The sequence below is a fragment of the Pseudomonas sp. genome (assembly GCF_035497915.1).
GTDB lineage: Bacteria > Pseudomonadota > Gammaproteobacteria > Pseudomonadales > Pseudomonadaceae > Serpens.
This window is the reverse complement of the sequence record NZ_DATJCS010000007.1, coordinates 1-56,566: the sequence shown is the minus strand read 5'-3', so window position 1 is coordinate 56,566 and position 56,566 is coordinate 1. Positions and strand designations below refer to the sequence as shown.

Genomic DNA, 56,566 nt, shown 5'->3' with positions numbered 1-56,566 from the left:
CCGCCAGCAGCAGGCTCTCGGCCAGCATGAGGCTGACGATGCGGCCGCGGCCCGCGCCGAGGGCGGCGCGCAGCGCCAGCTCGCGTTCCCGGCCGGTGGCCCGCACCAGCAGCAGGTAGCGCTAAGGGCTGCCGCGCATGCTGGCGAGCCTGGGAATCGTCGACCTCTGGACCTACGTCCTGGGGACGCTGCTGGTGGTGCTGCTGCCCGGCCCGAACTCCATGTTCGTGCTGGCCAGCGCGGCGCGTCGCGGTGTCGCGGCGGGCTACAGCGCCGCCGCCGCCGTGTTCGTCGGCGATACCCTGCTGATGCTGGCCGCTGCGCTGGGCGTGGCGTCGCTGCTCAAGGCCGAGCCGATGCTGTTCACCGGGCTCAAGTACCTGGGCGCCGCCTACCTGTGCTACATCGGCATCGGCATGCTGCGCGGCGCCTGGCGCCAATGGCGGCGTCCCGCCGACGAGCCGGTGCAGCCCGAGCACAATCTGGCTCGGCCGTTCCGCCGCGCCCTGTTGCTCAGCCTGTCGAATCCCAAGGCGATCCTGTTCTTCGTGTCCTTCTTCATCCAGTTCGTCGACCCGGCCTACGCGCACCCGGGGTTGTCGTTCCTGGTGCTGGGCGCGATCCTGCAAATCATCAGTCTCAGCTACCTGAGCCTCCTGATCTTTACCGGCGCCCGCCTGGCGCACTGGTTCCGCCGGCGGCAACGCCTGAGCGCCAGCGCCACCAGCGGCGTAGGCGCCTTGTTCGTCGGCTTTGGCGTGAAGCTGGCCACCGCAACCCTGACCTGATTACCGCTACGAGACTCCCATGCCAAAACGTACAGACCTTAAAAGCATTCTGATCCTCGGCGCCGGCCCCATCGTGATCGGCCAGGCGTGCGAGTTCGACTATTCCGGCGCCCAGGCCTGCAAGGCCCTGCGCGAGGAAGGCTTTCGCGTCATCCTGGTGAACTCCAACCCGGCCACCATCATGACCGACCCGGCCATGGCCGACGCCACCTACATCGAGCCGATCAAGTGGCAGACGGTGGCCAAGATCATCGAAAAGGAGCGCCCCGACGCGCTGCTGCCGACCATGGGCGGCCAGACCGCGCTGAACTGCGCGCTGGACCTGGAAAAGCACGGGGTGCTGGAAAAGTTCGGCGTGGAGATGATCGGCGCCAATGCCGACACCATCGACAAGGCCGAGGACCGTTCGCGCTTCGACAAGGCCATGCGTGACATCGGCCTGGCGTGCCCGCGTTCCGGCATCGCCCACAACATGGAAGAAGCCTACGGCGTGCTGGATCAGGTGGGCTTCCCGTGCATCATTCGTCCGTCCTTCACCATGGGCGGCACCGGCGGCGGCATCGCCTACAACCGCGAGGAGTTCGAAGAGATCTGCAACCGTGGTCTGGACCTGTCGCCGACCAAGGAACTGCTGATCGACGAATCGCTGATCGGCTGGAAGGAATACGAGATGGAGGTTGTCCGCGACAAGAAGGACAACTGCATCATCGTCTGCTCCATCGAGAACTTCGACCCGATGGGCGTGCATACCGGTGACTCGATCACCGTTGCCCCGGCGCAGACGCTGACCGACAAGGAATACCAGATCATGCGCAACGCCTCGCTGGCGGTGCTGCGCGAGATCGGCGTGGAAACCGGCGGCTCCAACGTGCAGTTCGGTATCGACCCGAAGGACGGCCGCATGGTCGTCATCGAGATGAACCCGCGCGTGTCGCGTTCCTCGGCGCTGGCCTCCAAGGCCACCGGCTTCCCGATCGCCAAGATCGCCGCCAAGCTGGCCGTCGGCTACACCCTCGACGAGCTGAGCAACGACATCACCGGCGGTCGTACCCCGGCGTCTTTCGAGCCGTCGATCGACTATGTCGTGACCAAGGTTCCGCGTTTCGCCTTCGAGAAATTCCCCAAGGCCGACGCGCGCCTGACCACCCAGATGAAGTCCGTGGGTGAGGTCATGGCCATCGGCCGGACCTTCCAGGAGTCCATGCAGAAGGCCCTGCGCGGTCTGGAAGTGGGCGCCACCGGTTTCGATCCCAAGCTGGACCTGGCCGATCCGGAAGCCGAGAGCATCCTCAAGCGCGAGCTGACCGTGCCCAGCGCCGACCGCGTCTGGTACGTGGCCGACGCCTTCCGCGCCGGCAAGACCATCGACGACGTTTTCCAGCTGACCAACATCGATCCCTGGTTCCTGGTGCAGATCGAGGATCTGGTCAAGGACGAGGAGAAGGTCAAGACCCTCGGTCTGGCCAGCCTCGACCGCGACCTGCTGTACCGTCTCAAGCGCAAGGGCTTCTCCGATGCCCGCCTGGCCACCCTGCTGGGCGTCAGCGAGAAGAGCGTGCGCGGCCACCGCCACAAGCTGAAGGTGCTGCCGGTCTACAAGCGTGTCGACACCTGCGCTGCCGAGTTCCAGACCGATACCGCCTACATGTATTCGACCTATGAGGAAGAGTGCGAGGCCAACCCGTCCGGCCGCGACAAGATCATGGTCATCGGCGGCGGCCCGAACCGTATCGGCCAGGGCATCGAGTTCGACTATTGCTGCGTGCATGCGGCGCTGGCCATGCGTGAAGACGGTTACGAGACCATCATGGTCAACTGCAACCCGGAGACCGTCTCCACCGACTACGACACCTCCGATCGCCTGTACTTCGAGCCGGTGACCCTGGAAGACGTGCTGGAAATCTGCCGCGTCGAGCAGCCCAAGGGCGTGATCGTGCAGTACGGCGGCCAGACGCCGCTGAAGCTGTGCCGTGCCCTGGAAGAGGCCGGTGTGCCGATCATCGGTACCAGCCCGGATGCCATCGACCGCGCCGAAGATCGCGAGCGCTTCCAGCAGATGGTGCAGCGCCTGGGTCTGCGTCAGCCGCAGAACGCTACCGCGCGCAGCGAGGACGAGGCCCTGGCACATGCCAAGGCCATCGGCTTCCCGCTGGTGGTGCGTCCGTCCTACGTGCTGGGCGGCCGGGCGATGGAAATCGTCTACCAGGAAGAAGAGCTCAAGCGCTACATGCGCGAGGCGGTGAAGGTGTCCAACGACAGCCCGGTGCTGCTGGACCACTTCCTGAACTCGGCGATCGAAGTGGACATCGACGCGGTGTGCGACGGCAAGGATGTGGTGATCGGCGCGATCATGCAGCACATCGAGCAGGCCGGCATCCACTCCGGTGATTCCGCCTGCTCGCTGCCGGCCTACTCGCTGCCGCAGTCCATCCAGGACGAGATCCGCGAGCAGGTCAAGAAGATGGCCCTGGAGCTTGGCGTGGTCGGTCTGATGAACGTGCAGATGGCCGTGCAGGGCGAAGACATCTACGTGCTGGAAGTGAACCCGCGCGCTTCGCGTACCGTGCCGTTCGTGTCCAAGTGCATCGGCCAGTCGCTGGCCAAGGTCGCGGCCCGTGCGATGGCGGGCAAGAGCTTGCAGGAAATCGGCTTCACCAAGGAGGTGATTCCGAGCTACTTCAGCGTCAAGGAAGCGGTGTTCCCGTTCGCCAAGTTCCCCGGCGTGGACACCATCCTCGGCCCGGAAATGAAGTCCACCGGCGAAGTGATGGGTGTCGGCGACAGCTTCGCCGAGGCCTTCGCCAAGGCCCAGCTGGGCGCCAGCGAAATCCTGCCCACCGGCGGCTGCGCGTTCATCAGCGTGCGCGAGGATGACAAGCCGTTCGTCGCCGAGATGGCGCGCGACCTGATCGGGCTGGGCTTCGAGGTGGTGGCCACCGCTGGCACCGCCAAGCTGATCGAGGCCGCCGGTCTGCCGGTGCGCCGCGTCAACAAGGTGACCGAGGGTCGCCCGCACGTGGTGGATATGATCAAGAACGAGGAAGTGACCCTGATCATCAACACCACCGAGGGTCGCCAGTCGATCGCCGACTCCTACTCCATCCGTCGTAACGCCCTGCAGCACAAGGTCTGCATCACCACCACCCTGGCCGGCGGCCAGGCGGTGTGTGAAGCGATCAAGTTCGGTCCGGAGCGGACCGTGCGCCGGCTGCAGGATCTGCATGCAGGAATCAAGGCATGACGAAATACCCGATGACCGTCCAGGGCGCCCGCGCCCTGGAGGAAGAACTGAAGATTCTCAAGATCGAGCGTCCTAAGATCAGCCAGGCCATCGCCGAAGCACGTGAGCTGGGCGATCTCAAGGAAAATGCCGAGTACCATGCCGCCCGCGAACAGCAGGGGCTGGCCGAGGCGCGCATCCGCGACATCGAGGGGCGTCTGCAGAACGCGCAGATCATCGACGTCTCGACTATTCCGCATACCGGCAAGGTGATCTTCGGCACCACCGTGGACATCGTGAATGTCGAGACCGATGAGGAAGTGACCTACCAGATCGTCGGTGACGACGAGGCGGACATCAAGGCCGGCAAGCTGTCGGTCAGTTCGCCGATCGCCCGCGCGCTGGTCGGCAAGTCCGAAGGTGACGTGGTGACGGTGCGCACCCCCAGCGGCGTGGTCGAGTTCGAGATTGTCGAAGTCCGTCACGTCTGAGCCGCTGGAGCGGCTGCGCGCGCCGGTGATCGCCTGGCAGCTGGCCCAGACTTTCTGGGTCGGCGGCCTGTGGCTGCTGCATTTCGTGCTGCTGCCGGCGCTCGGCAAGATCGGCCTGGCACCGTTGCTGGTGCAGGAAGTGGCCAACGGCCTGCGCCCGTTGCTGGTGGGTTTTTCCGTGGCCTGTGTGCTGCTGCAAGGCATGAGCCTGGTGGTGGCGCTCGGCTTGCGGGCCCTGTGGCGGGATGTGCGCGGCCAGCTGCTGCTGGCGGTGCTGCTGCTGGCTGGCAGCTATTTCGCCGCGCGAGCCGGCTGGCTCGGCGATTACTGGCAGATGTTCAGCTATCTGGCGATGGCCTGTTGCGGTTTGTTGCTGGTGGTGCAGTCCCCGCCCGAAGCGCGCCGGTAGCCGGTTACGCCTCGGGCGAGGAACGCATCATTCCTGGTTGCGCAGGACGTTGGAGAGGTGCCGGTTCGGCTTGGGGTTCTTGCGATACACCAGCGCCACCTTGCCGATGCTCTGCACCAGCTCGCAGCGCGCGCTCCGGCACAGCTCCTCGATGAGGGCGTGACGATCGTCGCGCTCGGCCACGCGCAGCTGAATCTTGATCAGCTCGTGGTCGACCAGGGCGCGCTCCAGCTCGGCCATGACCCCTTCGCTCAGGCCATTGTCGGCAATGGTCAGTACCGGCTTCAGATGGTGGCCGATAGATTTGAACTGTTTCTTCTGCTCTTGCGAGAGCGCCATAATCAAGCCCTGACGTTTCACTGTACGAAAAAGGCGGCTAGTGTACCCGAGCCGCCGCCCAAGAGGTATTCCGTGGCCCGATCCAAGACCAGTCAGCGCTGGCTGAAAGAACATTTCGACGACCCCTACGTGAAAATGGCGCAGCGCGACGGCTATCGCTCGCGGGCCAGCTACAAGCTGCTGGAAATCCAGGAGAAGGACCGCATCCTGCGCCCCGGCATGACGGTCGTCGATCTGGGCGCGGCGCCCGGCGGCTGGTCGCAGGTGACCAGTCGGGTGATCGGCGACAAGGGGCGGCTGATCGCCTCGGACATCCTGGAAATGGACTCCATCCCCGACGTGACCTTCATTCAGGGCGATTTCACCGACGATGCGGTGTTCGCCCGCCTGCTCGAGGCGATCGGCGATCACCCGGTCGACCTTGTGATTTCCGATATGGCCCCCAATATGAGTGGGGTGCGGGCCGCGGATCAGCCGCGCGCCATGTACCTGTGTGAGCTGGCACTGGATCTGGCCGGTCGGGTGCTCCGACCGGGGGGCGATTTCCTGATCAAGATCTTCCAGGGCGAAGGTTTCGACGCCTACCACAAGCAGGCGCGGGAGATGTTCGAAAAGGTGCAGATCCGCAAGCCGTTGTCCTCGCGCGATCGTTCCCGGGAACAGTACCTGCTGGCGCGCGGTTTTCGAGGCGCCGCGGGTGCGGCAGGGGATGAATCGGCTGTCCGGGGTTCATAAAGGGTTACAGACGCCACCTGCCGCGGCAGGGGTTGTGTAGTAAGTTAGGCCGGGTAATCAACCAGCCGCGTGCGGGAGTCGCTCGAACGGAGCGGCTCAGAGGGTAGCGAATTGAACGATATGGCAAAAAATCTCATCCTGTGGCTGATCATCGCCGCCGTCCTGGTGACGGTGATGAACAACTTCTCCAGCCCCAGCGAGCCGCAGACGCTCAACTATTCCGAATTCCTGAGCCAGGTTCAGGACGGTCGCGTCGAACGCGTCACCGTCGACGGCTTCGTGATTACCGGCAAACGCACCGATGGCGGTACCTTCAAGACCGTGCGTCCGGCGATCCAGGACAGCGGCCTGATCGGTGATCTGATCGACAACAACGTGGTCATCGAAGGCAAGCAACCCGAGCAGCAGAGCATCTGGACCCAGTTGCTGGTGGCCAGCTTCCCGATCCTGGTGATCATCGCGGTGTTCATGTTCTTCATGCGCCAGATGCAGGGTGGTGCCGGCGGCAAGGGCGGGCCGATGAGCTTCGGCAAGAGCAAGGCACGCCTGCTCTCCGAGGACCAGGTGAAGACCACCTTCGCCGATGTCGCCGGTTGCGACGAAGCCAAGGAGGAAGTCGCCGAACTGGTCGAGTTCCTGCGCGATCCGGGCAAGTTCCAGCGCCTGGGCGGCCGCATCCCGCGCGGCGTACTGATGGTCGGTTCGCCGGGTACCGGCAAGACGCTGCTGGCCAAGGCGGTCGCCGGCGAGGCCAAGGTGCCGTTCTTCACCATTTCCGGTTCCGATTTCGTAGAAATGTTCGTCGGTGTCGGTGCCAGTCGCGTGCGCGACATGTTCGACCAGGCCAAAAAGCACGCGCCCTGCATCATCTTCATCGACGAGATCGACGCCGTCGGTCGTCATCGTGGCGCCGGCCTGGGCGGCGGCCATGACGAGCGAGAGCAGACCCTCAACCAGTTGCTGGTGGAGATGGACGGTTTCGAGATGAATGACGGCATTATCGTCATCGCCGCGACCAACCGCCCCGACGTGCTCGACCCGGCGCTGCTGCGTCCCGGCCGCTTCGACCGCCAGGTGGTGGTGGGCCTGCCGGACATCCGTGGCCGCGAGCAGATCCTCAAGGTTCACATGCGTAAGGTGCCGGTGGGTGACGATGTCGATCCCGCGGTGATCGCCCGCGGCACCCCGGGCTTCTCTGGCGCCGACCTGGCCAACCTGGTCAACGAGGCCTCGCTGTTCGCCGCGCGGGTCAACAAGCGCCTGGTGGAAATGAAGGAATTCGAGCTGGCCAAGGACAAGATCATGATGGGCGCCGAGCGCAAGACCATGGTCATGTCCGAGAAGGAGAAGCTCAACACCGCCTACCACGAGGCCGGCCACGCCATTGTAGGTCGTCTGGTTCCCGAGCATGACCCGGTCTACAAGGTCTCGATCATCCCCCGTGGCCGCGCACTGGGCGTGACCATGTTCCTCCCCGAGGAGGATCGCTACAGCCTGTCCAAGCGTGCGCTCAACAGCCAGATCTGCTCGCTGTTCGGCGGCCGGATCGCCGAGGAAATGACCCTGGGCTTCGATGGCGTCACCACGGGTGCGTCCAACGACATCATGCGCGCCACCCAGCTGGCGCGGAACATGGTCACCAAGTGGGGCCTGTCGGAAAAGATGGGACCGCTGATGTATGCCGAAGAGGAGGGCGAAGTGTTCCTCGGTCGCAGCGCCGGCAGCCAGCACACCAATGTGTCGGGCGAGACGGCCAAGCTGATCGACGAGGAAGTTCGCAGCATCATCGACACCTGCTACGGCACCGCCAAGCAACTGCTGGCCGATAACCGCGACAAGCTGGAAATGATGGCCGAGGCGCTGATGAAGTACGAAACCATCGATGCCGAGCAGATCGACGACATCATGTCCGGACGTCCGCCGCGCGAACCGCGCGACTGGCAGGGTGGCGCCGGCGCCTCGGGCAGTTCCGCTCCGCAGGGCGAGCGCCCCGAGTCGCCGATCGGAGGCCCGGCCGGCGAGCACTGAGCATGAGTCATTCCTGCCTTCCGACCCGGCTGCCCTGTGGCAGCCGGGTTCTGGACCTGTCCCGTCCGCATGTGATGGGCATTCTCAATGTCACCCCCGACTCCTTTTCCGATGGCGGCAGCTACACTCAGCGCGACAAGGCGCTGCGGCATGCCGCAGCCATGGTCGAGGCGGGTGCAACCCTGATCGATGTCGGCGGTGAATCGACGCGTCCTGGCGCACGTTCGGTATCGCCCAACGAGGAGCTGGAGCGTGTGGCGCCGGTGGTCGCGGCCATCGCTCGCGAGCTGGATGTGGTGATCTCCATCGACACCTCCACGCCGGCGGTGATCCGCGAGTGCGGGCGGCTGGGTGCCGGATTGATCAACGATGTGCGTGCGTTGCGGCGCGATGGCGCACTGGATGCCGCGGCCGACAGCGCCATGGCGGTGTGCCTCATGCACATGCTGGGTGAGCCGGGAAACATGCAGGACAATCCCTCCTACGGGAATGTCACCGCAGAGGTCGAGCAGTTCCTGTGTGAGCGCATGGAGGCCTGTCGGCTGGCCGGCATTTCCGCAGAGCGCATTGTGCTGGATCCCGGCTTCGGCTTCGCCAAGAACCTCGATCACAATCTGGTGCTCTTCAAGCACATGGACGAGTTGCACCGGCTGGGTCGCCCGCTGCTGGTCGGCGTCTCGCGCAAGACCATGATTGGTCAGGTGCTGGGTCGCGACGTGTCGCAGCGCCTGTACGGCAGCCTGGCGCTGGCCGCGCTGGCGGTGGCCAAGGGGGCGCGGATCATCCGCGTTCATGATGTGGCGGAAACGGTCGATGTAGTCAGGATGATTGCAGCAGTCGAAACTGCCGATTGAGGCAGATGGAGTTGAAATGACGAGAAAGTATTTCGGTACCGACGGCATTCGCGGTCGGGTTGGCCAGTTCCCCATCACTCCCGAGTTCGTGCTCAAGCTGGGCTGGGCAGCGGGCGTTGCGTTTCGTCGTGAGGGTATCTGCCGGGTGCTGATCGGCAAGGACACGCGCATTTCCGGCTACATGTTCGAGTCGGCCCTGGAGGCCGGGTTGGTGGCCGCCGGGGCCGACGTGATGCTGCTCGGGCCGATGCCGACGCCGGCCATCGCCTACCTCACACGCACCTTCCATGCCGAGGCCGGCATCGTCATCAGTGCCTCGCACAATCCCTATTACGACAACGGCATCAAGTTCTTCTCGGGGCAGGGCACCAAGCTGCCCGACGACATCGAGGCAAAGGTCGAAGCGCTGCTCGACGAGCCGATGATCGTGGCCGAGTCGATTGGCAAGGTGTCGCGGATCAATGACGCGGCGGGTCGCTACATCGAGTTCTGCAAGAGCAGCGTGCCCACCAGCACCCGGTTTTCCGGTCTGAAGCTGGTGGTCGATTGCGCGCACGGCGCGACCTACAAGGTGGCGCCGAGTGTATTTCGCGAGCTGGGCGCCACGGTCAGCGTGCTATCGGCGCAACCGGATGGCCTGAATATCAACGAAGGGTGCGGTTCCACTCACATGGAGACGCTGCAGGCCGAGGTGGTCGCTCAGGGTGCGGACCTCGGTATCGCCTTCGATGGCGATGGCGATCGAGTGCTGATGGTGGATCACACCGGACGCGTGGTCGACGGTGACGAGCTGCTGTTCATCATTGCGCGCGACCTGAAGGAGCGCGGTCTGATGGGCGGTGGCGGCGTGGTGGGTACTCTGATGAGCAATCTGGGTCTCGAGCTGGCCCTGGGCGAAATGCAGATTCCCTTCGCACGTGCCAAGGTCGGTGACCGTTATGTGATGGCCGAACTGCAGGAGCGTGGCTGGCAGCTCGGCGGGGAGAATTCCGGGCACATCGTCTGTTGCCGGCACACCACCACCGGAGATGCCATAATTGCCGCCCTGCAGGTGCTGCTGTCGCTCAAGCGGCGTGGCGAAACCCTGCAGCAGGCCTGTGGCGGGGTGCGCAAGTGTCCGCAGGTACTGGTCAACGTGAAATTCAGCGGCGGCAAGGATCCCGTCGAAAATCCCTCAGTGCAGGAGGCATGTGATGAGGTTACCCGTAAGATGGCCGGGCGCGGTCGGGTCTTGCTGCGCAAGTCCGGCACCGAGCCATTGGTTCGCGTCATGGTCGAAGGGGATGACGAGGCCCAGGTGCGGCAGCATGCCGAAGCGTTGGCCAGGGTCGTTGCCGACGCCTGCGCGTAAGCGGAATGGTCGGGCAAGTGAATCTATGTATTTGATTCGCTTGCCTGTATTGAAACTCTTGGGTAACATCTGCGCCCACTTTGAGCGACGAGGTAAAGCATGCGTCGACCACTGGTAGCCGGTAACTGGAAGATGCACGGTACCCGCGCCAGCGTAGCTGAATTGATCAGGGGTCTTCGTCAGCTGGCTTTGCCGGTAGGGGTCGAGATTGCTGTAATTCCGCCCGCGCTGTATGTCACCCAGGTGGTGGCGGGGCTGGAAGGCAAGGCGATCGGCGTGGGTGCGCAGAATTGTGCCGTCGAGCCAATGCAAGGTGCGCTGACTGGTGAGATTGCCGCAAGTCAGCTGGCTGATTCCGGTTGTGCCTATGTGCTGGTCGGGCATTCGGAGCGTCGGCAGATCCTCGGCGAAAGCGAGGCGATGCTGAGTCGCAAGTTTGCCGCGGCTCAGGCGTGTGGCCTGATTCCGATCCTGTGCATCGGTGAAACGCTGGCGCAGCGCGAGGCGGGCAAGACTCTCGAGGTCGTGCAGCGTCAGCTGGGCAGTGTCATTGAACAGCTGGGTGTGGGTGCGTTTGCCAGGGCCGTGGTTGCATATGAGCCGGTCTGGGCGATAGGCACCGGTCTGACGGCAAGTCCCGAGCAGGCCCAGGAAGTGCATGCGTCGATCAGGGCGCAGTTGCGAACCGAAAGCGCCGATGTGGCGCGCGGTGTAAGAATTTTGTACGGCGGCAGCGTGAAGGCTGCCAATGCGGCTGAGCTGTTTGCCATGCCGGACATCGACGGTGGTCTCATTGGTGGGGCCTCTCTGAATGCGGATGAGTTTGGTGCGATCTGTCGTGCCGCGGGAAGCTGAAGATGCTTGAGACTGTCGTGATCGTAGTTCATCTGCTGATGGCGCTTGGCCTGGTTGGTCTGGTGTTGCTGCAGCAGGGAAAGGGTGCGGAAGCGGGTGCTTCCTTCGGTGCCGGAGCGTCTGGCACGGTGTTTGGGAGCCAGGGTTCCGCTACCTTTCTGAGTCGCGTTACTGGTATACTCGCGGCGGTTTTTTTCGTGACCAGTCTGGGTCTGGCGTACTTCGCCAGCCAGAAGGCGGAACAGCTTGGCCAGATCGGCCTGCCTGATCCTGCTGTCCTGGAAGTGCCGAAGAAGGTCGTTGAAGAGGATGTTCCGGTTCTCGAGGGGCAATCTGCTCCGATGGAAGCGGACGATGTTCCGGAAGTTCCGGGGCAGTAAGGCAAAGGTTTTGCCGAGGTGGTGGAATTGGTAGACACGCTACCTTGAGGTGGTAGTGGCCATAGGCTGTAGGGGTTCGAGTCCCCTCCTCGGTACCATATCCAGGAGACCCGCTTCATGCGGGTCTCCTGCTTTCCGGCAGGTGCAATTGACCCTGTCGGGGCGCGTGCGTATACTTCTGGCCCAGCTTTGTCGCGGGATGGGCGCCGGTAAGCCGGTCGGGCCATTGATCCGGAAGGCTGACGTCGCAACCCGCTGCAGCCAAGCCCCTGTCCAGGGGCTTTTTGTTGGCTGCGCAGTCTTCGAGTCGTTCCACAGGAATGACAAGCATGGATGGGCGTCTCGCCCATTTTTTATTTCACAAGAAAAAGAGGGGGCTCTCGATGTCGAGCAAGCTAGAACAGTTGCAGGCGATTGTTGCTCCTGTGATTGAGGCCCTGGGCTACGAGTGCTGGGGTATCGAGTTTCTCTCCCAGGGCAAGCATTCCTTGCTGCGAATCTATATTGATCATGCCAATGGCATCCTCATCGAAGACTGCGAAAAGGTCAGTCGTCAGGTGAGTGGTGTACTCGACGTGGAAGATCCGATCAGCAACGAGTACACCCTGGAAGTATCCTCCCCGGGAATGGATCGGCCTTTGTTCACCCTGGAGCAGTTCGCTGCCCATGCTGGCGAGCAGGTCAAGATCAAGTTGCGCGTGCCCTTCGAGGGGCGGCGCAATTTCCAGGGTGTCCTGCGCGGGGTCGAGGAACAGGATGTGGTGGTGCTGGTAGACGATCACGAATTCCTCCTGCCGATCGATTCGATCGACAAGGCCAACATCGTTCCCCGTTTTGATTAAGGCACGGATCCCGCGGATCCAATGGATTGCGAAGGCGAGGCGTACATGAGCAAAGAAGTACTGCTGGTGGTTGAGTCGGTATCCAACGAGAAGGGCGTACCGGCTGGTGTGATTTTCGAGGCGCTGGAACTGGCTCTGGCCACCGCCACCAAGAAGCGCTACGAGGAAGAGGTCGACCTGCGGGTGACCATCAATCGGCAGAGCGGCAACTATGAAACGTTCCGCTGCTGGACCGTGGTCGCCGATGACGACCTGGTCAACCCGGCCGCCGAACTGACCGTCGAGCAGGCGCAGGAGCGCAAGCCTGACGCCAAGGTCGGCGATCTGGTCGAGGAGCCCATCGAGTCCATCGAGTTCGGCCGCATCGCCGCGCAGACCGCCAAGCAGGTCATCGTGCAGAAGGTTCGCGAAGCCGAACGTGCCCAGGTGGTTGACGCCTATCGCGGCAAGGTCGGCGAGATCGTTTCCGGCACCGTGAAGAAGGTCACCCGCGACAGCTGCATCGTCGATCTGGGCAACAATGCCGAGGCGCTGCTGCCGCGCGAGGAAACCATTCCTCGCGAGATCTTCCGTGTCGGCGGTCGCGTTCGCGCCCTGCTCAAGGAAATCCGCAGCGAGAACCGTGGCCCGCAGCTGATCCTCTCGCGCACCGATCCGAAGATGCTGATCGAGCTGTTCCGCATCGAAGTGCCGGAGATCGCCGAGGAACTCATCGAGGTGATGGGCGCCTCCCGTGATCCGGGTTCGCGCGCCAAGATCGCCGTGCGTTCCAAGGACAAGCGCATCGACCCGCAAGGCGCCTGCATCGGCATGCGCGGTTCCCGCGTACAGGCCGTCTCGGGCGAGCTGGGCGGTGAGCGCGTCGACATCGTGCTGTGGGACGATAACCCGGCACAGTTCGTCATCAACGCGATGTCGCCTGCCGAAGTGGTGGCAATCATCGTCGATGAGGACGCTCACGCCATGGACATCGCCGTGGCGGAAGACAACCTGGCCCAGGCCATTGGTCGCGGAGGCCAGAACGTGCGTCTGGCCAGCCAGCTGACGGCCTGGACCCTCAACGTCATGACCGAGTCGGACATTCAGGCCAAGCAGCAGGCTGAAACCGGCGACATTCTCAAGGCCTTTGTCGATGATCTGGAGGTCGACGAGGAACTGGCCCAGGTGCTGGTCGAGGAAGGCTTCACCAGCCTGGAGGAAATCGCCTACGTACCCATGGAAGAATTGCTGAGCATCGATGGATTCGATGAGGACATCGTCAACGAACTGCGTGCCCGCGCCAAGGATCGCCTGCTGACCAGGGCGATCGCGACCGAGGAAAAGCTCGCAGACGTACAGCCGGCCGAAGATCTGTTGTCGCTCGATGGTATGACCAAAGAGCTGGCGGTGGAGTTGGCAGTGCGGGGCGTGGCTACCCGCGAAGACCTGGCCGAGCAGTCGATCGACGACCTGCTCGAGATCGACGGCATGGATGAAGAGCGTGCCGGCAAGCTGATCATGGCCGCCCGAGCCCATTGGTTCGAGTAAGCAGTCGCGGCCTGAGGAGAGAGATGCATGACGCAAGTCACGGTGAAAGAACTGGCCAATGTGGTCGATACACCGGTCGAGCGCCTGCTGCAGCAGATGCGTGAGGCGGGTTTGCCGCACACGAGTGCCGAGCAAGTGGTGACCGACAATGAAAAGCAGACCCTGTTGAACCACCTCAAGGGTGAAGACGCCAAGGGCGAGGGTCCGCGCAAGATCACCTTGCAGCGCAAGACCACTTCGACCCTGAAGGTGTCCGGCAGCAAGACCATCAGCGTCGAAGTTCGCAAGAAGAAGACCTATGTGAAGCGCAGCCCGGCGGAAGTCGAAGCCGAGAAGCAGCGCGAGCTGGAGGCCCAGCGCGCCGCCGATGAGGCTGCCGCGCGCCAGAAGGCCGAAGACTCCCGCCGTCAGGCGGAAGAGGAAGCGGCTCGCCAGGCGCGCCTGGAGGTTGAAAAGAAGGCCGGCTCGCCTGTGGTCGCGCCGGCCCCGGTGGCTGCCAAGGCGCCCGCTACCGCCGCGGCCGCCGCGCCGAGCGAAGAGCGCAAGAAGGAAGAGCCGCGCCGCGTCGAGCGTCGCGAGGACGACGAGCGTCGTGACCGCAAGGAAGCCCAGCGTCCGTCCCTCAAGGGTAAGAGCCCGGCCCCGCGCATCGCGCCGCGTAACGCCGAAGACGAGGGCGAAGGCTTCCGTCGCGGTGGTCGTGGTGGCAAGGGCCGCCTGAAGAAGCGCAATCAGCACGGCTTCCAGAGCCCGAGCGGCCCGATCGTGCGTGACGTGGCCATCGGCGAGACCATCACGGTCTCCGAGCTGGCGCAGCAGATGGCCATCAAGGCCGCTGAAGTCATCAAGTTCATGTTCAAGATGGGTACGCCCGTCACCATCAACCAGGTGCTGGATCAGGAAACTGCCCAGCTGGTGGCCGAGGAATTCGGGCACAAGGTCAAGCTGGTGAGCGACAACGTCCTGGAAGAGCAACTGGCCGAATCCCTCAAGTTCGAGGGCGAGGCCGCGCCGCGTGCGCCGGTGGTCACCGTCATGGGTCACGTCGACCATGGCAAGACCTCGCTGCTCGACTACATTCGCCGCGCCAAGGTTGCGGTTGGCGAAGCCGGTGGCATCACCCAGCACATCGGTGCCTACCACGTTCAGACCGAGCGCGGCATGGTCACCTTCCTGGATACCCCTGGCCACGCCGCGTTTACCGCAATGCGTGCCCGTGGTGCCAAGGCGACCGATATCGTCATCCTGGTGGTGGCGGCCGACGACGGCGTGATGCCGCAGACCCAGGAAGCCGTGCAGCACGCCAAGGCCGCCGGTGTGCCGATCGTGGTCGCCATCAACAAGATCGACAAGCCGGATGCCAACCCGGACAACATCAAGAACGGACTGGCCGCACTGGATGTGATCCCGGAAGAGTGGGGTGGCGATACGCCGTTCATGCCGGTTTCCGCGAAAATGGGTACCGGCGTCGATGAGCTGCTCGAAGCCGTGCTGCTGCAGGCCGAGATCCTCGAGCTCAAGGCAACTCCGTCCGCTCCGGGTCGTGGTGTCGTGGTCGAATCGCGCCTCGACAAGGGTCGCGGTCCGGTGGCCACGGTGCTGGTACAGGATGGTACCCTGCGCCAGGGCGACATGGTGCTGTGCGGTGTCAACTACGGCCGTGTGCGCGCCATGCTCGACGAAAACGGCAAGCAGGTTAAGGAAGCCGGTCCATCGATTCCGGTGGAGATCCTGGGTCTGGACGGTACGCCGGAAGCCGGCGACGACCTGACCGTGGTCGCCGATGAGAAGAAGGCCCGCGAAGTCGCTTTGTTCCGTCAGGGCAAGTTCCGCGAAGTGAAACTGGCTCGTGCCCATGCCGGCAAGCTGGAAAACATCTTCGAGACCATGGGCCAGGACGAGAAGAAGACCCTCAACATCGTGCTCAAGTCCGATGTGCGTGGCTCTCTGGAAGCGTTGCAAGGGTCGCTCAGCGGCCTGGGCAACGACGAAGTTCAAGTCTGCGTGGTCGGTGGCGGCGTCGGTGGTATCACCGAATCGGATGCCAACCTGGCGCTGGCCTCCAATGCGGTTCTGTTCGGTTTCAACGTGCGTGCCGATGCCGGTGCGCGCAAGATCGTCGAAACCGAAGGTCTGGACATGCGTTACTACAACGTCATCTACGACATCATCGAGGACGTCAAAAAGGCGCTCACCGGTATGCTCGGCAGCGACGTGCGGGAGAACATCCTGGGTATCGCAGAGGTGCGCGACGTGTTCCGTTCGCCGAAGTTCGGTGCGGTGGCCGGTTGCATGGTTACCGAGGGCATGGTGCACCGCAATCGTCCGATCCGCGTGCTGCGTGAAGACGTGGTGATCTTCGAAGGCGAGCTGGAATCGCTGCGCCGCTTCAAGGACGACGTCGCCGAAGTGCGCGCCGGCATGGAGTGCGGCATTGGCGTGAAGAGCTACAACGACGTCAAGGTCGGCGACAAGATCGAAGTGTTCGAGAAGGTCCAGGTGGCCCGTACGCTGTAAGCGGACGCCCCTGCCGAAAGCTGGAAGCCATCAGCCGGAAACCGCCCTTGGGGTTGTTTTCGGCTGGGACTTTCAGCTTTCGGCTTTTAGCGAGTAATGAATGATGGCCAAAGACTATAGCCGTACCCAGCGCATCGGCGACCAGATGCAGCGCGAGCTGGCCCTGCTGATTCCCCGTGAAGTGAAGGACCCGCGCCTGGGTTTCATCACCATCACCGCCGTGGATGTCAGCCGCGACATCGGTCATGCCAAGGTGTTCATCACCCTGATGGGCGATTTCGACGACGAGAAGCTGTCGTTGAACCTGGAAATCCTCAATGACGCTGCCGGTTACCTGCGCATGCTGCTGGGCAAGACCATGAAGCTGCGCAGTGTGCCGCAGCTGCATTTCCACTACGACGCCAGCGTGCGCCGTGGCGCCGAGCTGTCGGCGCTGATCGAACGCGCCGTGGCCGAAGACCGTCGGCACGATCCGGACGAGGAGTAAGCGTGGCGCAAGTCAAGCGTGTTCGCCGCGCCGTACACGGCGTGCTGATTCTCGACAAGCCGCACGGTTTCAGTTCCAACGCCGCGCTGCAGAAGGTGCGCTGGCTGCTCAACGCGGAGAAGGCCGGCCACACCGGCAGCCTCGATCCGCTGGCCACCGGCGTGCTGCCGCTGTGTTTCGGCGAAGCGACCAAGTTTTCCCAGTACCTGCTGGATGCCGACAAGGCCTACGAGACGCTGGCCCAGCTCGGTGTCACCACCAGCACTGGCGATGCGGAAGGCGAGGTGCTGGAGCGGCGTGACGTCGCAGTGACCCGCGCCGGTATCGAGGCGCTGCTGCCGCGTTTTCGTGGCGATATCCAGCAGATTCCGCCGATGTACTCGGCGTTGAAGAAGGACGGTCAGCCGCTGTACAAGCTGGCGCGGGCCGGCGAGGTAGTGGAGCGCGAGGCGCGTTCTGTTACTATCTCGCAGCTCGAACTGCTGGCGCTGGACAATGACCAGGCGCGCCTGGCCGTCAGCTGCAGCAAGGGCACCTATATTCGCACCCTGGTTGAAGACCTCGGGCAGATGCTCGGTTGTGGCGCGCACGTCGCCGAGTTGCGCAGAACCCAGGCCGGCCCGTTCACCCTGGCCCAGGCCGTCAGCCTGGAAACGCTGGAACAGGCCCATGCTGAAGGCGGCCCCGAGGCGCTGGACCGTTTCCTGCTGCCGGTGGATTGCGGTCTGCAGGACTGGCCGGTGATCCAGCTGACCGAGCACAGTGCCTACTATTGGCTGCACGGACAGCCGGTCCGCGCGCCCGGCGCACCGGAAGAGGGGCTGATGCGGGTGCAGGATCATGAAGGACGCTTCATCGGTATCGGTGAGGCAAGCGACGACGGGCGTATCGCCCCGCGTCGACTGATTCGGTCGGAATGACCGTACGCGCCGCCTTGTGCGGCGCACCCCGAGGGTGGCTGTCAACAGGCACGGTCATGCCTCATTTATAAACACGGGAAGCGATTCCCGGCCTGTTCACTCAAGGAGCCCATACCATGGCACTGAGCGTTGAAGAAAAAGCCCAGATCGTTAACGAGAACAAGCAGCACGAAGGCGACACCGGTTCTCCGGAAGTGCAGGTTGCCCTGCTGACCGCCAACATCAACAAGCTGCAGGATCACTTCAAGGCCAACGGCAAGGACCACCACTCCCGTCGTGGTCTGATCCGCATGGTGAACCAGCGCCGCAAGCTGCTGGACTACCTGAAGGGTAAGGACGCCACTCGTTACAGCGCCCTGATCGCACGTCTGGGCCTGCGTCGCTAAGGCGTACGCGAGCTGGAAGGCAGGAAGCTGGGAGCGGGGAGTTCGAAGCGGATTAGCTGTTCCGCTTGTAACTTCCGGCTTCCAGCTTTCGGCTTTCTACCCCGGAAGGTTCGGGTCCGACTCCCGGCATTCCAACCGATTTCCCCAAAGGCAACACAGAGAAGGAAAACACCGTGAATCCGGTTACCAAGAAATTCCAGTTCGGTCAGTCGACCGTAACCCTCGAAACGGGCCGCATCGCCCGCCAGGCCAGCGGCGCCGTACTGGTCAGCGTCGACAACGATGTGACCGTGCTGGTCACCGTGGTGGGCGCCAAGCAGGCCGACCCGGGCAAGGACTTCTTCCCGCTGTCCGTGCACTACCAGGAAAAGACCTACGCGGCCGGCAAGATCCCCGGTGGTTTCTTCAAGCGTGAGGCGCGTCCCTCCGAGAAGGAAACCCTGACCTCCCGCCTGATCGACCGCCCGATCCGTCCGCTGTTCCCGGAAGGCTTCATGAACGAAGTGCAGGTCATCTGCACCGTGGTCTCCACCAGCAAGAAGACCGATCCGGACATCGCCGCCATGCTCGGCACCTCGGCCGCACTGGCCATCTCCGGCATTCCCTTCCAGGGTCCGGTCGGCGCCGCGCGCGTGGCCTTCCACCCGGAAACCGGCTACCTGCTGAACCCGACCTATGAACAACTGCAGGCCTCCAGCCTGGACATGGTCGTGGCTGGTACCCAGGACGCAGTGCTGATGGTCGAATCGGAAGCCAAGGAGCTGACCGAAGACCAGATGCTGGGTGCCGTGCTGTTCGCCCACCAGGAATTCCAGACCGCCATCCAGGCCATCAAGGAATTTGCCGCCGAAGCCGGCAAGCCGGCCTGGAACTGGACGGCACCGGCCGAGAATACCGCGCTGCTCGACGCCATCAAGGCTGAACTCGGCGACGCGGTTTCCCAGGCCTACACCATCACCGTCAAGCAGGAGCGCTACAGCCGTCTCGGCCAGCTGCGCGATCAGGTCGTGGCCAAGCTGGCCGGCGACGAGAACGCCGCCTACAGCGCAGCCCAGGTGAAGGAAGCCTTCGGTCTGATCGAATACCGCACCGTGCGCGAGAACATCGTCAACGGCAAGCCGCGTATCGACGGCCGCGACACCCGCACCGTGCGTCCGCTGAACATCGAAGTCGGCGTACTGGCCAAGACCCACGGCTCCGCGCTGTTCACCCGTGGTGAAACCCAGGCTCTGGTAGTCGCCACCCTCGGCACCGCCCGTGACGCGCAGCTGCTCGACACCCTGGAAGGCGAGAAGAAAGACCCCTTCATGCTGCACTACAACTTCCCGCCCTATTCGGTCGGCGAGTGTGGTCGCATGGGCGCCACCGGCCGTCGCGAAATCGGCCACGGTCGTCTGGCCCGTCGCGGTGTTGCCGCCATGCTGCCGAACAATGACGAGTTCCCCTACACCATTCGCGTGGTCTCGGAAATCACCGAGTCCAACGGCTCCTCGTCGATGGCCTCCGTCTGCGGCGCCTCGCTGGCCCTGATGGACGCCGGTGTGCCGATGAAGGCACCGGTGGCCGGTATCGCCATGGGTCTGGTTAAGGAAGGCGACAAGTTCGCCGTGCTGACCGACATCCTCGGTGACGAAGACCACCTGGGCGACATGGACTTCAAGGTGGCCGGTACCGCCAATGGCGTCACCGCGCTGCAGATGGACATCAAGATCCAGGGCATCACCGAAGAGATCATGGAAATCGCGCTGAACCAGGCTCTGGAAGCGCGTCTGAACATCCTCGGCCAGATGAACCAGGTGATCGCCCAGTCGCGCAGCGAGCTGTCGGCCAACGCCCCGACCATGATTGCCATGAAGATCGACTCGGACAAGATCCGTGACGTGATCGGCAAGGGCGGCGCAGTCATCCGTGGCATCTGCGAGGAAACCAAGGCCTCCATCGACATCGAGGACGACGGCTCCGTCAAGATCTTCGGTGAGACCAAGGAAGCCGCCGAGGCTGCCCGTCAGCGCGTGCTGGCCATCACCGCCGAGGCCGAGATCGGCAAGATCTACACCGGCCGCGTCGAGCGCATCGTCGACTTCGGTGCCTTCGTCAACATCCTGCCGGGCAAGGACGGCCTGGTGCACATCTCCATGCTGAGCGATCAGCGCGTGGAGAAGGTCACCGACATCCTCAAGGAAGGTCAGGAAGTGGAAGTGCTGGTGCTGGACGTGGACAACCGCGGCCGCATCAAGCTGTCCATCAAGGACGTCGCTGCCGCCAAGGCCTCCCAGGTCTAAGCGACAGCGCTACGAAGAAGGCCCCGCAAGGGGCCTTTTTTGTTTTCGGGCGGTGAAAACCGTAGCGCGGGCAGTCGGCAGGCTGCTCTGAACTGCGACAGGGGTTGCCGGGTCTACCCCTGCACTGCGGCCGGCCTGCACTGCGGCCGGAAAGTACCGTGGAGCCCCCTGAAAACACAGGAGTGAAACAGCATGAAGAACCTCCAGACTTCATTGACCGCTTCCGCATTGGCCCTGGCCTTCGGACTGTCCGCTGTCCCGGCGTGGGCCGAAGAGAGCAAGGCAGGTGTTCTGCTGGCTGCGGGCGAATCCACCATGGACGAGACGGGTGAAGCCGTTTCCGACACCTGGATCACCACCAAGGTCAAATCCGCGCTGCTGGTGGATGACAGCACGCCGGGCATGGATATCAACGTGGAAACCAAGGACGGCGTGGTCTCGCTGAGCGGCACGGTGGCCACCGAGGCTGAACGCGAGATGGCCATTACCAAGGCCAAGGAGATCAAGGGCGTGCGCGAGGTCATGGCCGATGGGCTGAAAACCATCGACTGAGCCAGCCGTGCCGAACGCCGAAGCCGCCCCGGGGCGGCTTCGGCGCTTACAGGTCGCGTTCGCTGCGGATGTCCCGCAACCGGCCGCCCTCGAAGCGCAGGATGTGGTACATGCCGTTGCGTGGCCCGTAGATCCACTCTTCCACGCCCACGTCATAGCGCAGGCCATGTTCATCGCGTTGCAACTTGAAGCCCAGTTGCGACTGATTCACCGGCTCGCCGCACTTGCGCAGGACCTCCCAGGCGGTGTCGCCCAGGCTGATCAGCTCGCTGCCGCAGCGCAGGGTGGAAGACGCCTGGGCCAGAGGCGCCAGCAGCAGGGCGGCAAGCAGGAAGCGGCCCATCACTGGCTGTCCAGGTGCAGCGGCGTGTCGACGCTGCCCTCGGCCCCGGCCTCGACCAGGGTGCTGTCGAGCAGGTAGATGCGGCTGTCCTCGAGTCCGCCGCGGTCCACCAGGTAGGCCTTGATGCTGGCCGCGCGTGCCTGGCCCAGGCGCCGCAGCGCCGAGCGATTGCCGCTCCAGTGTTCCAGCAGCGCCTGGCGCATATTGTTATGGACCTGCTCGTCCTTCAGCTTCGCCCAGTCGGCCGGCGGCTGCCGGAGCTGGCTGCGGTAGATGGCTCCGAGCAGGGATTCGCGCAGCTCGTCATCGATCTGCAGTTCCTCCGGCGTGGCGGGTACTGCTTTGCCGCGCCGCTGCAGGCTGTTGTACCAGAGCTGCTGGTATTCACGTTGCAGGCGCTGCTCTGCCAGCAGCGGACCGTCACTGCCTGCGGCGCTGGCGCCTTCCACCTCCAGGCGCAGCATGGGTCGCTGCTTGAGCGCCGCCGCCAGGGTGTCCAGGCGTTGGCGCCCGGCATCGCTCAGCGTGCTGCTGCCGGGCGTGAAGGGGATGCGGTCGAGCTCCTCATCGCTGCTACCCACCAGCCCGGCGACGAATTTGAACGGCGCCTGCACGGCGCGCAGGATCAGATTGCGCAGGGTCTGCCAGACGATCGGCATGACGCTGAACTGCGGGTCGTTGAGGTCGCCCCGCACCGGCAGCGCGATGTCGATGTTGCCCTGGGTGTCCTTGAGCAGGGCGACGGCCAGGCGTACCGGCAGGTCCACCGCGTCGGCGCTGTCGACCCGTTCGCCCAGCTGCAGGTTTTCCAGCAGCACATGGTTCTCGGCGTTCAGCCGGCCGTTGTCGATGCGGTAGTGCAGGTCCAGATTCAGGCGGCCACGGCGGATGCGGTAGCCGGCGAACTTGCCGGAATAGGGCGTCAGGGTGGTCAGCTCCACCTGTTTGAAAACGGTGGCGATATCCAGGCTGTGCAGCGGATCGAACGGCGTCAGCCGCCCCTTGATCGTGACCGGCGCGTAGCGGTCCACCTTGCCGGTGATGTCGACGCTGGCGGCCTGCTTGCTCTGGTTGTCGAGCGCGCCGATACGGCCGTTGAGTTGCTGGATGGCGGTGGCGAAGTTCGGTAGCAGGCTGAAGTCGGCGAAGTTGGCCGAGCCGTCGCGAAGGGTGATGGCGCCGACATGGATGCCCAGCGGCGCCTGCTGCTCGGGCGTTTGCGTGGCCGCTTCGGCCGCGACAGGCTGCTCGACGATCAGCTCGTTGATATTGGTGCTCAGGTCCTCCTGGATGATCAGCCGTGCGTAGGGCTGTTCCAGTTCGATGCCCTCGATGCGCACCTGCTCGCCGTGGCGGTAATCCAGGCCGCTGAGCCGCAGCGCATGCCATTTGAGAAAGTCACGGTGACGCAGGGTGTCGCGGGTATGCAGCCCCTGAATGCCGGCCTGACCGGTGACGCGCAAGGCCAGTGGCTCGGCCTGGGACAGCTGCACATCCAGGTCGCCTGCCAGCTCGCCGCCGAGGATTTCCAGGCGGACATAGGGTGACAGGTAAGCCTGGGCGATGCGCAGATCGATGGTCTGCAGCTGCACAGCCAGCTGGGCGGCGAGCGGCTGCAACCTGGCGTCGCCCTCGGCCTGCAGGCGCCCCTGTTCACCGAGGCCGCTGTCCAGGCGCAGTTGGAAGGGCGTCTGCCCCGTGCTGTCGAACTGGCGAACGTCCAGATCCAGCGGGCCGACCCGCAGTTCGACCGGCTGCTCGGTGGCGCGATCGGTCAGCTGGGCGCGGTAGCCGCGCAGCTGGGCGTCCTGCAGCAGGATCCGCCAGGGCTTGGTTTCCGCTGCCGGGGCCTCGTTTGCCTCTTGCCCGGTCGCGGTGTCAGCCGTGAGCAGCCGCAGCCAGTCGAGTTCACCGTCCGCTTCGCGCGCGGCCCGGGTGTCCAGCCCGGCGCTGCGCAGCTGGCCGATTTCCAGCCGTTGCGCGGCCAGGTCCAGACTGGCCTGCTGGATGTCCAGATGCTCGAGGCTCAGGCGCGGTTGGCCGTCGAGGTCCAGGACGGCAAAGGGCGCCAGACGCAGCCGGGCATTCGCCAGGGTCAGTTGCGTGCCTTCGGCCAGGTCGAGGCGGTAATCGGTTGCGGCGTTCAGCACGCCGTCCCGCAATGACAGCGCAACGCTTTCCTGCACATAGGGCCAGACGCTGGCCAGCTTCAGATCCTTCAGCTCCAGGTGGCCGCTGGAACGGAACGGCAGCAGCTGCAGCTGGCCGCGCCAGTGGAGTGTGCCGCCCGCCGGCCCCTGCGCCATGAACTGCGCCTCGGCTTGGTCATCGGAGCGGGTGCGCAGGTTATGCAGCTCGAGGTCGAGCGGGTCGTAGGTGACATCGACGGTTTCGCCCGGGCGCCGGTCCTGGAAGTGCACCAGGCCGCGCTCCAGCAGCAGGCGGTCAATGCGCAGAGGGAAGGGTCGGCTCGGTTCCTCGCTCACCGGCGGCGGGCTTTCCTCGCCGGCTGGGAAAGCGAAGAGCCGACCGAGGTTGAGGTTGCCCTCGGCATCGAACAGCACTTCCGTATGCGGGCGGGTCAGGCGGACCTCGGCCAGATGCAGGGTGCGCTGCCACAGGCTGCGCCACTGCAGATCGACATGCAGCTGCTCGAAGGCCAGCTGCGGCGCCTCGGCCGCGCCGATGTGCAGGTTGTACAGCTCCAGGGTCAGGCGGAACGGATTGAATTCGAGCCGCTCCAGGCGCGCGGGCTCGGTGGCGTAGTGGGCCAGTTGCTGATTGGCGATGCGCAACGCCACACCGGGCACGATGAAGAAGCCGATCAGGGCATAGAGCGCCAGCAAGAGGGCCAGGCCACGGGCCAGGCGCAGGGGCAGGTTCGACATGGAGGTTCCGCCAGCGTTGACGGCGCCAAGTATGGCAGCTGGATCTAGAGCTGCAGGATCAGTGTCTTCAGCGGTGGTTCGCCGGTCAGCGACGGGAAATCACCCGCCGGAGGCAGATACTGGCAATCGCGCACCGGCCGGCCGGCCTTCTCGGCGCAGCGCAGCACCTGGGCCCGCCAGTCGTCCAGCGCCACCTTGGCCAGGTTGTTGTTGCACACCAGCGTGCCACCCTCGGCAGTCACCTGCAGGGCTGGCTTGAGCAGGCTCTGGTAGTCGCGCAACAGGTCGACGGTGCCAAACGCGCTCTTCGCCCAGGCCGGGGGGTCGAGAAACACCAGATCGAACTGGCGCGCCTCAAGGTGCGCATAGGCCGGCAGGCGCTGGCCGCGTCGATGGGCGACGGGTTGGCCGGCGAGTTGGCGGATGGCCGGAAAGTAGTCGGATTGCACGAAGCGCATGGCCGGCACCTGCGGGTTCAGTTCGGCATTCTCGCGGCCCACGGCCAGGTTGCCGGCCGCGAAATCCAGATTCCATACCTGCGAGGCGCCGCCGGCCGCCGCGCACAGGCCGACGCCGCAGGTATAGGCGAACAGGTTGAGCACCGACTTGCCGGCGCTGTGGGCCTTCACCCAGCCACGCGCGTTGCGCAGGTCGAGGAACAGCAGCGGATCCTGCCCGGCATGCCGGCCGCGCACCCGGTAGTTGAGTCCCCATTCGTGGCACACCTGCTCGGCCACCGCCTCAGCGTCGGGGCGGTGCGCCGCGCGGTCGACCCGTGAGTTGCCGCGCGAGCGGTCGTTGTAGACCAGCAGCAGCGGGTGCCCGAGAAAGGCCTCGACTTCGGCGGCCAGCAGGGGCAACTGCTGCGGATCCAGCGACGCGTGGAAACTCTGCACCAGCAGCTGCGGGCCGTAGCGGTCCAGGGTCAGGCCGGGTGCACCTTCCTGGCTGCCATGGAATAGCCGGTAACAGTCGGTGCCCTGGCCATGCAGCTGTTCGAGGAGTTCGCGGCGGGAGGCGAGGGCGGCGCGCAGCGCCTGTTGCAGAGCAGGCATGCGGGGCCACTCGGTGGGGACGGGAAGGGTGGCGATTTTACGGCAACTGTCTGCGCATTGCAGGTCCGGATGTCTGTGGGGGCGGACCTACCCGGCCGGGTTTACCCCGGCCACCTCAGGTGAGGCTGCCAGGCCGGCATAAAGCCGACCCCACAGAAGGTGCCGTGCCTTAGCGCTCGATGGCCAGCGCCACGCCCTGGCCGCCGCCAATGCACAGCGTCGCCAGGCCCTTGCGCGCCTCGCGGCGAACCATTTCATGCAGCAGGCTGACCAGGATGCGGCAGCCCGAGGCGCCGATCGGATGGCCGAGGGCGATGGCGCCGCCGTTGACGTTGACCTTGTCCCAGTCCCAGCCCAGCTCCTGGCCGACGGACAGCGCCTGGGCGGCGAAGGCCTCGTTGGCTTCGATCAGGTCGAGCTGTTGCAGGCTCCAGCCGGCCTTGGCCAGGGTCTTGCGGGTGGCGTCCACCGGGCCGATGCCCATGATCGCCGGATCGACCCCGGCGCTGGCGTAACCGGCGATGCGGCCGAGTACCGGCAGGCCCAGTTCCCGGGCCTTGGTGGCGCTCATCAGCAGCACGGCGGCGGCGCCGTCGTTGAGCGTCGAGGCGTTACCGGCGGTGACGCTGCCGTCCTTCCTGAACGCCGGCTTGAGCTTGGCCAGCGATTCGGCTGTGGTGCCCTCGCGCGGCTGCTCGTCGCGCACGAACGCCAGCGGCTCACCCTTGCGCTGCGCAATCAGGATCGGAGTGATTTCGCTATCGAAGCGGCCGTCCTGCAGGGCGGCGGCGGCCTTGCGCTGCGACTCGGCGGCGAAGGCGTCCTGGGCGTCGCGGCTCAGGCCGTACTTTTCCACCAGGTTCTCGGCGGTGATGCCCATGTGGTAGTCGTTGAAGGCGTCCCACAGGCCGTCGAGGATCATGCTGTCCTGCAGCTGGGCATGGCCCATGCGCAGGCCGGTGCGCGCCTTGGGCAGTACATAGGGAGCCTGGCTCATGTTCTCCATGCCACCGGCGATCACCACCTCGGCGTCGCCGCAGCGGATCGCCTGGGCGGCCAGGTGCACGGCCTTGAGTCCCGAGCCGCAGACCTTGTTGATGGTCAGCGCCGACACCGCATGGGGCAGGCCGGCGCGCACGGCCGCCTGGCGGGCGGTGTTCTGGCCGGCGCCGGCATTCAGCACATGGCCCATGATCACTTCATCCACGGCCGCGCCGGCCAGGCCGGTCTGCTCCAGCAGGCGGGCGATCACGGCGGCGCCCAGCTCGACGGCGGGAACATTGCTCAGGGTGCCCTGGAAACTGCCGATGGCGGTTCGCGTGGCAGCGACAACGACGACTTCTTGCATGACGCTTTCCTTGGGATCGAATGGCGGCCGGCATGGTGGCATGCCCGGGCCTGTTCGAAAAGTGCCCGGGATCGCAGCGATATGCCCAGGAACTTCTCGAAACCTAGCCGCGGGGCGGCAAGCCCATGCGCCGCCGGGCACGGTGGATCGAGCCGTTGCGCACCGCCCAGCGCAACAGCGGCGCGCTGTGGCGTACCGCCGTGCGGATCAGCTGGCGGCGCGGGGCGGCCAGGTGAAAGCCGAGCAGTTGGCTGGCCCAGTCGGGCAACAGTTCGATGCCGGCCTGCAGCATCAGGCTGCCGAAGGGTCGGGTCAGGGTGCTGGGCGCCGGGGCGTCGAGCAGGGCGTCGAGCACTTCCCGACAGCGCCAGTCGCAGCGCAGCTCCGCCTGCATGGCGCGGAAGTAGTCGGTCACCTGCTGGCGCGAGCGTGGGATGTCGCGGGCACCGAGCAATTCGCCGACCAGGGCGATTTCGGCGTAGTAGCGGTCCTGGTCGGCGCCGCTCAGCCGGGGGTTGCGGTAACGCAGGTGTGACTGCAGGAAGCTGTACACCTCGGCCACGTGCACCCAGGTGAGCAGGTGCGGGTCATTGGCCGAATAGGGGCGGCCATCCGGCGCGATGCCGCTGACCCGGTCATGGATGGTGCGCACCCGGGCGATCAGTCGTTCGGCGTCGGCGCGGCTGGCGAAGGTGGTGCCGGCGATGAACTGGCCGGTGCGGCGCAGGCGACCGAGCATGTCCTCGCGGAAATTGGAGTGTTCCCAGACCCCCGCCAGGGCCAGCGGATGGAGCATCTGGATCATCAGCGCAGAGATGCCGCCGATCAGCATGGAGGTGAAGTCGCTGTGCACTTGCCAGCACACCGATTGCGGGCCGAACAGGCCGGGGTCGCCCTTGGGCTGTTCCATGTCCACGCCGGACAGGGTCAGCCCGCTCAGGCTGAGCACATGGCGTTCGATGCGCTGGCGCAGGAATTCCATCGTGGTTGCCTCAGGCCTTGGGGCCGGGTGGATCCCGGCCCTTTCGGGGTCCGCAGTCGGCCGTGCCTGCCGCTAGCCGCGATGGCGGCCGCGGAAGAAGTCGATCAGGCCGCGGGTCGAGCCGTCCTCGTCACTGGCCGGACGCTGACCGGTGAGGCTGTCGTAGACGTTGCGGCCCAGTTCCTTGCCAAGTTCCACGCCCCACTGGTCGAAGGCGTTGATGCCCCAGATGGCGCTCTGCACGAACACCTTGTGTTCGTAGAGCGCCACCAGGGCGCCCAGCCGGCGCGGGTCGATGTGCTCGATCACCAGCGTGTTGCTGGGGCGATTGCCGGGAATCACCTTGTGCGGCGCCAGGCGCTGCACTTCGCTCTCGGAAATACCCTTGGCACGCAGTTCCGCCTCGGCTTCCGCGCGGGTCTTGCCGAGCATCAGGGCCTGGCTCTGCGACAGGCAGTTGGCGTACAGCCACTGGTGATGGTCACGCAGCGGGTTGTAGCTGACCACCGGGACGATGAAATCGGCGGGAATCAGCTGGGTGCCCTGGTGCAGCAACTGGTGGTAGGCGTGCTGGCCGTTGCAGCCGACCCCGCCCCAGACCACCGCGCCGGTGTCGCAGGGCACCGGGCGCCCATCCTGCAGCACGCTCTTGCCGTTGGACTCCATGTCCAGTTGCTGCAGGTGCTTCACGAAGTTGCGCAGGTAATGATCGTAGGGCAGGAACGCGTGGCTGTGGGCGCCCCAGAAGTTCTGGTACCAGACGCCGAGCATGGCCAGCAGCACCGGCATGTTGCGCTCGAAGGGCGCCTCGCGCAGGTGGCGGTCCATGCTGTAGGCGCCGGTGAGCAGCTCCTTGAAGTTGGCCATGCCGATGGCCAGCGCGGTGGGCAGGCCGATGGCCGACCACAGCGAGTAGCGCCCGCCGACCCAGTCCCACATGGGGAAGATGTTTTCTTCGCGGATGCCGAAGTCGATGGCCGCCTGGCGGTTGCTGGTCACGGCGATGAAGTGCCGGTACAGCTTGTCCTCGCAGCCGCCGCTGGCCAAGTACCACTCGCGGGCAGCGAGGGCGTTCTTCAGGGTTTCCAGGGTGCCGAACGACTTGCTGGAGACGATGAACAGGGTGGTCTCGGCATTCAGGCGCGCGGTCAGCTCGCGGAATTCGCTGCCGTCGATATTGGCCAGGTAATGGCAGCGCACGCCGCGCTGGCGGAATGGCAGCAGCGCCTCGGAGACCAGCTCGGGGCCCAGGTAGGAGCCGCCGATGCCGATGTTCACCACGTCGGTAATGCTCTTCTCGCTGTAACCGCGCCACAGGCTGCTGTGGATGCGCCCGACCAGGTCGGTCATCTGCTGCAGCACCCGATGCACTTCGGGCATCACGTCCTGGCCGTTGACCAGCACCTGGTCGCCAACCGGGCGACGCAGGGCGGTGTGCAGCGCCGGGCGGCCCTCGGAGGCGTTCACCGGCTTGCCGTCCAGCAGGGCCTCGATGGATTGCTGCAGGCCCGCTTCGCGGGCCAGGCGCATCAGCAGCTCGATGGTCTGCTCGTTGACCAGGTTCTTCGAGTAGTCGAGGAACAGCCCGCAGCTGTCCATGGAGAAGCTGGCGAAGCGCTGCGGATCCTCTGCAAACGCCTGGCGCAGGCTGAAGCTGCCCATGGCCTGGCGATGCTCGGCGAGCTGTTGCCAGGCGGGCAGGCGGGTCACGTCGTGCGGATTCTGGTAGTACGGCAGCATGGCGTCCGGTTCCTGGGGCGATGCCGCGAGGGCTGTGGCGCGGCGGGGCAAATCCTGCGCGCAAGCGCGCTACTGTCCTTGGAGCGAAAAAGGCCGTCGGGTTTCCCCAAGCCGACCGGTGGCGGGCCTCAGGCCAGCTGCACCGGGATGGCGTTACTGGTATGGCTCAGCGCGCCGTCGGCGCCGATATACAGCACGCGTGGCGTGTGGCCGTCCAGCTCGGCTTCGTCGTAATGAGCGTAGGCACAGATGATCAGGCGGTGACCGACGTCGGCCTTGTGGGCAGCGGCGCCGTTGACCGAGATGATGCGCGAGCCGGCCTCGCCACGAATGGCGTAGGTGGTGAAGCGCTCGCCGTTGTCGACGTTGTAGATCTGGATCTGCTCGTATTCGCGGATGCCGGACAGATCCAGCCAGTCGCCGTCGATGGCGCAGGAACCTTCGTAGTCGAGCACCGCGTGGGTGACGATGGCGCGGTGCAGTTTGGCCTTGAGCATGATGGCATGCATGGCGGGATGATCCTCCAGGGATGCGAGCGGCGGCCGAGTGTGCCTCACCCCCGGGGGGTGGGCAAGCCGCCGCGCAGGGTCAGAGCGTGACGCTCAGATTGTCGATCAGTCGGGTGCTGCCCAGGTGGGCGGCGGTCAGCAGCACGAGGCTGCGGTCGGCCGGTGTCGCCGGACGCAGGCTGAAGGCCTCGCGGATCTCCAGATAGTCCGGGCGGAAGCCGGCGGCCTGCTGCGCGCGCTGGGCTTCGGCGATCAGCGCGGCATGCTCCGTCTCGCCGGCGCGCAGGCGCTCGGCCAGCTGTTGCAGGCTGCGGTACAGCGCCGGCGCGGCGGCACGCTGGGCGGCATCCAGATAACCGTTGCGCGAGGACAGCGCCAGGCCGTCGGCGGCGCGCACGATGGGCGCGCCCTGGATCTCGATGGGCAGGTTGAGGTCGCGCACCATGCTGCGGATCACCGCCAGCTGCTGATAGTCCTTCTCGCCGAACACGGCCAGGTCCGGCTGCACCATGTTGAACAGCTTGCACACCACGGTGGCCACGCCTTCGAAATGCCCGGGACGGCTGGCGCCGCACAGGCCTTCGGACACGCCGGGCACCAGCACGCGGGTCTGGCCGTGCATGCCGTTGGGGTACATCTCGCTGACGGTCGGGGTGAACAGCAGGTTGCAGCCGGCGGCCGCCAGCTTGTCCTGATCCTCGGCCAGGGTGCGCGGGTAGCTGTCCAGGTCCTCGTTGGCGCCGAACTGCAGCGGATTGACGAAGATGCTGGCGACGATGAAGTCCGCGCTGCGGCGCGCCTGCTCGATCAGCGAGACATGGCCGGCGTGCAGGTTGCCCATGGTGGGCACCAGGGCGATGCGCTGGCCGGCGCGACGTGCCTGGGCGACGGCGTCGCGCAGGTGCTGGACGGAAGAGACGGTGTTCATGCGGTGAATTCGTGCTCGGGGGCAGGGAAGGTGACGGCCTTGACGGCCTGAACGTAAGCGGAGAGAGCGGCCGGGATGCTCGGCTGGCCCTCCAGGAAATTCTTCACGAACTTGGGCGTGCGACCGGTCAGCGACAGGCCGAGCATGTCGTGCAGCACCAGCACCTGGCCATCGGTGCCCGGGCCGGCGCCGATGCCGATCACCGGAATGGACACCGCCTGGGTGACTTCGGCAGCCAGGGCGCTGGGCACGCATTCGAGCAGCAGCATGGCCGCGCCAGCCTGTTCCAGGGAGATGGCGTCGGCGCGCAGCTGGCGCGCCTGGGCCTCGCTGCGGCCCTGCACCTTGTAACCGCCGAATACGTTGACCGCCTGCGGAGTCAGGCCCAGGTGGGCGCACACCGGAATGCCGCGATCGGCCAGCTGGCGGATCGATTCGGCCAGCCAGCCGGCGCCCTCCACCTTGATCATGTGCGCGCCGGCGCGCATCAGCTCGGCGCTGTTGAGCAGAGTCTGTTCCAGCGAGGCATTGGCCATGAACGGCAGGTCGGCAAGGATCATCGCTTCGCTGTTGCCGCGCTTCACGCAGGCGGTGTGGTAGGCCATGTCGGCCACCGTCACCGGCAGCGTGCTGTCATGGCCCTGCAGGACCATGCCGAGGGAATCGCCAATCAGCAGGATGTCGACACCGGCCGCGTTCGCCGCGGCGGCGAAGGTGGCGTCGTAGCAGGTCAGCATGGCGATCTTCTCGCCGTTCTGCTTGCGGCTTTGCAGCGTGGTCAGCGTGATGGGCATGGTGAATCCTCTTCGCGGAGCGGGTGACTCCGGTGTCAGCGCGGGCCGGCCGGCGCTGGGTGGCACTGCATGAAAGTGGAGGCTTCGTTGCCCGCCCTTTCGCTGGACTCTGCGCGGCCGTTACGGCCGTCGCCAGGTCATGGGGCGCTTATAGTCCAGATGGGTCCGGGCGAAGTCAATCGCGAATGTTACCGGCTGTTACCCCCCCGGTAACCGTTCCAGTCCGGTGTACGGGCAGGCGGCCAGCAGTTCGTTCAGTGCGCGCCCGTCGGGCAGGCGCAGGTCGGGGGCGATCTCGGCCAGCGGGTAGAGCACGAAGGCGCGGGCGTGCATATGGTAGTGCGGCACGGTCAGGCGTTCGCCGGACAGCTGCCGATCGCCGAACAGCAGGATGTCCAGGTCCAGGGTGCGCGGCCCCCAGCGTTCGGCCTTGCGCACGCGGCCCTGCTCACGTTCGATGGCCTGCAGCGCATCGAGTAGCGCCAGGGGGGCCAGCTCGGTGTCCAGGGCGGCCACGGCATTCACGAAGCGCGGCTGATCCGGCGGGCCGAGCGGGTCGCTGGCGTAGAAGGAGGAAACGGCGGCCAGCCGGCTGCCGGGCAGTTCGGCCAGCGCCCGCAGGGCGGCGTGCAGCTGCTCGACCGGCGTGGCGAGGTTGCTGCCCAGCGCGATGTAGGCGCGTTCCATTTCAGTCTTCGCCGCCGCCGCCCGTCTGGCTGGCGGGACGGCGCTTGCGCGGGCTGCGCCGGCGCTTGCGCGGCGCGGCACCGCCGTCGTCCTTGCTGAGGTCGCGGATCATCGCCCGGCGGGTGCTGTCATCCACGTCCTGGTAACGGGTCCACCAGTCGCCCAGGCCACCGGTCTGCTCGCCGGCGTCTTCACGCAGCAGCAGGAAATCGTAGCCGGCGCGAAAACGCGGGTTTTCCAGCAGCAGGTCGGCGCGCTTGCCCTGGCGGCGCGGCAGGCGTTCCTGCATGTCCCAGATCTCGCGGATCGGCAGGGTGAAGCGCTTGGGCACCGCGATGCGCCGGCACTGCTCGGCGATCAGCTCGTGGGCCGCTTCCTGCATGGCGGGAATCGGCGGCAGGCCACGCTCCTGCTGCTCCAGCACGCGGGCCGGCAGGGCCGGCCAGAGCAGCGCGGCGAGCAGGAACGCCGGGGTGACCGGCTTGCCGAGGCGGATGCGCTCGTCGGTGTTGATCAGCGCCTGGCGGATCAGTTTGCCGGTGTATTCGGGATTGGCCTTCAGGGCCTGGGCGGTGGCCGGGAACAGCGGCGCGAACAGGTCGTAGTGCAGCAGCAGTTCGAAGGTGCGTTCGGCGCGGCCGGCCAGGAACAGCTTGAGCACTTCCTCGAACAGGCGCGCGGCGGGAATGTCGCGCAGCAGCGGCGCCAGCTCGCGGATGGGCGCGGCGCTGTGTTTTTCGATGTCGAAGTCCAGCTTGGCGGCGAAGCGCACCGCGCGCAGCATGCGCACCGGGTCTTCCAGGTAGCGCTGGCGCGGGTCGCCGATCAGGCGCACCAGGCGGTTGCGGATGTCCGGCACGCCGTGGGTGTAGTCCAGGATGCGCTCGGTGACCGGATCGTAGTAGAGCGCATTGATGGTGAAGTCGCGACGCTGGGCGTCGTCCTCCAGCGTGCCGTAAACGTTGTCGCGCAGGATGCGCCCGCTTTCGTGGTGCGCCGCGCGGTTGCTGTCCTCTTCGCTGTCATCGGCGCCATGGCCGGCACGGAAGGTGGCCACTTCGATGATCTCGCGACCGAAATGCACGTGCACCAGGCGAAAACGTCGACCGATGACCCGGGCATTGCGGAACTCGGCGCGTACCTGCTCGGGGGTGGCGCTGGTGGCCACGTCAAAATCCTTCGGCGGCAGATCGAGCAGCAGGTCGCGCACGCAGCCACCTACGGCATAGGCCTGGTAGCCGGCCTTCTGCAACCGCTCCACCACCATCACCGCGTTGCGGCTGATGCTGGAACGGTTCACGGAATGCTGGCGGTTGCCCAGCACCTGGGGCGTGCTGCGCGGATGCGCGGTGCGACGCAAGGGGAATCGGAAAGACTGGAACAGCTTCTTCAGCATGGGCGCTACTGTGTCGGAAGGAAGTAAGCAGCAGGGACGGGGACGTGATCGTGGCCGTCGGGACCTGCCGGACATGCGATGGGCGGGAATTCTAGCACCGGGGTAGGGAAATCGGGAAACGCAAGGTTTTCGCCAATGGAAAAGGGGAGCCGAAGCTCCCCCTGAAGTGCGTGTTGCTGTTGTTGTTATTGTTTCGGCTGTTGGTGTTGTTATCGCCGAAGCGTAGGCCGGGCCGAAGCCCGCATACGCACCCCCAGTCGGGGGCCAATAGCGAACGGATTACTTTGGTCGCTGACGCGGTCCTGATCGTTGATCCGTTCATGCGCTTCGCTGCATCACAGGCAGTCTTGTTGTTCGCACGAACCTGGGGAGTCATCCCCACAGACCGTTCCTCTCCAAAATGATCGGTTTGCTGCGTCTCCGCCTTTTTATGGTTGTTATGCAGGAGCCGTTGCGTGTTGTTCTTGTTATGGGTTTTTCTGGTTTTTGTTGTTGTTGTGCCAGAGATAAAGCAGGAGTTGTGCCAGAAATATAAAACGCTTTGTTTTCAATGACTTCTGAGAATTCGCTGGTCCGATGTGCGCCCCGAGATCACCGGTTTCGTTACCGTCGGAACCCGGATGCGTTACCGGGGGCTGGTGCCGGTAACACTCAGGAGCCGCTGCCCACGCCGGCGCGACGGCGCGGAATGCCCAGGCGCTGGCGCCGTTCCCACAGGCACTTGCGGCTGATGCCCAGCTTGCGGGCCAGCTCGGTTTCGGTCATGTGGTCCTGATGCTCGAGGACGAAATGCTGGAAATAGTCCTCCAGCGAGAGGTCCTCGGTGGGCTCGTTGCGCGGTTGCGGCGACAGCATCGAGCTGTCGGGGAAGTCCTCGTCGCCGGCGTCCAGGCCGTCCAGCTCCAGATCGATGCCCAGCAGCTCGGCGGGGATCTTCTCGCTCTCGCAGAGAATCACCGCCCGCTCGATGGCGTTTTCCAGCTCGCGCACGTTGCCGGGCCAGGCGTACTGGACGATCACCTGGCGGGCGTCCTCGGCGAAGTGCATTGGTGCCCGGCCCATGCGCGCGCACTGGCGGACCAGCAGGGTATCGGCCAGTTCGCTGACGTCGTTGCCGCGCTCGCGCAGTGGCGGCAGCTTCAGGGAAATCACGTGCAGACGGTAGTAGAGGTCTTCGCGGAACTGGCCCAGCTTGGCCAGGCTCTTCAGGTCGCGGTGCGTGGCGGCGATCAGGCGCACGTCGACCTTCTGCGACTGCACCGAGCCAACCCGGCGGATCTCGCCTTCCTGCAGCACGCGCAGCAGGCGCGCCTGGGCGTCCAGCGGCAGTTCGCCGATCTCGTCGAGGAACAGGGTGCCGCCGTCGGCGGCTTCCACCAGGCCGGTGCGGCTGGCGCTGGCGCCGGTGAAGGCGCCCTTCTCGTGGCCGAACAGTTCCGATTCGATCAGGGTTTCCGGAATCGCCGCGCAGTTCACCGAAATCAGCGGGGCGCGGGCGCGGCGCGACAGGTTGTGCAGCGCGCGGGCCACCAGCTCCTTGCCGGTGCCGGACTCGCCCTGGATCAGCACGGTGGAATCGGTGGGCGCTACCTTGCGGATCTTGCCGAACAGGTCCTGCATGGCCGGACAGGAGCCGATGATGCCGAGATCGTTGGGGCTGGCCGGCTTCTCCTCGCGGGCTGGCGCCGCAGCCGGGCCGGCGGCGGGGCGCTCGCTGAGGATGCGCGAGACCGCCTGCAGCATCTCGTCGTGGTCGAACGGCTTGGCGATGTAGTCCACCGCGCCGAGCTTCATGGAGTCCACCGCCGAGCGCAGGCTGGCGTAGCTGGTCATGATCAGCACCGGCGTGCCTTCGGCCAGGCGGATCAGTTCGGTGCCGGGCGCGCCGGGCAGGCGCAGGTCGCTGATGATCAGGTCGAAGCCGGGAATGGCGTAGCGTTCCTGGGCCTCCTGCACGGAACCGGCTTCGCTCACCTCGTACTGGTTGCGCTCGAGCAGCCGGCGCAGGGCGGAGCGGATGATGGTTTCGTCTTCGACGATGAGAATGTGGGGCATGGAGCGGTGTTCTCCTCGACGGTTCAGAACGGGACGTTGATGGGCGTGACGTGACGCGGCAGGGTCACCCGGAAGCGGGTGCCGCGCTGGCGTTCCGGGTCTGCCGGACTGTCGATGGCGATGTGGCCATGATGCTCTTCCACGATCGAATAGACCAGCGCGAGCCCCAGGCCGGTGCCCTTGCCGGGATCCTTGGTGGTGAAGAACGGTTCGAACAGCCGGTCCATGGCGCCCTTGGGGATGCCGCTGCCTTCGTCCTCCACGCTCAGCACCACGCGCTGTTCATCCGCCTCGCTGCTCACCCGGATGGTGCCCCCCGGCTGCGAGGCGTCGCGGGCGTTGGACAGCAGGTTGATCAGCACCTGGGCCAGACGCTGCGGATCGCCTTCCGCGCAGTGCTGCGGATCGCACAGGTTGAGGAAGCGCACCTCGGTACCGGAGCGATTGAGCTGCAGCAGGCCGATGGCGTCCCGGGTGATGTCGGCCAGGCAGACCCGTTCGCTGCCGGACTGGCGCGCGCCGGCGTGGGCGAAGTTCATCAGCGATTGCACGATGCGCGACACCCGCTTGGTCTGCTCGATGATCTGCGCGCTGCTTTCGGTGACTTCCGCGTCGCCGCTACGCTCCTCGCGCAGGTTCTGCGCCAGGCAGGCGATGCCGGTGATCGGGTTGCCGATCTCGTGGGCCACGCCGGCGGCCAGGCGGCCGATGCTGGCCAGGCGCTCGGCGTGCACCAGCTTGTCTTCCAGCGCGCGGGTGGCGGTCTGGTCCTCGATCAGCAGCACCAGGCCGGTGTTGCCGGGGGTCAGCGGTTCCTCGATGGCGGCCTTGTGCAGGTTCAGCCAGCGCACTTCGCCGTCCAGCAGCAGGCGGTGCTTGTGCACGTGCTCATCGGGGGCGGCGATGAAGTCCATCAGCAGGCGGCGCCAGGGTTCGTCGATGGCTGACAGCCGTTCGCCGAGCACGCGCTCGGCAGGGATGCCGGTCAGCCCTTCCAGGCAGTGGTTCCACATGAGGATCTCGTGATCCTTGGCCAGCGAGCAGACCCCCACCGGCAGATCCTGCAGGGTCTGGCGGTGGTAGCGGCGCAGACTGTCCAGCTCGGCGGCAAGGCCGGTGAGGCGCGAGCGGTAGTCTTCCAGGCGGCTTTCGATGAAGTGGATGTCCTCGGACACATAGGCTTCGTTGCCCTTCTTGTAGGGCAGGAAGGTGGAGACGATGTCCTGGGCGAAGCTGGGGCCCATCAGGCCGGAGAGGTTGGCCTCGATCTGGTCGCGCAGCCGGCGCAGGGCGTAGGGGCGGCGTTCGTCGAACGGCAGTTTCAGCTCATTGAGGGCGCGCTCCACCTCGCGCTGCGCGGTCTTCGCGCCCAGCGGCTTGCTCAGCTGCGAGGCGAAGTCCTGAGGCGAGGTGGCGATCAGCTCGCGGCGCGGCTGGCGGCGCACGTTGCCCACCGCGCAGGCCTCGGCGGCGGCGCGCTCGCGCGGATTCGGCTCGGTGAACAGCGACACCAGCGCGAACAGCAGCACATTGGCGGTCAGCGAGGTGATCGCCGCCAGGTGCCAGCTGCTGTCATCCAGCACATAGATGACGTCGAAGGCCGGCAGGTAGACCCCGGGGACGTTGCCCACCAGCGGCAGCAACATGGTCAGCGACCAGATGGCGAAGCCGGCCAGCAGGCCGGCGATCAGGCCGCGGCGGTTGGCGCTCGGCCAGTAGAGCACCGCCAGCACGCCGGGCAGGAACTGCAGGGTGGCGACGAAGGACACGATGCCCAGCGCGGACAGGTCGCGCTCGGCGCCCAGCAGCAGGTAGAAACCGTAGCCGGCGAGGATGATGGCGATGATCAGGCTGCGACGTGTCCATTTCAGCCAGGCGTAGATGTTGCTCTCGCCGCTGGGCTGGAACACCGGCAGCACCAGGTGATTCAGCGCCATGCCGGACAATGCCAGGGTGGCGACGATGATCAGGCCGCTGGACGCCGACAGCCCGCCGATGTAGGCCAGCAGGGTCAGCGCCGGATGGTCCAGCGCCAGGCCCACGCCAAGGGTGAAGAATTCCGGATGGGTGCCGGCGCCGAGCTTCAGGCCGGCCCAGAGGATCAGCGGCACCGGCAGGCTGATCAGCAGCAGGTACAGCGGCAGGCCCCAGCTGGCGGTGGCCAGGTTGCGTGGGCGCAGGTTCTCGGTGAAGGTCATGTGGTACATGTGCGGCATGACGATCGCCGAGGCGAAGAACACCAGCAGCAGGGTGCGCCACGGGCCTTCCTGCAGCGGCGTATGCAGGGTGGCGAGGGCTTCCTGGTTGTCCTGCAGCCAGTCCTCCAGACCCTGGGGGCCGTCGAACACCCGGTACAGGGCATACAGGCCGATGCCGGCCAGGGCGCCGAGCTTGACCACCGACTCGAAGGCCATGGCGAACACCAGCCCCTCGTGCTTCTCGCGGGTGGCGATGTGGCGGGCGCCGAACAGGATGGTGAACAGGATGATCAGCGCGCAGTAGCTGAGCGCCACCCGGGCGTGCGGCGGTTCGCGGGTGAGGATGCCGATGGCGTCGGTGACCGCCTGGATCTGCAGGGCCAGCAGCGGCAGGATGCCGATCAGCATGAACAGGGTGGTCAGGCCGCCGGCCCAGCTGCTGCGAAAGCGGAAGGCGAACAGGTCGGCCAGCGAGGACAGCTGGTAGGTGCGGGTGATGCGCAGGATCGGCTGCAGCAGCACGGGCGCCAGCAGGAAGGCGCCGCTTACCCCCAGGTAGCAGGCGAGGAAGCCGTAACCGTACTGGTAGGCCAGGCCCACCGAGCTGTAGAAGGCCCAGGCGCTGGCGAATACGCCCAGCGACAGGGTGTAGGTCAGTGGGTGGCGCACCAGGCGGCGCGGAATGACGCCGCGCTCGCTCAGCCAGGCGACGCCGAACAGGGCAAGCAGGTAGAGGGCGCTGAGCAGCAGCAGCTGGCTGAGGTTAAAGCTCATCGGCATCACGGTTGCTCAGCAGCAGGAAGGTCACGACGATGAGGATCAGCCACAGCAGGTACGGCCGGTACCAGACGCCGCCGGGCTGGATCCACCCGTCCATGATGGCCGGGGAGAACAGGTAGATGCCCACCACCAGGAGCAGGACCAGTCGATAGATGTACATGGCGTGGGCGGGCTTCGCGGGTTGCGGTCGTCGGGCCACACGTTATAAGCGATGGGCGCCAGGCTGCAAGCCGCAGGCTGCGGAGTTGCCGTGAATCGCGCGCGGCTTCAACGTACCCCGGCTTCGGCCAGCGTGACCTGACGGGGGATGCGGGCGGCATCCCAGTGGGCGATGCCCCAGGCCAGCACCTGGCGGGGCGTGGCCTGTTCCAGCGTCGCTTCGGGCGCCTGGCCCAGTGCGCGCAGGGCCCGGCACAGCAGCGGCGCGGCCTGCTCGGCCGGCAGCGGCGGGGAACGATAGCGTTTGCCCAGCTTGTGGCCGTCGGGCTGGATCAGCAGCGGCACATGCAGGTAGCGCGGCTGGGGCAGGCCGAGCAGTTCCTGCAGGTACAGCTGGCGCGGCGTGTTGTCCAGCAGGTCGGCGCCGCGCACGATGTCGGTCATGCCCTGGAACGCGTCGTCCAGTACCACGGCCAACTGATAGGCATACAGGCCGTCGCGGCGCTGGATGATGAAGTCACCGACCTCGCGGCCCAGGTGCTGGCGGAACTCGCCCTGCACCCGGTCGGTGAAGCGGTACTCCAGATCGGGCACGCGCAGGCGGATGGCGGCGTCCGCGCGGTCCAGGCCGGCGTCACGGCAGGTGCCCGGATAGATCGCCTGACCTTCGAGCTGCTTGCGCGAGCAATGGCACGGATAGGCCAGTCCCTGCGCCAGCAGGCGGTCGACCACCTCGGCATAGGCGTCATGCCGCTCGCTCTGGCGCAGCACCGGGCCGTCCCATTCGAAGCCGTAGGTTTCCAGGGTACGCAGGATGGCGTCTTGGGCGCCGGGCACTTCCCGGGGCGGGTCGAGATCCTCCATGCGCACCCGCCAGCCGCCGGCGACGGCGCGGGCGTCCAGGTAGGAGGCCAGGGCGGCCACCAGCGAGCCAAAATGCAGATAGCCGCTGGGCGTCGGGGCGAAGCGGCCGGTGTAGGGAGGCGGTTGCTGCATGGTGTCGGAAACGAAACAGGGCGCCTGTTGGCGCCCCGTCGAGGTCAGGAACCGATCTGCTTTTCCTTGATTTCCGCCAGGGTCTTGCAGTCGATGCACAGGGTGGCGGTGGGGCGGGCTTCCAGTCGGCGCAGGCCGATTTCCACGCCGCAGGAGTCGCACCAGCCGTATTCGTTCTCTTCGATCAGCGTCAGCGTCTCGTCGATCTTCTTGATCAGCTTGCGTTCGCGGTCGCGGGTGCGCAGTTCCAGGCTGAACTCTTCTTCCTGACTGGCGCGGTCGGCCGGATCGGGGAAGTTGGCGGCTTCGTCCTGCATGTGGGTCACGGTGCGATCCACTTCCTGCATCAGCTCCAACTTCCAATTGTTGAGGATGTTGGTGAAGTGAGCGCGCATGGCATCGCTCATGTACTCCTCACCCTTGGCCGGCTGGTAGGGCTCGAAGCCACGGTTGAGTTGGCCTTGTTGCTCTTTTGCTTTGGTGGGCATGGATGTCCGCCTCTCGCTTTCTCAATTCCCCAGACGTGGGGGAAGTCCTTCCGGTCGGTTGAAAACCAGACCCCCGCGCATTGAAGCGGGCGAAATTACCAGAACGCTCCGGGGCGCGCTACTCCCGGACAGTCGTAACTGCCCGTCCTGCCTGTGGTTCGCTAGAATCGCCGGTTTTCCCCGTTGCAACGACCGGAGAGGTTGCATGCTCAGCTCCTTCAGCGCGCGCAGCCGCGCCATCGAACCTTTCCATGTCATGGCCCTGCTGGCACGCGCCCATGAACTGCAGGCCGCCGGCCATGACGTCATTCACCTGGAGATCGGCGAACCGGACTTCACCACCGCCGAACCCATCATCGCCGCCGGTCAGGCCGCACTGGCCGCCGGACAGACCCGCTACACCTCGGCCCGTGGCCTGCCGCAGCTGCGCGAGGCCCTGGCCGGGCACTACGCCCGGCATTACGGCGTAGGCCTGGACCCCGAGCGCATTCTCATCACCCCCGGCGGCTCCGGCGCCCTGCTGCTGGCCAGCAGCCTGCTGGTCGATCCCGGCAAACACTGGCTGCTGGCAGACCCCGGCTACCCGTGCAACCGGCATTTCCTGCGCCTGGTGGAAGGCGCGGCGCAACTGGTGCCGGTCGGCCCGCAGACACGTTATCAACTGACCGCGGAACTGCTGGATCGTCACTGGAATGCGGACAGTGTAGGCGCGCTGGTGGCTTCGCCAGCCAATCCGACCGGAACGCTGCTGCATCGCGACGAACTGTCATCCCTTTCAGCCGCCGTGCGGGCCCGGGGCGGTCATCTGGTGGTGGACGAGATCTACCACGGCCTGACCTACGGCCTGGATGCGCCCAGCGTGCTGGAGGTGGATGACGACGCCTTCGTGCTCAACAGTTTCTCCAAGTACTTCGGCATGACCGGCTGGCGCCTGGGCTGGCTGGTGGCGCCGCAGGTCGCGGTGCCGGAGCTGGAGAAGCTGGCGCAGAACCTCTACATCAGCGCCTCCACCGTGGCCCAGCATGCCGCGCTGGCCTGCTTCGAACCGGCCACCCTGGAGATCCTCGAGGCGCGGCGTGCCGAATTCGCCCGGCGCCGCGACTATCTGCTGCCGGCCCTGCGCGAGTTGGGTTTCCGCATCGAGGTGGAACCGGAGGGCGCCTTCTATCTATATGCGGACATTTCGGCGTTCGGCGGCGATGCCTACGACCTGTGCCGCCATTTGATCGAAACTGAATTCGTCGCGGTCACCCCCGGCATCGATTTCGGTCGCCACCTGGCCGACCGTCATGTGCGCTTCGCTTATACCCAGAGCCTGCCGCGCCTGGAGGAGGCGGTGGCGCGCATCGCCCGTGGCCTGCGCACCTGGCGGCCCCATGCGCTTTGAGCGTGCGCTGGAAACGGCGCGGCTGCGCCGGCGCTACAAGCGCTTCCTGGCCGACGTGGTGACCGAGCAGGGTGAGGAACTGTGCATCCACTGCCCGAACACCGGCTCGATGCTCAACTGCCTGCAGCCCGACGGTCGGGTGTGGTTCAGCCGCAGCGACGATCCGAAGCGCAAGCTGCCGGGCACCTGGGAATTGAGTGAAACGCCCCATGGCCGACTGGCCTGCATCAACACCGCGCGGGCCAATCCGTTGGTGGAGGAGGCGCTGCACGGCGGCGTGATCGCGGAGCTGGCCGGTTTCGACGGCCTGCGCCGCGAGGTGCGCTACGGCCTGGAGAACAGCCGGATCGACTTCTGCCTGGATTTCGCCGGCGAGGCGGCGTACGTGGAGGTGAAAAGCGTCACCCTCGGCTATGCCGACGAGGCGGTGGCCGCCTTTCCGGATGCGCGCACCGAGCGTGGCACCCGGCACCTGCGCGAGCTGGCGGCCCTGGCCCGTGACGGGATACGCGCCGTGCAGCTGTACTGCGTGAACCTGTCGGGTATCGAGGCGGTGCGTGCCGCCGAGGACATCGATCCGGCCTACGCGGCGGCGCTGCGCGAGGCGAAGCGCGCCGGGGTGCAGGTGCTGGCCTATGGGGCCGAGCTGAGCCCGGAAGGTGTCAGCCTGGTGCGGCGCCTGGAAGTCCTCTAGAACCCCTAAACTCCGCTTCTTCGGCTGTTTTGCCTCGCCTCGCCTGCCTCGCCTACGTTTTCAAAGGCCCGTCAGGGATCGACCCAGATGCCTTGCGGATTCTCTTCGCAGGGAATCAGGTTCAGTTCCTGGCCCACGCACGGGCCGGACAAGCATTCGCCGCTCTCGATGCTGAACAGGGCCCCGTGGCTGGCGCACTGGATCAGCGTGCCGCTGTCGTCGAGAAAGCGGTCGGCCTGCCATTCCAGCGGGATGCCGCGGTGCGGGCAGCGGTTTTCATAGGCATACACGCGGCCGTCGCGGCGTACCGCCAGCACGCGAGCGCCGGACAGGCTGAAGCCACGGCTCTGGCCTTCGGCCAGTTCTTCGGGAGCGCAAAGTCGGATCATGAGGAGCCTCTGCTGGTGAGGCCGCGCATTATCCCGTCCTGCCGAAAAATGCCAAGCGGCGGACGTTCGACTGGCCGCTGGCCAGGCGGCTCCTTATGCTTTGGGCATTTTCGCGCGCAAGGAGATCGACATGCGTTTTGTCCTGCTGGCCCTGCTCGGGCTGCTGACCGGTTGCCAGCATCTGCCGCCACTGCCGCCCGGGCAGGCTGAGGGCGGCATCGTCGATCTGCGCACGGGCGCGCGCCTGACGCCGCAGCAGCTGCTCGGCGAGCTGGCCACGGCGGACCGGGTACTGGTCGGCGAGCGCCACGACAATCCCGATCACCATGCGCTGCAACTGTGGCTGCTGGAGGCCCAGGCGCAGCGTGGCCAGCCGGGCAGCCTGCTGCTGGAGATGCTCAATCCGGATCAGCAGCCGAAGGTGGACCAGGTGCGTGCCCGGATGGCCGGCGCGGACCGCCCCGACGATCTGGCTGAGGCGCTGGCCTGGCAGCCTGGCTGGGACTGGGCGCTGTATGGCGAGCTGGTGGAGTACGCGTTGGGTCAGCCGTGGCCGCTGCTGGCCGCCAATCTGGATCGCGGCGAGATTCTCGACATCTATCGGCGCCAGCCGCCGCTGGCCGGCGAGCGCAGCGGCGCTTCGGAGGTGCTGGCGGCCCTGGATGCACAGATCCGCACCTCGCATTGCGGCATGCTGCCCGAGTCGCAGTTGCCGGCGATGCTGGCGGTGCAGCGCCAGCGCGATCGGCGCATGGCCGAACGCCTGCTGGCCGCCCCGCAGCCGACGCTGCTGTTTGCCGGCACCTTCCATGTGCGCCGCGATCTGGGCGTGCCGTTGCACCTTGAGGATCTCGGCGCGCAGGGTACGACCCGGGTGCTGATCCTGGCCGAGGAGGGCGTGGAGGTGAGTGATCGGCAGGCCGACTACGTCTGGTGGACACCCGCCCGTCCGGAAAAGGATCACTGCGCTGAATGGCGCGAGCGGCGCCCTTGAAGCTGCCGTTCAGGCAAAAAAAGACCCGGCAGAGCCGGGTCAAAAACCGTGATTAGCCTGATGAGGAGATAGTCTGAAGGAGTCGTTCGGAGACTCGAAACCGCGTCGCGCCGCCGTACACATTCAGCTTATCGGCTGATCTCGCGATCAGTTGAGACGAATAATAACTATTATCATTTGGCAGTCAAGGCCGGAATGTAAAAAGTCGTTTCGTTACTCTGTCAGCCTCTCGGGATGCGGAGGCACGCCGGTGGGCGGTCGTCGTTCCAGCGCCTGGTTGAGGGCTGTCTTGCGCTCATGCGGCAACTGGCTCCAGGGGATGTCCAGCAGGGCGCCCTCGATGGCGTAGAGCAGTACTCGCGAGGCGCGAAAACCACGGGCCAGCACGGCCCGGTAGGCCGCCACCGAGCCCAGCCGGCGCAGATCTTCGAGATTGTGGATGCCACTGGCGTGCAGCCAGAGCGCGGATGTCTTGCCCAGATTCTTCAGGCGCAGCAGTTCGTCGTTCATCGTGCCTCCTTGCCTCGGCAAGTGTAGCTGCTGGCCCCGCGCGGGAGCCGGCCGCCGGCGAACGGACGATGGCTGCTTCAGAGTCCCGGCAGGCGTTGGCGCAGTTCGGCGATGGCCTGTTCCAGTCCGACCCCGTCATGGGTGTCGATCACCCGCTGGCGGGACAGCTCGTCCTCGGCCAGGGGCTCTCGCGAGGACTGCTGCGCGTGCATCACCTCCAGCGTGGCGTCGGAAGGGTCATTGCCCTCACGCTGCCGCTGGGCCAGACGCTGCTCCAGTACGCCTTCGGGCGCCTGGCAGTCGAGCAGCAGGAAAGGCACGCCGTGCTCCTCGGCGACCTGTCGGGCGCCGTCGCGCTGGGCACGCTTGAGGAAGGCGGCGTCGAGCACCACCGGATAGCCGGCGCGCAGTGCCAGGCTGGCCAGGTCATACAGGCGCTGGTAAGTGGCCTGGCTGGCGCTGGCCTGGTAGATCCCGGCGGACAGCTTGCCCTGCTGATCGGCGGGCTGGGCGCCGAACAGGCGCTTGCGCTCCGCGTCCGAACGCACCCGGATGGCGCCCAGTTCCTCGACCAGGCGCAGCGAGACATGGCTCTTGCCGACGCCGGCCACGCCGTGGGTGATGGCCATGAAGCGCGAGGGAATCGCGCTGTATTGCTCGGCCAGGCCGGCGTAGCGGCGGTACTCGGACAGGGCGGTGGCCTGGCAGGTGACATCCGGCTCGTGGCTCAGGCTGAGCAGGTTGATCTTGGCGCGCACCAGAGCGCGGTACGCCTTGTAGAAGTTAAGCAGTTCCAGGGCGGTGTAATCGCCGGTCAGCTCAAGCCAGCGATTCACGAAGCGCCGGGCCAGGCCCTTGAGGCCACGCGATTCCAGGTCCATGGTCAGGAACGCCGAGTCGGCGACGATGTCGGTCAGGCGGAACGGCTCGTTGAACTCGATGCAGTCGAACAGCATGACCTCGCCATCCAGCAGGGTGACGTTGCCCAGGTGGATGTCGCCGTGGCATTCGCGGATGAAACCGTCGGTCTTGCGCGCGGCCAGCAGCGGATGCAGGCGCTGGTAGGTGCTCTGTGCCCAGTGTTCGAGGGTATCCAGTTGGGCCAGATCGGCCGCCTCGGTGAGCAGCGGACGGATCTGGTCGAAGTTCTGTTGCACCGGCGCCATCACCGCTTCGGGCGTGCCCAGGGCATGCTCGACCGGCACGCGCGGCGCCTGCAGATGGAAGCGCGCGATCAGTTCGGCCAGGGCGTCGATGTGCTCGCTGCGCAGCTCGCCACGGGCCTGTAGTTCCGCCAGCAGCTGGCTCTGCGGGAACTGGCGCATCTTCAGGGCGTACTCGATGACCGGGGCGTCGGCGCCGAAGCGCGGGGTCTGTTCGCTGCCGCAGATGGGCAGGACCTCGCGGTACAGCGAGGGCGCCAGGCGCTGGTTGAGGCGCAGCTCTTCGTTGCAGAAGTGCCGGCGGCTGGCCAGCTCGGTGAAGTCGAGAAAGCCGAAGTTGACCGGTTTCTTGATCTTGTAGGCGTAGGGGCCGGTGAGCAGAACCCAGGAAATGTGGGTTTCGATGACCTGAAAACCCTCCACGGGGTGGGGGTAGAGGGCCGGATTCTGCAGGGCGGCGATCAGAGCTTGGCTCACGGGGCTGTCCTTACGTCTCGTCAGGAAAAGTCGCCATTATGGCGGCTGCGTTGAGCGACGGGGAAACTCTGCGACCTTTTTCTACGTCATAGCGCGATCATTCCGCGCCTAGCGGGTCCGTTCATACCTTCCATTATTTGCAAACGACTTACCCACAGGTACCGCCCGGTGGCCGTCTGCGCATTGTGGATAAAGTGCGTATAATCCGCCGCCATGAAGCATTCCCCTACTCCCCGTTCCCGTGGCAAGAAACCCTCCAAACCTCGCCGTGGCTGGCTCGGCTGGGTGGTCAAGCTGGGCCTGGTCGGCCTGGTGATCCTTGCCGGTTTTGCCATCTACCTCGATGCCGTCGTGCAGGAAAAATTTTCCGGCAAGCGCTGGACGGTGCCGGCCAAGGTGTACGCGCGGCCGCTGGAGGTGTTCAGCGGGCTCAAGCTGAGCCAGGCGGATTTCCTGCGCGAGCTGGAGGCGCTCGGCTATCGGCGCGAGTCGAGCGTGGCCGGGCCGGGCGCGTTCGCCGTGACCGGCGGTGCCGTGGAGGTGCAGACCCGCGGCTTCCAGTTCTACGAGGGCGCCGAATCGCCTCAGCATATTCGCGTGCGCTTCGCCGATGACCGTGTGGCCAGCATGAGCCGTCCTGGTGGCGGCGAGCTGGCCGTGGTGCGCCTGGAGCCGCTGCTGATTGGTGGCATCTATCCGGCGCACCAGGAGGACCGCATCCTGATCAAGATCGACGAGGTGCCGCCGCTGCTGGTCGATGCGCTGGTCACCGTCGAGGATCGCGAGTACTTCAATCATTTCGGCGTGTCGCCCAAGTCGATTGCCCGGGCCGTGTGGGTGAATGTCAGTGCCGGCGGGCTGCGCCAGGGCGGTAGTACCCTGACCCAGCAGCTGGTGAAGAACTTCTTCCTGACCAGCGAACGCACCCTCAGCCGCAAGGCGATGGAGGCGGCGATGGCCCTGCTGCTGGAGCTGCACTACGACAAGTGGGAAATCCTCGAGGCGTACTTCAACGAGGTGTTTCTCGGTCAGGACGGACAGCGCGCCATTCACGGCTTCGGCCTGGCCAGCCAGTACTACTTCGGCCAGCCGCTGGCCGAACTGAAGGCCCATCAGGTGGCCCTGCTGGTCGGCATGGTCAAGGGCCCGACCTACTACAACCCGCGTCGCCAGCCCGAGCGGGCGCTGGCACGCCGCAATCTGGTGCTCGACCTGATGGTCGAGCAGGGCCATCTGGATGTGGCTCAGGCGGCCCAGGCCAAGCAACAGCCGCTGGGCGTCACGCCGCGCGGGCGCCTGGCCGATACTTCCTTCCCGGGCTTCCTCGATCTGGTCAAGCGTCAGCTGCGCGAGGATTACCAGGAGCAGGACCTCACCGAGGAAGGGCTGCGCATCTTTACCAGCTTCGATCCGCTGCTGCAGCTCAAGGCCGAGGAGGCGCTGGCGGAAACCCTGCAGCGCCTGGGCAATCGCAAGGGCGTCGATGAGGTCGAGGCGGCCATGGTGGTCGCCAACCCCGAAACCGGCGAGCTGCAGGCGCTGATCGGCGGGCGCCAGCCGCGCTTCGCTGGCTACAACCGTGCGCTGGACGCGGTGCGTCCGATCGGCTCGCTGGTCAAGCCGGCGGTCTACCTGGCCGCGCTGGAACGGCCCAGCCAGTACACCCTGACCTCGCTGATCGAGGACGAACCGTTCTCGGTGACCGCGCGCGACGGCCAGGTCTGGCAGCCGCAGAACTATGATCAGAAGGCCCATGGCACGGTTTACCTGTACCAGGGGCTGGCCAATTCCTACAACCTGTCCACCGCCCGGCTCGGTCTCGACCTGGGCGTGGAGAACGTGTTGCGCACCTTGCAGCGCCTCGGGGTCTCGCGGCAGTGGCCGGCCTACCCGTCGATGCTGCTTGGCGCGGGCGGGCTGACCCCCATGGAAGTGGCCGGCATGTATCAGACACTGGCCAATGGCGGTTTCAACACGCCGCTGCGGGCCATTCGCAGCGTGCTCGACGGCAATGGCGAGCCGCTCAAGCGCTATCCGTTCGAGATCCAGCAACGTTTTGATCCCGGCGCGATCTATCTGATTCAGAACGCGATGCAGCGGGTCATGCGCGAGGGGACTGGTCGTTCCGTTTACAACCAGTTGCCGGCGTCCCTGGCCCTGGCCGGCAAGACTGGCACCAGCAACGATTCGCGGGATAGCTGGTTCGCCGGCTTCAGCCAGGATCTGCTGGCCGTGGTGTGGATGGGGCGTGACGACAACGGCTCCACGCCGCTGACCGGCGCCAGTGGCGGCCTGCAGGTCTGGACCCGGTTCATGGCCAAGGCGGATCCCATGCCGCTGGAGATGCCGGTGCCGGACAATATCGTGTTGGCCTGGGTGAACGCGCACACTGGCGAGGGCTCCGCGGAGCATTGTCCGGATGCCGTGCAGATGCCCTATATCCGCGGCAGCGAGCCGTTGCCCGGCGTCTCCTGCGGGATCCCGCCGGCCGAGTCGGTGATGGATTGGGTGCGTGGCTGGCTGAACTGATGACAGAGGTGTGCTTGTGAACAAATGGCTTGTCGCCGTGGCGGTCCCGCTCGTGCTGGGTGGTTGTGCGAGCAATCCGCGCAGCGTGGTTCCGGTGCAGGAAAATGGCGCCTCGATCTACCAGGAGCAGGAGTGGATGGGTGCGGAACCCCTCGGCCGGCAGCCGGCGTCCCGCTTGCCTGCTGCCGCTCCGGCGCAGCCCGAGGAGGATGCTGGCGTGGTGGTGATGGTGCCGCAGGACACCGGTTCGGTGCCCGTACAGAGCGTGCCGGGCGCCATTGCGTTTCCCGGGGCAGCGACCAGCCAGCCGCCGGTTATCAGCGGTTCGGCGCCGGTGGTTGCCGCGCCACCGACCGGCATTCCCCAGCGCGAGCTGGCGCCGGACGAGCAACTGGAAGGGCCGGTGCTGGCCCTGTTGACGTCCGCGCGACAGATGCAGAATGGCGGCGATCTGAACGGCGCCGCCTCCAGCCTGGAGCGCGCCCAGCGGATTGCGCCGCGTGAACCGCAGGTCCTGTATCGACTGGCCGATCTGCGCCTGGCCCAGGGCGATCCCGCCCAGGCCGAGCAGCTGGCGCGGCGGGCGCTCACCTATGCGGGTGGCCGCCCGGCCCTGCAGGCCAGCCTCTGGGAGCTGATCGCCAAGGCGCGTGAGCGGCAGGGCGATCCCGCCGGCGCCGCGCAGGCCCGGCAGCGGGCCAAGGTAAGCAGCTGATGGATTCGCGCGTCTCGGCGGTGGCCGATCAGTTGTTGCTCATCGAGCGCGAGCTGCGTGTGCTGGGTTGGTGGAGCGCTGCCTCGCCCGGCGTGCACGCGTTGTCCAGCCGGCAGCCCTTCTGCGTGGATACCCTGGAACTGCACCAGTGGCTGCAATGGATCTTCCTGCCACGCATGAAGGTGCTGGTCGAAAACGGTCAACCCCTGCCGGCCGCGTCCGGCATCCGCGAGATGGCCGAAGTGGTGTATGCCGAGCGGCTTGCCGAGGTGCGCACGCTACTGACGGTGCTGGCTGACTTCGACCGGCTGATCACCGCGCGCAGCTGACGCGCAGCTGGTTTCGGGTGTCGTCGAGCAGTGCCTGGCGCTCTGCCTCTGCCAGCGTTCGGTGGGTGCCCGCCGCATCCGTGGTGCGCAATCGCGGTCGCTGCTCCAGCAGTTCCCGTTGCGTCTCCAGTCGCTGACAGCGCAGCCGGCGCGCCTGCTCTTCCCTGACTGCGTCCCGGCGCAGGGTCTCGTCGAAACGGCGCTGCTCGGCGGCAGCGCGTTGTGCCGGGGTTTCGCTCCTGGCCTGGCTGGGGCCGGGTGACGGGGCGGGGCGCAGTGCCTGGGGGTGGCTGGCCTGCCGATCCGCTGGCCGGTCGCTGAAGTGCTGCACGCCGTTCGAGTCGGTCCAGACATGGATAGCGGTTGGCAGGGCCGGCGAGGCGTGCAGTAGCAGGACGGTGAACAGCAGTGGGCGCATGGTGCGATACCTGGCGGGATGAGCGGAGCTGAATAGCAGAAGGGGGATGCCCCGTCGGCGCGCCAGCTCACAGGTGGGTCTTGCCGCACATGCGACTTGACTTGCTGGCGGCTAATCCGAACAATTCCACGCTCGCTGCAGCCGAACCGCACCGGTTCCGTTGCGCGCGATCAAGGCGCCTACCCGTGCCGAATCTGTTACACCCGTAACGCGTTACCTCGCGCTGGGTGGGAGCCGTCCGCAACACACCAGGATTCGCTCCCAGTACTTGCTCGGTAGAGCTGTTTCCATCTGCGATCAACCGTCGCACATGCTCCGCCGAGGAGTAGACCTAAACAGGCTGCCTGGCCCCAGGCGGCATTCTGGCGTTCTAGAGGGGAATAACGTGGAGCTTTTATCCGGCGCTGAAATGGTCGTCCGCTTCCTGCGCGACGAGGGCGTGAAATACATTTACGGGTACCCGGGCGGTGCCCTGCTGCACATCTACGACGCGCTGTTCAAGGAAAAGGAAATCACTCATATCCTGGTCCGTCACGAACAGGCCGCAACCCACATGGCCGACGGCTATGCCCGCGCCACCGGCAAGGCCGGCGTGGTGCTGGTGACGTCCGGCCCCGGCGCGACCAATGCCATTACCGGCATTGCCACCGCCTACATGGATTCCATTCCGATGGTGGTGATCTCCGGCCAGGTGCCCAGCACCATGGTCGGCACCGACGCCTTCCAGGAAACCGACATGGTCGGCATCTCCCGGCCGATCGTGAAGCACAGCTTCATCATCAAGCACCCGTCGGAAATCGCCGAAACCCTGAAGAAGGCGTTCTACATCGCCGAGTCCGGCCGCCCCGGTCCGGTGGTAGTGGACATTCCCAAGGACATGGGTACCCCCGGCGAGAAGTACGAATACGTCTATCCGAAGAAGGCCAAGCTGCGCTCCTACAGCCCGGCAGTCCGTGGTCATTCCGGACAGATCCGCAAGGCCGCGGAAATGCTGCTGGCCGCCAAGCGCCCGGTGCTGTACTCCGGCGGTGGCGTGATCATGGGCAATGCCTCGGCGCAGCTCACCGAGCTGGCGCGCATGCTCAACCTGCCGGTGACCAACACCCTGATGGGCCTCGGCGGTTACCCGGGCAGCGACCGCCAGTTCATTGGCATGCTCGGCATGCACGGCAGCTACACCGCCAACGTGACCATGCACCATGCCGACGTGATTCTCGCCGTCGGCGCGCGTTTCGATGATCGCGTGGTCAATGGGGCGGCCAAGTTCTGCCCGAATGCCAAGGTCATCCACGTCGACATCGACCCGGCGTCCATCTCCAAGACCATCAAGGCTGACATCCCGATCGTTGGTCCGGTGGACAGCGTGCTGACCGAGATGGTCGCCGTGCTCAAGGAAATCGGCCAGACGCCGAACAAGGACGCCGTGGCCAGCTGGTGGAAGCAGATCGACGAGTGGCGTGGCAGCGGTCGTCTGTTCCCCTACAACGAGGGCGACGGTTCGATCATCAAGCCGCAGAAGGTCATCGAGACCCTCTACGAAGTCACCAAAGGCGATGCCTTCGTGGCCTCCGACGTGGGCCAGCATCAGATGTTCGCCTGCCAGTACTACCGCTTCGACAAGCCCAATCGCTGGCTGAACTCCGGCGGCCTGGGCACCATGGGCTTTGGCTTCCCGGCCGCCATGGGCGCCAAGCTGAACTTCCCGGATGCGGACGTGGCGTGCGTGACTGGCGAAGGCAGCATCCAGATGAATATCCAGGAGCTGTCCACCTGCCTGCAGTACGACCTGCCGGTGAAGATCGTCAACCTCAACAACGGCGCGCTGGGCATGGTGCGCCAGTGGCAGGACATGCAGTACAGCAGCCGCTACTCGCATTCCTACATGGAATCGCTGCCGGACTTCGTCAAGCTGGCTGAAGCCTATGGCCACGTCGGCATGCGCATCACCGAGCTGAAGGATCTCAAGCCGAAGATGGAAGAGGCCTTCGCCCTCAAGAACCGCCTGGTGTTCCTCGACATCGCGGTGGATACCAGCGAGCACGTCTACCCGATGCAGATCCGGGATGGTGCGATGCGCGACATGTGGCTGAGCAAGACGGAGCGGACCTGAGCATGCGACACATCATCTCCCTGCTGCTGGAAAACGAACCAGGCGCCCTGTCCCGCGTGGTCGGCCTGTTCTCCCAGCGCAACTACAACATCGAAAGCCTGACCGTGGCACCGACTGAGGATCCGACGCTGTCGCGCCTGACCCTGACCACCATCGGCCACGAGGAGGTGATCGAGCAGATCACCAAGAACCTCAACAAGCTGATCGAGGTGGTCAAGCTGGTCGACCTGTCGGAAAGCGCCCACATCGAGCGCGAACTGATGCTGGTCAAGGTCAAGGCCACCGGCGCCCAGCGCGCCGAGGTCAAGCGCACCACCGACATCTTCCGTGGGCAGATCGTCGATGTGACGCCGAGTGTCTATACCATCCAGCTGGCCGGCACCAGCGACAAGCTGGACAGCTTCATCCAGGCCATCGGCACCACGTCGATCCTGGAGACCGTGCGCAGCGGTGTCACCGGGATTGCCCGTGGCGACAAAGTGCTGAGCATCTGACGTTTACTGACGTGGCCCAGACGGCCAGATACCGAGGAAATTTCATGAAAGTTTATTACGACAAAGACTGCGACCTCTCCATCATCCAGGGCAAGAAGGTCGCCATCATCGGTTACGGTTCGCAGGGTCACGCGCATGCCTGCAACCTGAAGGACTCCGGTGTTGACGTCACTGTCGGTCTGCGTGCAGGTTCGTCCTCCATCGCCAAGGCCCAGAACCACGGCCTGAAGGTTGCCGATGTGGCCGTCGCCGTGGCCCAGGCCGACGTGGTGATGGTGCTGACCCCGGACGAGTTCCAGGGCAAGCTGTACCGCGAGGAGCTGGAGCCGAACCTGAAGAAGGGCGCCACCCTGGCCTTCGCCCACGGTTTCTCCATCCACTACAACCAGGTGGTGCCGCGTGCCGACCTGGACGTGATCATGATCGCGCCGAAGGCCCCGGGTCACACCGTGCGTTCTGAGTTCGTCAAGGGCGGCGGCATCCCCGACCTGATCGCCGTCTACCAGGACGCTTCCGGCAACGCCAAGAATGTCGCCCTGTCCTACGCTTCGGGCGTCGGCGGCGGCCGTACTGGCATCATCGAAACCACCTTCAAGGACGAGACCGAAACCGACCTGTTCGGTGAGCAGGCCGTGCTGTGCGGTGGTTGCGTGGAGCTGGTCAAGGCGGGTTTCGATACCCTGGTCGAAGCCGGTTACGCGCCGGAAATGGCCTACTTCGAGTGCCTGCACGAGCTGAAGCTGATCGTCGACCTGATGTTCGAAGGCGGCATCGCCAACATGAACTACTCGATCTCCAACAACGCCGAGTACGGTGAATACGTCACCGGTCCGGAAGTGATCAACGCCGAATCCCGTGCCGCCATGCGCAACGCCCTGAAGCGCATCCAGAACGGTGAATACGCCAAGATGTTCATCAGCGAAGGCGCCACCAACTATCCGTCGATGACCGCCTACCGCCGCAACAATGCCGCCCATGGCATCGAAGTGGTTGGTGAGAAGCTGCGCGCCATGATGCCGTGGATCGCCGCCAACAAGATCGTCGACAAGAGCAAGAACTAAGCGCTCAAGCGATCCGAAAAGACGCGGCCTGGTGCCGCGTTTTTTCGTTGTTCGCGGTCGCATCTGGTATAAAGCCCGGCTGTGAGCATCCGGGGATACACTGGATAGCCGTCTTCCTTTCTGTTTCAAGGTAATCGTTCATGAGCGAAAGTCCCGAGGAGCCGAACAAGGACTCCACCGTAGAAAGCCTGCTGCCGATCGACGAGCACGTTGAAGAGAGCCAGGACGCAGAAGGGCGCAAGGTGCGTCATCGTGGTGTCTACCTGCTGCCCAACCTGTTCACCACCGCCAACCTGTTCGCCGGCTTCTTCGCTATCGTCAGCGCCATGAACGGCAAGTTCGAAGTGGCGGCCATCGCCATCTTCGTCGCGATGTTGCTGGACAGCCTGGACGGTCGCGTGGCGCGCCTGACCAACACCCAGAGCGCCTTCGGCGCCGAATACGATTCGTTGTCGGACATGGTGGCTTTCGGCCTGGCCCCGAGCCTGCTGGCCTACCAGTGGGCACTGTCGGAGCTGGGTAACGTCGGCCTGACTGTGGCCTTCATTTACGCCGCCTGCGCCGCGCTGCGTCTGGCCCGTTTCAATACGCAGATCGGCAAGGTCGACAAGAAGTGGTTCGTTGGCCTGGCCAGTCCGGCGGCGGCCGGCGTGGTGGCGGGTACCGTCTGGGCGCTGAAGGACTTCGGGGTCGAGGGCGTGGACATGCCCGTTGCCACGGTGATGCTGTTTGCGCTGCTGGTGGCGCTGGCCGGCGTGCTGATGGTCAGCAACATCAAGTACTACAGCTTCAAGGATCTGGACCTGAAGGGTCGCGTGCCCTTCGTGGCGATTCTGGTGGTGGTGCTGGTGTTCGCCGTGGTGTTCAGCGACCCGCCGCGGGTGCTGCTGCTGATCTTCCTGGCCTATGCAGTCTCCGGCCCGGTGCAGTTCGTGCTCCAGCTGCGTCGTCGTCAGACGCACGCCGACCGCGAATAGGATCTGTTCTAATCTCGCTCGCGGGTGCATCATGCGCCCGTTGAGTGAGGTACGCAGTATGTTGATCAAGCTGCTCTCTTCGAGTGACTGCCGCGAAGGCGACGTCACTCCCGAATCCGTCTACCTGTCCCGGCGCCGCCTGATGCAAGGTGCGCTGCTGGGGGCCGCCAGCGGCGCTCTGCCCACTATCGGCTGGGCCCAATACGCTGATGTGGAACCGGCCATTGCGCCGCCCTGGCTGCGGCGCCGACTTACCGATGTGCAATGGTCATCCTCGGATGAACCGGTGGCGCCCTTCACCGTCGCCAGCCAATACAACAACTTCTATGAATTCGGGCCGGGCAAAACCGATCCGGCGCGGCATGCATCGGCGATGCAAACCGAGCCTTGGTCGGTTCGCGTCGATGGCCTGGTCGCCAGGCCGGGTGTCTACGATCTGGACCAGCTCTGTGGACAGAGCCGCTTGCAGGAGCGGATCTACCGCCTGCGCTGTGTCGAGGCTTGGTCGATGGTCATTCCGTGGCTGGGTTTCCCGCTGGCGGACCTGATCCGGCGGGTCGAGCCGCTGGGTGATGCTCGCTATGTGCGTTTCGAAACGCTCCACCGGCCGGCGGAGATGCCTGGCACCCGGTCGCGGTTCTCGGTGATCGACTGGCCGTATGTGGAAGGGCTGCGGCTGGATGAGGCGATGCATCCGCTGACTCTATTGGCGGTCGGCATGTACGGCCGAGTGCTGCCGAACCAGAATGGCGCGCCCGTGCGCCTGGTGGTGCCCTGGAAATATGGCTTCAAGAGCATCAAATCCATTGTGCGCATCAGCCTCGTCAGCGAGCAGCCGGAAAGCTCCTGGATGGGCATCGCGCCCGACGAGTATGGCTTCTACGCCAACGTGAACCCGGCAGTCAGCCACCCGCGCTGGTCTCAGGCGCAGGAGCGGCGTCTGCCCAATACGCTGTTCAGCCCGAATGTGCGACCTACCCAGCTGTTCAACGGGTACGGCGATGAGGTTGCGGAGCTGTACCGGGGTATGGACTTACGGAAGCATTACTGATGAGACATGCCTGGCTGCGTATAACGGTCTTTCTGGTCGCGCTGGGGGTGCCGCTGTACTGGCTATACCTTGGCTGGCTGCTGGCCCTTGGTCCCGAGCCGGGCAAGTGGTTGCTGGATCACCTGGGGCAGGGAGCGCTGCTGTTGCTGCTACTCACCCTGGCCATGACGCCTTTGTCGCGTCTGACGGGCTGGCCCCAATGGTTGGTGGTTCGCAGGCAGCTCGGCTTGTGGAGCTTCGCGTATGCCGGCCTGCATGTTGCCTGCTTTGGACTGTTCATCCTGGGCGCCCAGTGGGAGCGGTTGCCCGCCGAGGTGCTAGAACGACCCTATGTGATGGTTGGAGCGCTGGCGTTCCTCGGGTTGCTGGCGCTGGCGCTGACATCAAACAACTGGAGCATGCGTCGCCTGGGTGCTGGCTGGAAGAGGTTGCACCGTCTGATCTACCCGATACTCCTGTTGGTCCTGCTGCACATGTTGTGGGTGGTGCGTTCTGACTTGGGGCTGTGGGTGCTGTATGCAAGTCTGGGTGGCGCATTGCTGTTCTTTCGCACGCGTTGGGGGAGGCGCTGGCTGGGCAGGGCGGCCAATATTCGGCGCAATATGGCTCAGCGCGCCAAATAATGGTTGACGCCAGAAATGACAGCCCTATAATACGCCCCACTTCCAGCGCAGAGCTGCTGAAAACTCCTTGTAAATCAATGAGTTGGATGTTCGGGTCTGAGTTGGAATGCTCGCTAGAGGAAGTGGGCTGCTGGTCGAGTCAGGGTTGACAGTGTCGTTTGGCGCTGTATGATTCGCCTCCCGCTAGTGAGCTGGGTTGATTCGGTTCGCGGTGGTAAGCAGTTGAGTTGAAACGAAAAGTTGTTCAAAACAACGCTTGACAAGCAAAACGGCCGCTGTAGAATGCGCGGCCTCGGTTGAGACCTTCGGTCAGATCGAAACGCTCTTTAACAACTG

At 65.4% G+C, this 56,566-nt stretch carries 51 protein-coding genes and 1 tRNA gene; 31 read left to right on the top strand and 21 right to left on the bottom strand.

The features are described from left to right. The first annotated feature begins 140 nt into the window (after positions 1-140). From leuE to VL129_RS02420, 4 genes are read left to right on the top strand one after another with little or no spacing between them, the layout of a single operon-like run. Positions 141-788, top strand: coding sequence for a leucine efflux protein LeuE (gene leuE / locus VL129_RS02435; RefSeq protein WP_325409700.1), 648 nt, complete (start codon positions 141-143; stop codon positions 786-788). A gap of 19 nt (positions 789-807) precedes the next feature. Beyond that, positions 808-4,029: a carbamoyl-phosphate synthase large subunit gene (gene carB / locus VL129_RS02430; protein WP_325409692.1), complete on the top strand. Its 3,222-nt coding sequence runs from the start codon at positions 808-810 to the stop codon at positions 4,027-4,029. After that, complete coding sequence (greA, locus tag VL129_RS02425) at positions 4,026-4,499, top strand: transcription elongation factor GreA (RefSeq protein WP_325409690.1); 474 nt, start codon at positions 4,026-4,028, stop codon at positions 4,497-4,499. Before carB ends, greA begins: the two co-directional genes overlap by 4 nt. Further along, positions 4,477-4,908 (top strand): DUF4149 domain-containing protein, encoded by a 432-nt coding sequence (locus VL129_RS02420; RefSeq protein ID WP_325409688.1) that lies wholly within the window; start codon positions 4,477-4,479, stop codon positions 4,906-4,908. The genes greA and VL129_RS02420 overlap by 23 nt, the downstream gene beginning before the upstream one ends. Before the next feature lie 27 nt (positions 4,909-4,935). Here VL129_RS02420 and yhbY read toward each other — a convergent pair whose 3' ends face one another. Continuing rightward, positions 4,936-5,247, bottom strand: a complete 312-nt coding sequence (gene yhbY, locus VL129_RS02415; protein WP_325409686.1) for a ribosome assembly RNA-binding protein YhbY — start codon at positions 5,245-5,247, stop codon at positions 4,936-4,938. Positions 5,248-5,319: 72 nt separating this feature from the next. Here yhbY and rlmE point away from each other — a divergent pair, with 72 nt between their 5' ends. The 15 genes from rlmE (at position 5,320) to VL129_RS02340 (ending at position 20,963) form a co-directional block, all read left to right on the top strand. Continuing rightward, positions 5,320-5,982 (top strand): 23S rRNA (uridine(2552)-2'-O)-methyltransferase RlmE, encoded by a 663-nt coding sequence (gene rlmE / locus VL129_RS02410; protein WP_325409684.1) that lies wholly within the window; start codon positions 5,320-5,322, stop codon positions 5,980-5,982. A 120-nt stretch (positions 5,983-6,102) separates the two neighbouring features. Next, positions 6,103-8,010 carry an ATP-dependent zinc metalloprotease FtsH gene (gene ftsH / locus VL129_RS02405; protein WP_325409682.1) on the top strand — a complete coding sequence of 636 codons (1,908 nt, stop codon included), beginning with the start codon at positions 6,103-6,105 and terminating at the stop codon, positions 8,008-8,010. Between the two features lie 2 nt (positions 8,011-8,012). Next, a complete protein-coding gene (gene folP / locus VL129_RS02400; protein WP_325409680.1) occupies positions 8,013-8,864 on the top strand; it encodes a dihydropteroate synthase in 852 nt (283 codons plus the stop codon). A gap of 16 nt (positions 8,865-8,880) precedes the next feature. Beyond that, positions 8,881-10,215, top strand: a complete 1,335-nt coding sequence (glmM, locus tag VL129_RS02395; protein WP_325409677.1) for a phosphoglucosamine mutase — start codon at positions 8,881-8,883, stop codon at positions 10,213-10,215. Between the two features lie 99 nt (positions 10,216-10,314). Then, positions 10,315-11,070 (top strand): triose-phosphate isomerase, encoded by a 756-nt coding sequence (gene tpiA, locus VL129_RS02390; protein ID WP_325409675.1) that lies wholly within the window; start codon positions 10,315-10,317, stop codon positions 11,068-11,070. Between the two features lie 2 nt (positions 11,071-11,072). Further along, complete coding sequence (gene secG / locus VL129_RS02385; protein ID WP_325409673.1) at positions 11,073-11,450, top strand: preprotein translocase subunit SecG; 378 nt, start codon at positions 11,073-11,075, stop codon at positions 11,448-11,450. Positions 11,451-11,462: 12 nt separating this feature from the next. After that, positions 11,463-11,548: transfer RNA gene (locus tag VL129_RS02380), tRNA-Leu, on the top strand. Between the two features lie 285 nt (positions 11,549-11,833). After that, a complete protein-coding gene (rimP, locus tag VL129_RS02375; RefSeq protein WP_325409698.1) occupies positions 11,834-12,292 on the top strand; it encodes a ribosome maturation factor RimP in 459 nt (152 codons plus the stop codon). A gap of 45 nt (positions 12,293-12,337) precedes the next feature. Further along, a complete protein-coding gene (gene nusA, locus VL129_RS02370) occupies positions 12,338-13,819 on the top strand; it encodes a transcription termination factor NusA (protein ID WP_325409671.1) in 1,482 nt (493 codons plus the stop codon). A gap of 27 nt (positions 13,820-13,846) precedes the next feature. Then, entirely contained in the window at positions 13,847-16,336 is a 2,490-nt protein-coding gene (gene infB, locus VL129_RS02365) for a translation initiation factor IF-2 (protein ID WP_325409669.1), read from the top strand. Positions 16,337-16,439: 103 nt separating this feature from the next. Next, entirely contained in the window at positions 16,440-16,823 is a 384-nt protein-coding gene (rbfA, locus tag VL129_RS02360; RefSeq protein WP_325409696.1) for a 30S ribosome-binding factor RbfA, read from the top strand. 2 nt (positions 16,824-16,825) lie between these two features. Continuing rightward, positions 16,826-17,743, top strand: coding sequence for a tRNA pseudouridine(55) synthase TruB (truB, locus tag VL129_RS02355; RefSeq protein WP_325409667.1), 918 nt, complete (start codon positions 16,826-16,828; stop codon positions 17,741-17,743). Between the two features lie 116 nt (positions 17,744-17,859). Next, on the top strand, positions 17,860-18,129 hold the full coding sequence (gene rpsO, locus VL129_RS02350; RefSeq protein WP_027588979.1) for a 30S ribosomal protein S15: 270 nt from the start codon (positions 17,860-17,862) through the stop codon (positions 18,127-18,129). A 173-nt stretch (positions 18,130-18,302) separates the two neighbouring features. Continuing rightward, positions 18,303-20,411 carry a polyribonucleotide nucleotidyltransferase gene (gene pnp / locus VL129_RS02345; protein WP_325409664.1) on the top strand — a complete coding sequence of 703 codons (2,109 nt, stop codon included), beginning with the start codon at positions 18,303-18,305 and terminating at the stop codon, positions 20,409-20,411. Between the two features lie 192 nt (positions 20,412-20,603). Continuing rightward, positions 20,604-20,963, top strand: coding sequence for a BON domain-containing protein (locus VL129_RS02340; RefSeq protein ID WP_325409662.1), 360 nt, complete (start codon positions 20,604-20,606; stop codon positions 20,961-20,963). 46 nt (positions 20,964-21,009) lie between these two features. Here the strand turns inward: VL129_RS02340 and VL129_RS02335 are convergent, their stop codons facing one another. The 16 genes from VL129_RS02335 to dksA all read right to left on the bottom strand — a co-directional run bounded on the left by VL129_RS02335 (position 21,010) and on the right by dksA (position 40,309). Next, a complete protein-coding gene (locus VL129_RS02335; protein ID WP_325409660.1) occupies positions 21,010-21,306 on the bottom strand; it encodes a DUF2845 domain-containing protein in 297 nt (98 codons plus the stop codon). After that, positions 21,306-24,194, bottom strand: a complete 2,889-nt coding sequence (locus VL129_RS02330) for a DUF748 domain-containing protein (protein WP_325409658.1) — start codon at positions 24,192-24,194, stop codon at positions 21,306-21,308. Before VL129_RS02330 ends, VL129_RS02335 begins: the two co-directional genes overlap by 1 nt. A gap of 44 nt (positions 24,195-24,238) precedes the next feature. Further along, entirely contained in the window at positions 24,239-25,249 is a 1,011-nt protein-coding gene (locus tag VL129_RS02325; protein ID WP_325409656.1) for a class I SAM-dependent rRNA methyltransferase, read from the bottom strand. A 169-nt stretch (positions 25,250-25,418) separates the two neighbouring features. Beyond that, positions 25,419-26,597: an acetyl-CoA C-acetyltransferase gene (locus VL129_RS02320; RefSeq protein ID WP_325409654.1), complete on the bottom strand. Its 1,179-nt coding sequence runs from the start codon at positions 26,595-26,597 to the stop codon at positions 25,419-25,421. Between the two features lie 103 nt (positions 26,598-26,700). Next, positions 26,701-27,579 carry an oxygenase MpaB family protein gene (locus VL129_RS02315; RefSeq protein ID WP_325409652.1) on the bottom strand — a complete coding sequence of 293 codons (879 nt, stop codon included), beginning with the start codon at positions 27,577-27,579 and terminating at the stop codon, positions 26,701-26,703. Between the two features lie 72 nt (positions 27,580-27,651). Further along, positions 27,652-29,316 carry a glucose-6-phosphate isomerase gene (pgi, locus tag VL129_RS02310; RefSeq protein WP_325409694.1) on the bottom strand — a complete coding sequence of 555 codons (1,665 nt, stop codon included), beginning with the start codon at positions 29,314-29,316 and terminating at the stop codon, positions 27,652-27,654. 131 nt (positions 29,317-29,447) lie between these two features. Further along, positions 29,448-29,828: an aspartate 1-decarboxylase gene (panD, locus tag VL129_RS02305; RefSeq protein ID WP_027588971.1), complete on the bottom strand. Its 381-nt coding sequence runs from the start codon at positions 29,826-29,828 to the stop codon at positions 29,448-29,450. A 79-nt stretch (positions 29,829-29,907) separates the two neighbouring features. Further along, positions 29,908-30,756 (bottom strand): pantoate--beta-alanine ligase, encoded by an 849-nt coding sequence (panC, locus tag VL129_RS02300; RefSeq protein WP_325409648.1) that lies wholly within the window; start codon positions 30,754-30,756, stop codon positions 29,908-29,910. Beyond that, on the bottom strand, positions 30,753-31,550 hold the full coding sequence (gene panB / locus VL129_RS02295; protein ID WP_325409645.1) for a 3-methyl-2-oxobutanoate hydroxymethyltransferase: 798 nt from the start codon (positions 31,548-31,550) through the stop codon (positions 30,753-30,755). The genes panC and panB overlap by 4 nt, the downstream gene beginning before the upstream one ends. 198 nt (positions 31,551-31,748) lie before the next feature. Further along, positions 31,749-32,237 (bottom strand): 2-amino-4-hydroxy-6-hydroxymethyldihydropteridine diphosphokinase, encoded by a 489-nt coding sequence (folK, locus tag VL129_RS02290; protein WP_325409643.1) that lies wholly within the window; start codon positions 32,235-32,237, stop codon positions 31,749-31,751. A gap of 1 nt (position 32,238) precedes the next feature. Further along, the gene (locus tag VL129_RS02285) at positions 32,239-33,633 is read right to left on the bottom strand and encodes a polynucleotide adenylyltransferase PcnB (protein WP_325409641.1); all 1,395 of its coding nucleotides are present in this window, start codon (positions 33,631-33,633) and stop codon (positions 32,239-32,241) included. A 651-nt stretch (positions 33,634-34,284) separates the two neighbouring features. Further along, a complete protein-coding gene (locus tag VL129_RS02280; RefSeq protein ID WP_325409639.1) occupies positions 34,285-35,688 on the bottom strand; it encodes a sigma-54-dependent transcriptional regulator in 1,404 nt (467 codons plus the stop codon). 23 nt (positions 35,689-35,711) lie between these two features. Next, on the bottom strand, positions 35,712-38,666 hold the full coding sequence (locus VL129_RS02275; protein WP_325409637.1) for a sensor histidine kinase: 2,955 nt from the start codon (positions 38,664-38,666) through the stop codon (positions 35,712-35,714). Next, positions 38,650-38,826 (bottom strand): hypothetical protein, encoded by a 177-nt coding sequence (locus tag VL129_RS02270; RefSeq protein ID WP_325409635.1) that lies wholly within the window; start codon positions 38,824-38,826, stop codon positions 38,650-38,652. Before VL129_RS02270 ends, VL129_RS02275 begins: the two co-directional genes overlap by 17 nt. A gap of 107 nt (positions 38,827-38,933) precedes the next feature. Beyond that, entirely contained in the window at positions 38,934-39,821 is an 888-nt protein-coding gene (gene gluQRS, locus VL129_RS02265; protein WP_325409633.1) for a tRNA glutamyl-Q(34) synthetase GluQRS, read from the bottom strand. Positions 39,822-39,865: 44 nt separating this feature from the next. After that, entirely contained in the window at positions 39,866-40,309 is a 444-nt protein-coding gene (dksA, locus tag VL129_RS02260) for an RNA polymerase-binding protein DksA (protein WP_325409631.1), read from the bottom strand. A 205-nt stretch (positions 40,310-40,514) separates the two neighbouring features. On the opposite strand from dksA, the gene VL129_RS02255 reads away from it, so the two are divergent. After that, positions 40,515-41,696: a pyridoxal phosphate-dependent aminotransferase gene (locus tag VL129_RS02255; RefSeq protein WP_325409629.1), complete on the top strand. Its 1,182-nt coding sequence runs from the start codon at positions 40,515-40,517 to the stop codon at positions 41,694-41,696. Then, entirely contained in the window at positions 41,686-42,390 is a 705-nt protein-coding gene (gene sfsA, locus VL129_RS02250) for a DNA/RNA nuclease SfsA (protein WP_325409627.1), read from the top strand. The genes VL129_RS02255 and sfsA overlap by 11 nt, the downstream gene beginning before the upstream one ends. 71 nt (positions 42,391-42,461) lie before the next feature. Here the strand turns inward: sfsA and VL129_RS02245 are convergent, their stop codons facing one another. Continuing rightward, positions 42,462-42,779: a Rieske (2Fe-2S) protein gene (locus VL129_RS02245; RefSeq protein ID WP_325409625.1), complete on the bottom strand. Its 318-nt coding sequence runs from the start codon at positions 42,777-42,779 to the stop codon at positions 42,462-42,464. A gap of 130 nt (positions 42,780-42,909) precedes the next feature. On the opposite strand from VL129_RS02245, the gene VL129_RS02240 reads away from it, so the two are divergent. Further along, complete coding sequence (locus VL129_RS02240) at positions 42,910-43,773, top strand: ChaN family lipoprotein (RefSeq protein WP_325409623.1); 864 nt, start codon at positions 42,910-42,912, stop codon at positions 43,771-43,773. Positions 43,774-43,986: 213 nt separating this feature from the next. Here VL129_RS02240 and VL129_RS02235 read toward each other — a convergent pair whose 3' ends face one another. Together VL129_RS02235 and VL129_RS02230 are read right to left on the bottom strand one after the other, a co-directional pair. Beyond that, on the bottom strand, positions 43,987-44,283 hold the full coding sequence (locus VL129_RS02235) for a TfoX/Sxy family protein (RefSeq protein ID WP_325409621.1): 297 nt from the start codon (positions 44,281-44,283) through the stop codon (positions 43,987-43,989). Positions 44,284-44,360: 77 nt separating this feature from the next. Then, positions 44,361-45,923: a bifunctional aminoglycoside phosphotransferase/ATP-binding protein gene (locus VL129_RS02230; protein WP_325409619.1), complete on the bottom strand. Its 1,563-nt coding sequence runs from the start codon at positions 45,921-45,923 to the stop codon at positions 44,361-44,363. Between the two features lie 213 nt (positions 45,924-46,136). On the opposite strand from VL129_RS02230, the gene mrcB reads away from it, so the two are divergent. From mrcB to VL129_RS02215, 3 genes are read left to right on the top strand one after another with little or no spacing between them, the layout of a single operon-like run. Next, entirely contained in the window at positions 46,137-48,452 is a 2,316-nt protein-coding gene (gene mrcB, locus VL129_RS02225; protein ID WP_325409617.1) for a penicillin-binding protein 1B, read from the top strand. 16 nt (positions 48,453-48,468) lie between these two features. Beyond that, a complete protein-coding gene (locus VL129_RS02220; RefSeq protein WP_325409614.1) occupies positions 48,469-49,167 on the top strand; it encodes a tetratricopeptide repeat protein in 699 nt (232 codons plus the stop codon). Beyond that, the gene (locus VL129_RS02215; RefSeq protein WP_325409612.1) at positions 49,167-49,496 is read left to right on the top strand and encodes a YqcC family protein; all 330 of its coding nucleotides are present in this window, start codon (positions 49,167-49,169) and stop codon (positions 49,494-49,496) included. The genes VL129_RS02220 and VL129_RS02215 overlap by 1 nt, the downstream gene beginning before the upstream one ends. Here the strand turns inward: VL129_RS02215 and VL129_RS02210 are convergent. Next, positions 49,480-49,914: a DUF4124 domain-containing protein gene (locus VL129_RS02210; RefSeq protein WP_325409610.1), complete on the bottom strand. Its 435-nt coding sequence runs from the start codon at positions 49,912-49,914 to the stop codon at positions 49,480-49,482. The genes VL129_RS02215 and VL129_RS02210 overlap by 17 nt on opposite strands. A 385-nt stretch (positions 49,915-50,299) precedes the next feature. Between VL129_RS02210 and VL129_RS02205 the strand changes: the two genes are divergently transcribed. From VL129_RS02205 to msrQ, 6 genes are all read left to right on the top strand, one after another. Beyond that, positions 50,300-52,024, top strand: a complete 1,725-nt coding sequence (locus tag VL129_RS02205; RefSeq protein WP_325409608.1) for an acetolactate synthase 3 large subunit — start codon at positions 50,300-50,302, stop codon at positions 52,022-52,024. 2 nt (positions 52,025-52,026) lie between these two features. Further along, positions 52,027-52,518 (top strand): acetolactate synthase small subunit, encoded by a 492-nt coding sequence (ilvN, locus tag VL129_RS02200; RefSeq protein WP_027588951.1) that lies wholly within the window; start codon positions 52,027-52,029, stop codon positions 52,516-52,518. A 44-nt stretch (positions 52,519-52,562) separates the two neighbouring features. Then, positions 52,563-53,579, top strand: coding sequence for a ketol-acid reductoisomerase (ilvC, locus tag VL129_RS02195; RefSeq protein WP_325409604.1), 1,017 nt, complete (start codon positions 52,563-52,565; stop codon positions 53,577-53,579). Between the two features lie 140 nt (positions 53,580-53,719). After that, positions 53,720-54,556, top strand: coding sequence for a CDP-diacylglycerol--serine O-phosphatidyltransferase (pssA, locus tag VL129_RS02190; protein ID WP_325409602.1), 837 nt, complete (start codon positions 53,720-53,722; stop codon positions 54,554-54,556). A gap of 58 nt (positions 54,557-54,614) precedes the next feature. Then, positions 54,615-55,607 carry a protein-methionine-sulfoxide reductase catalytic subunit MsrP gene (gene msrP, locus VL129_RS02185; RefSeq protein WP_325409600.1) on the top strand — a complete coding sequence of 331 codons (993 nt, stop codon included), beginning with the start codon at positions 54,615-54,617 and terminating at the stop codon, positions 55,605-55,607. After that, positions 55,607-56,230, top strand: a complete 624-nt coding sequence (gene msrQ / locus VL129_RS02180) for a protein-methionine-sulfoxide reductase heme-binding subunit MsrQ (RefSeq protein ID WP_325409598.1) — start codon at positions 55,607-55,609, stop codon at positions 56,228-56,230. The genes msrP and msrQ overlap by 1 nt, the downstream gene beginning before the upstream one ends. The last annotated feature ends 336 nt before the right edge of the window (positions 56,231-56,566 follow it).

What these genes read in the sequence shown, in the direction of transcription:
- carB (WP_325409692.1), top strand. Translation starts at nt 808, where the DNA reads ATGCCAAAACGTACAGACCTTAAAAGCATTCTGATCCTCGGCGCCGGC.
- greA (WP_325409690.1), top strand. Translation starts at nt 4,026, where the DNA reads ATGACGAAATACCCGATGACCGTCCAGGGCGCCCGCGCCCTGGAGGAA.
- yhbY (WP_325409686.1), bottom strand. Translation starts at nt 5,247, where the DNA reads ATGGCGCTCTCGCAAGAGCAGAAGAAACAGTTCAAATCTATCGGCCAC.
- ftsH (WP_325409682.1), top strand. Translation starts at nt 6,103, where the DNA reads ATGGCAAAAAATCTCATCCTGTGGCTGATCATCGCCGCCGTCCTGGTG.
- folP (WP_325409680.1), top strand. Translation starts at nt 8,013, where the DNA reads ATGAGTCATTCCTGCCTTCCGACCCGGCTGCCCTGTGGCAGCCGGGTT.
- glmM (WP_325409677.1), top strand. Translation starts at nt 8,881, where the DNA reads ATGACGAGAAAGTATTTCGGTACCGACGGCATTCGCGGTCGGGTTGGC.
- tpiA (WP_325409675.1), top strand. Translation starts at nt 10,315, where the DNA reads ATGCGTCGACCACTGGTAGCCGGTAACTGGAAGATGCACGGTACCCGC.
- secG (WP_325409673.1), top strand. Translation starts at nt 11,073, where the DNA reads ATGCTTGAGACTGTCGTGATCGTAGTTCATCTGCTGATGGCGCTTGGC.
- rimP (WP_325409698.1), top strand. Translation starts at nt 11,834, where the DNA reads ATGTCGAGCAAGCTAGAACAGTTGCAGGCGATTGTTGCTCCTGTGATT.
- nusA (WP_325409671.1), top strand. Translation starts at nt 12,338, where the DNA reads ATGAGCAAAGAAGTACTGCTGGTGGTTGAGTCGGTATCCAACGAGAAG.
- infB (WP_325409669.1), top strand. Translation starts at nt 13,847, where the DNA reads ATGACGCAAGTCACGGTGAAAGAACTGGCCAATGTGGTCGATACACCG.
- rbfA (WP_325409696.1), top strand. Translation starts at nt 16,440, where the DNA reads ATGGCCAAAGACTATAGCCGTACCCAGCGCATCGGCGACCAGATGCAG.
- rpsO (WP_027588979.1), top strand. Translation starts at nt 17,860, where the DNA reads ATGGCACTGAGCGTTGAAGAAAAAGCCCAGATCGTTAACGAGAACAAG.
- VL129_RS02340 (WP_325409662.1), top strand. Translation starts at nt 20,604, where the DNA reads ATGAAGAACCTCCAGACTTCATTGACCGCTTCCGCATTGGCCCTGGCC.
- VL129_RS02335 (WP_325409660.1), bottom strand. Translation starts at nt 21,306, where the DNA reads ATGGGCCGCTTCCTGCTTGCCGCCCTGCTGCTGGCGCCTCTGGCCCAG.
- VL129_RS02330 (WP_325409658.1), bottom strand. Translation starts at nt 24,194, where the DNA reads ATGTCGAACCTGCCCCTGCGCCTGGCCCGTGGCCTGGCCCTCTTGCTG.
- VL129_RS02325 (WP_325409656.1), bottom strand. Translation starts at nt 25,249, where the DNA reads ATGCCTGCTCTGCAACAGGCGCTGCGCGCCGCCCTCGCCTCCCGCCGC.
- VL129_RS02320 (WP_325409654.1), bottom strand. Translation starts at nt 26,597, where the DNA reads ATGCAAGAAGTCGTCGTTGTCGCTGCCACGCGAACCGCCATCGGCAGT.
- VL129_RS02315 (WP_325409652.1), bottom strand. Translation starts at nt 27,579, where the DNA reads ATGGAATTCCTGCGCCAGCGCATCGAACGCCATGTGCTCAGCCTGAGC.
- panD (WP_027588971.1), bottom strand. Translation starts at nt 29,828, where the DNA reads ATGCATGCCATCATGCTCAAGGCCAAACTGCACCGCGCCATCGTCACC.
- panC (WP_325409648.1), bottom strand. Translation starts at nt 30,756, where the DNA reads ATGAACACCGTCTCTTCCGTCCAGCACCTGCGCGACGCCGTCGCCCAG.
- panB (WP_325409645.1), bottom strand. Translation starts at nt 31,550, where the DNA reads ATGCCCATCACGCTGACCACGCTGCAAAGCCGCAAGCAGAACGGCGAG.
- folK (WP_325409643.1), bottom strand. Translation starts at nt 32,237, where the DNA reads ATGGAACGCGCCTACATCGCGCTGGGCAGCAACCTCGCCACGCCGGTC.
- VL129_RS02285 (WP_325409641.1), bottom strand. Translation starts at nt 33,633, where the DNA reads ATGCTGAAGAAGCTGTTCCAGTCTTTCCGATTCCCCTTGCGTCGCACC.
- VL129_RS02280 (WP_325409639.1), bottom strand. Translation starts at nt 35,688, where the DNA reads ATGCCCCACATTCTCATCGTCGAAGACGAAACCATCATCCGCTCCGCC.
- VL129_RS02275 (WP_325409637.1), bottom strand. Translation starts at nt 38,666, where the DNA reads ATGCCGATGAGCTTTAACCTCAGCCAGCTGCTGCTGCTCAGCGCCCTC.
- VL129_RS02270 (WP_325409635.1), bottom strand. Translation starts at nt 38,826, where the DNA reads ATGTACATCTATCGACTGGTCCTGCTCCTGGTGGTGGGCATCTACCTG.
- gluQRS (WP_325409633.1), bottom strand. Translation starts at nt 39,821, where the DNA reads ATGCAGCAACCGCCTCCCTACACCGGCCGCTTCGCCCCGACGCCCAGC.
- dksA (WP_325409631.1), bottom strand. Translation starts at nt 40,309, where the DNA reads ATGCCCACCAAAGCAAAAGAGCAACAAGGCCAACTCAACCGTGGCTTC.
- VL129_RS02255 (WP_325409629.1), top strand. Translation starts at nt 40,515, where the DNA reads ATGCTCAGCTCCTTCAGCGCGCGCAGCCGCGCCATCGAACCTTTCCAT.
- sfsA (WP_325409627.1), top strand. Translation starts at nt 41,686, where the DNA reads ATGCGCTTTGAGCGTGCGCTGGAAACGGCGCGGCTGCGCCGGCGCTAC.
- VL129_RS02245 (WP_325409625.1), bottom strand. Translation starts at nt 42,779, where the DNA reads ATGATCCGACTTTGCGCTCCCGAAGAACTGGCCGAAGGCCAGAGCCGT.
- VL129_RS02240 (WP_325409623.1), top strand. Translation starts at nt 42,910, where the DNA reads ATGCGTTTTGTCCTGCTGGCCCTGCTCGGGCTGCTGACCGGTTGCCAG.
- VL129_RS02235 (WP_325409621.1), bottom strand. Translation starts at nt 44,283, where the DNA reads ATGAACGACGAACTGCTGCGCCTGAAGAATCTGGGCAAGACATCCGCG.
- mrcB (WP_325409617.1), top strand. Translation starts at nt 46,137, where the DNA reads ATGAAGCATTCCCCTACTCCCCGTTCCCGTGGCAAGAAACCCTCCAAA.
- VL129_RS02215 (WP_325409612.1), top strand. Translation starts at nt 49,167, where the DNA reads ATGGATTCGCGCGTCTCGGCGGTGGCCGATCAGTTGTTGCTCATCGAG.
- VL129_RS02210 (WP_325409610.1), bottom strand. Translation starts at nt 49,914, where the DNA reads ATGCGCCCACTGCTGTTCACCGTCCTGCTACTGCACGCCTCGCCGGCC.
- ilvN (WP_027588951.1), top strand. Translation starts at nt 52,027, where the DNA reads ATGCGACACATCATCTCCCTGCTGCTGGAAAACGAACCAGGCGCCCTG.
- ilvC (WP_325409604.1), top strand. Translation starts at nt 52,563, where the DNA reads ATGAAAGTTTATTACGACAAAGACTGCGACCTCTCCATCATCCAGGGC.
- pssA (WP_325409602.1), top strand. Translation starts at nt 53,720, where the DNA reads ATGAGCGAAAGTCCCGAGGAGCCGAACAAGGACTCCACCGTAGAAAGC.
- msrP (WP_325409600.1), top strand. Translation starts at nt 54,615, where the DNA reads ATGTTGATCAAGCTGCTCTCTTCGAGTGACTGCCGCGAAGGCGACGTC.
- msrQ (WP_325409598.1), top strand. Translation starts at nt 55,607, where the DNA reads ATGAGACATGCCTGGCTGCGTATAACGGTCTTTCTGGTCGCGCTGGGG.